Raw genomic sequence first — 54,068 nt, 5'->3', positions numbered from 1 at the left:
GTCACTCTCAATGCCATCGTGCGAGATCAGGTCACCTTCAAGGCATGACACTCGCTCAACTACAGTTGCCAGGAAGAAAGACGGCCGCCTTACTCCGGCGCGCCGGCCATGCCGTTGCCGAGGATCGCGGCGGCCTGGCCCACGGCCGGCATCAGGTTCTTCGCCGCCTCGCCGCCGGTCTTGGCCATCTCCAGCGCGGCCTGGGCTTGCTGCATCTGCTGCTTGGCCTGCCTGGCGGCATCGCGCTCCTCGGTGGTCTTGAGGATCCTGTGGGGGGCGCCCTCGATCTCGGTGACCGTCCGCGCGATGGCGTCGAGGTCGAAATTGTCGACCACGCTGGGGTCGACCTGCGCCAGCGGCAGCACGGTGGAGAGCGTGCGCTGGATGCCGATGCCCTCCTGGCTGCGGCGCAGGCGGTCGAGCGGCGAGGTGAAGCGCGCGCCGAACTCCCGGCCCTTGAGGCTGTCGGGTGGTTCTAGCGGCGAACCCGGCTGCATCGCCCCCTTGCGCTCCATGATGCCGGCCAGGCGGTCGACGTCGCGGCCCATGGCGATCTGGATGCGCCCGCCGGCGGGGCCGAGCAATTCGCCCTTCTCATTGGCCCGGATCATCGCCTCCGTCGCCGTCATGTTCGGGTTCTGGATCAGGATCTGGAACAGCGAGACATAGAGGCTGTCATTGATGGTCTGGCGCTCGGCCGCCAGGATCTCGTTGACGAAATCGGGCCGGGCGCCGGGTTGCAGCGGCACGATCAGCTGCCGGCCGTCCTGGCTGACGGCGCGATAGTTGATCTTGCCCGGATTGAGGTTGGGCCGGTTCATCACCCCGTCATGGGCGACGCCCCAGGGCGGGTCCATATAGCCCTGCAGCCCGCGCAGCGAGAGCTTGCGAATGGCGTTGAGGCCCTTGATGTCGGCCATGGCCAGCATCACCGGCGACTGGGCATAGGGGCCGTCGACATCCACCGGCGCCCAGTAATAGACGATGAAGGGAAACTCGTAGAAACCGCTCTCGCCGATCAGCTTCATGTGGTCGCGGTCGAGATAGAAGGAGGCGAAGGGCGCCTTGCGGTTGGTGCCGCCGCTGGAACCGGCCTCCCGCCGCGGCTGCACGGCGTGGATGACGGTGAAGGCGCGATCCTTCTCCGCCTGGCTCTCGGCCGCCCTGACGACCGGGTCGGCAAGCTTGTCCGGCCCGAATTGCTGCACCATCTGGCGGGCTGTCATGGTGAATTTGCGATAGAGCGTGTCGGGCTCGCCCTGGGCGTCGACGGCGAGATAGCACTGGCTCAGCGGCAGATGGCGGTAGAGCACCGGCGCGGCGGCGCTGCCCGCGCCGAGATTCTCCTCGGCGAAGGAAATGCCGGTGCCCAGCGCGATGGCCGAGCGCAGCGCCTTCTGGTGAGCGCCGATGAAACCGGAGCGCGGATTGTAGCGCACGGCGAACATGTAGTCGCGATAGCGCTCGAAATACTCCTTCTCCTCGTCGCTCTCCTCGGGTGCGAGCGGATCGGTGGCCGCCAGCCCGTGCCATTTCTCGGACTGGGGCGTCACCAGGCTTTCCATGCCGGAGGCCAGCCGGTCGACGGCGCGCATGGCGGTGTCGTCGAAACGCTGACGCCCGCGCTCCACAGACACAGGCGCCTGGGCAAGATTGTCATAGGCGCTGGGATTGAGGGAGGAGGAGCCGGGCAGGAAGCGATAGGTGTCGGGCAGGCAATAAGTGGCGATCTCCTGCCACACCGCCTCCCATTGCGTGCGCTGGTTGGCGAGCGCGTCCAGGCGCCGGACGAGGTCGTTCTCGATGCTCATGATGGGGTGCTCACTTGCTCTATTGCGTGCGGCCGAGCTGCTGGACATTGACGTTCTGGCCGTAATTGGGATCGCCGAGCCCGCCGGTGAGCTGGGTCTGGGCGGCGCCGTTCTGGTTGCGCACGCGGCGCAGGGCCGTCTGCACGGCGGCCTGGTTGGCGTCGTCCTGGCGGTTCGGCACTGGCGGCGGCGGGGGCAGAGGCGGGGGCTTGGGTGCGCTGAAGCACATGATCGGGCCTTTCGTTTGGTGGAAATTTTTCGGGTGCGCAGGCGTCTCGCCCATAGGCGCCAATTTAAGGGGCGGACGAGATGATCGAATTGGGGATCAGGTTCCACGTGTGAGCCCCCTCGCCCCGTTCTTACGGGGAGAGGATGGAGGTGAGGGGCTCCGCAATGCTTGGTTTTTAAGGTTCGCCCTGCCCCTCATCCACACCTTCTCCCCGTAAGAACGGGGCGAAGGGCTGGCTGGCGTAACGCTTCTCGCCTTGAGCTAGCGCCAATAGACGTCTTCGCTGCCCCTCAAAAAAGCCACAGGCGTGCAGCTTCCAGAATCGGGCGGGACGCCCGTGCACCCGGCTTCAGGAGTGACTTTTCGTCGCCGCGTAAGTCACGAAATCGAGGCCGCCGCGGCCGTAATCGAGGGCAATTCCTTCCCGCCGAAAGCCCAGGCCTTCCAGCCAGCGATGCGAGAGATCATGGTCGATGGCGGTGCGCACCTCGATGCGGCGGAAGCCCTCCGCCATCAGCAGCGGCCGCACGCTGCTCCTGGCGAAGCGGGTGACGGCGGGAATGGCCCGGCGCATCCGGCGCGTGCCATAGGCCCAGCCGGAGCCGAGGCCGGGAAACAGGCGCGTGACGCCGAAGGCGGCGACGGGATCGCCTTCGATCCAGGCCGTCCAGGCGAGATCGGTGGAAGACTGGAACAGCATGGTGCCGATGGCCGTATCGCTTTCCTCGATCACGGCGCGGATCTCCCGCCTGTCCTGATCGCGCATGGTGGCGGCGATGAAGGTCATGTCCCGTAGCGTGGCGGGGCGAATGGTGACGGGCATGCTATCGGAAGCCTTGCTTGGGACCTCCCGCGCTCATGGGGGAGGACGAATGCTGCGACCGGGCCTGGGCACGAGAGCCTAGGCACTCCAAACGCAAAGCGCCCGGCCTTGTGAGCCGGGCGCAATTTCTAATGATCACAGTATGCCAAGAATGCCGGCGCCCGTCAATCTCGTAGTCGGCAAAGTTTCTGCAATTTCGCCTCCATTTTCGCGCTTGAGGCTGACGAAGTATTCGGAACAGCGGGATTGAATGGCACGTCGGCGGGGCGAGGTCCGGGTGCTTTCGTGTTGACGCCGTGAGGTTCCGAGAGTGAGTTGATAGGGGCCACCCGCGATGATCCGCATATCCAAGAATTTTCACGTTGACGAATGTTCTTGATATGTTCGGATCGGTTTGATCTATTGATCGTTGCCGCGTTGCAAAGTCAGGGGGGAACATGCGTTCACCAATGCCAATGGCATGCATATCTCTATTTCTGGCAATGGTCGGGCTGGAGGCAGCGGAGCAACAAACGCCGGTCTAACAACCCTGATCTGGAGATAATTCGCTGGGGGGGGCGTCTGATGGGAATCGCGAAACGCTCACCCGGCGAGTATAGGGACGGCTAAGGCGTGACGGAGATTTCTCAATCCGGTCCGGGTGCGGTGAATGCCATTATCAAGACGTGTTTCGTTGGTCGAATACTGCAGGTTTGTGCGAATATGAGTGGTATATTTGCAAGTGTAAAAGTTGAACTTCGTGCTACACGCATAACATCTCCGCCAGTTTGTTCCTTTGGAGTGTCGAAAGTCATGAACATAGGATTATTTCTTGTTCTCGTTTCAGTTTTTATATCCATGACGACGGGGGTTATGGCGTCCACTGAATCACAGAAGGAAAAGAAAATTCTCACGGCGATCTGTGGTACCGGCAGGATTGAGAAAGAGCGTTGCCATTCGAGCTCGATAATCGAGCAATATCGCACGTGCGATATATCTGTCGTTGATGTTTATAGTAAAAAATTCGGAAATAAATTATATTATATTTCTAATGTCATTTCAAAGGAATGCACGGTTCCTGGCGGAAAGGAGGTTGGTGGCGTGGTTTTTTTATCGTGGAGTCCGAATGGCAGTTTGAAATTTGCTGGGTATGCCGATGGAGTGGACTATAATCCTAAGGAGTGTGCGATCATTCGGCCAGGCAAGAGTGATGCTCTAATATACTGCTTAATCTGGGATTCCAAATTTGGTATTACGAATCAGTTTCTATATGAGATATCGATAAAAGATCCATCGACCTCCGACACGATAGATTTCAAGAATGAAAAAGGAACAGTTGCAAGAGATTTGACCGGATTTTTCGATAGTGGAAATCAAGATGCAGTTAGTTGCGATGATAAAACGACAGGAGATCGGATATATTTTCGATTTGATAATCTGAGAATGGGAAATACACCCGATCTTTTGGAATTGGATGCCGAATATGTTACTTCCCTCGATGCTCGCGCTTTATGTACGGGAGACTTTCCTCACCCTTTGAGCTTTGGAGAGCCGGACACTGGGTATGCGCTGATTCCACCAGAGAAATTGCATAAAGATACATTGGTATATGACAGCAGGAGCGGTGTTGTAGCGCTCCAGCATGCGCCATAGCCGATCTATGATGTCTCACTTTGGCCATATGTAGTCTCTCGGAGCGTATATGTTGGGCAGATAAAACCGTTCCTCCGGAAACTTCGAGGTAAACCTTTTGGAAAATTCGGCTGCTGTCATATCCCGCCAGTTGGAATTTTTCTGCATGAAATCCTTGGGTAAATTCTTTTCAAGCGCCTGGAGGCCTATTATGTCGGCCGCTTTTTTGTCCGGATTGTTGAGCAAACGAGCGGCATTTGGGCCCCCTTGTTGGTGGGCGAGATAGATTTCGCCGATAGTAGGGGCTCTATTTATTTGTTTTTCAAGCAATTTGAAGAAATGGCTAAACGCGCTGCTCCTTCCGTTGCTTGCACTGGCAATTACGGGGCAATTACGGGGACAGTTTACCAATTTCGTCATTCACCGATAGGGCGCCATCCGCACTGGAGAGACAACGAAATTGGTAAACTGTCCCCGTAATTCCCGTTCCCGAATTCCCGTTCCCGAATTCCTGGGGCGTATTAAGCTTTATATGTTAATTAATTTTCTAGCTAAAAAATAAGATATTGTAAATACTATGAAATAGAGTTGATAAGAAGTATAAATAAGCCATAGAAAAATATCAATAACTTTAAATGTAAATATATCGCTTTTTGCCGCTATGTATATGAGATTGCCAACTAAAAATGAAAATGATATTAGTATTAAATTTTTTAATTTGCTTTCAATGGAAAATAATAGAGACACCATAGCAAATGGAATCGCCATATATATAAGCTGTATAGAAAAATTTAATGAAAAATTTTTATAATATAAACTTGAAAATGCAAGCATAATGCTGAATGGTACAAAAAAATACGCCATTTTAGTTTTGTATATACCCATGCGTTGCCACCTCTTTTTCTGTGTTTTTGGAGATATTATATTGAGAAAATACTATTAAGTTAGCGATATAATAACTTTAAATGTGTTTTATTTTTGAACAAAAATTACTTAGGCTCGTATTTTTTGTTCTTTTCGATTGAATCGCTTAGCTCTGACGGCCACATCGTTTGTGGAACTTCACCTATCGGGCCGATCCCGTTTATTACAGCCGACGTATTGGTGGTACAGTCAGCAATACCGCCCCCTCCTTGGTCGTCGGCGCGTCTTCTAATTTCCGCTTCCTGTTCGGGAGTCGTTTTGAACCTGTAAACACGAACATCGGGCCCGTCTTGCATCTGGTAGCGAATGTAGTCCGGGAGATCGACGTTTTCTCCTGTTTCCGCTCTACCGCTTCCCATGGGAACTTTAACCCCAAGCTGCTTGTCTTTGATTTGATAGCTACCGCTCGGATCATAAAGGAAGTTATTTTCAGGATTGGTTGAATCGATAATCACCAATCCGGTATGTCCATCGCTGCCGACTAGAGGCTTCTTATTTACGGGATTTCTGTTTGATATGACGTAAGTGTCGGCGATCTTTATGACATGTTCCCTAGAGGGTCGCATGTACATCCCCGGCGCCCAGCCATCCCCCTGCAGGCTGGCAAGATCCCGGTCGGTCTGGGCAATGGCGGCGGGGCGGTCGCCGCCATTGCTGCGCATGGCGCTGTCGATCATGCGGGCGCGGACGGTTTCGGCGCGGCTGGTGCGCTCGTCGCTGGCAAGGCTGGAGCCAAGGGCCTGGGCGGCGGTGGGGCCGAGATCGATGGCGGGGCCGGAGAGGGAGCGTATCGGAGCGGGGCCGGCGGCGGTGTTGGCGGCGGCGGCCGGGCTGGCGAAGGAGGCATCATCAGCGCTGCTCGTCGCCCTGCCGCTGGTGTCGGGGCTGCCAAGCGCGGCCGTGGCGAAGCGCTCGGCCAGGGACGCGTCGCCCTTGGCATAGGCGATGGCGGCATATTCCAGCATCGGCGGCAGGCCTGCCGACACCATCTGGCCGAAGATCGCCTGCTGCGCCTTGGGATCGGCGCCGGCGGCGAGCGCGGCACGCAAGGGCGCCAGCCGCTGCGCCATCGGCTTGCCGGTGTCGCCGAAGGCGGCGAGAGCCTGGTCGACCATCGCCTTGGGCATGAGGCGGCGCTCTTCCACCGGCATGCCCAGCCTGTCCATGGCGGCATTGGTGGCCGAGAGGGCCGTCTTCAGCCGCTCGGGCGAGGTGCCCGCCTCGGTCCAGAGCCGGTCGATACGGGGATTGAGCGCCCTGACATAGGCATTGGGGTCCTTCGACCGGAAGGCGCGATTGAGCGCGATGGCCTGCTCGGCCCTGGCATAGCGATCCCGCGCGCCATCCGGATCGGGGCCATTGCCTTGCGGGGCGAAGCGGGCGAGCCAGGCGGTCTGCTCGGCCGGCGTCATCGCCTTGATGGCGTCGATATCGGCGCCGAGGCTGACGATGCGCTGGAAATCGGCATGGCGCCGTGCGCCCGCCTGCGGGCCATAGGCTTTGGTGAAATCGGCGATGCCGGGCAGCGGGCCGTCATGGCGGCCGATGGTGGTCAAATCCCGCGTGGCATCCCGCACCCCGGATTCGAGGGCGCCGCGCGACAGGGATTCGCCCTCGCGTCCGCGGGCGGAAGCCTGGTTGAGCAGCCGGTCCTGGTCGCGCGACGAGATGTCGGCAAAGGCGGGATCGGCCGGGGCGTCGGCATAGCCGGGGCCGGCGGAATAGATGGGCTGGCCGGCATCGGCGCCGAACATCGAGGTCTGGCGCCGATAGACCTCGGCGAGCGAACGAGCGCCGCCGCTGTTGTGATCGTAGAAGACAGGCCTGTTGCTGGCGGCCGCCGCGGGGAAGAGGTCGGCGGCCGATCGCTCTGGGTCCTCCTGCAGCGCCCGCAGGAACTTCACCGCGCCGGCAGCGCCGAGGAAATGCGCCATATAGGTGTTGGCGCTGGTGATCGGCAGCCCGGCCTTGGCGAGAGCGGCCTGGTTGTCGGCTGTCAGGGCCCGCATCGCCCTGTCCTGCTGGCGGGGATCGCTGCGGCCATCGGCGGAAAGCTCGAGGCCGGGGTGTTTTTGCGCCAGCGCTGCCCAGGTTCCGGCGGTGAACTGATAGCGGCCCACCGCGATGGTCTGCCCGTCCGGGCCCCGGCTCGCCGCCTGGTCGTTGCCGCCGCTTTCGTGCCGGCGCACCAGGCCGAAATAATCGAGGGCGCCGGGCGAGGCGTCGGCCGGGGTCTCGCCGAAGGCGGGAAGCGGCAGAGTGCCCGCCGGCTCGCCATAGAGCTTCTGCAGCGTTGGCCTGGCCCAGGCCGGGGCCCTGGCGAGCGTGGCCTCGATGTCGGGCGTGCCGTCCGGCTTTTTCAGGCCGCGATAGGCATCGGCCGCATCGAGCCCCCACACGGCGGGCGCCTGGCGGGTGTCGACATGCAGCGACCTGCCGCCGGCATAGAGGCCGATGCCGCGGGCGCCGCCGGCGACGGCCGCCGCCAGGATGGCGGCCTTCTCGGCGTCCGATTTGCCGGCGATATCGATGTCGAGCGCGTTGCCGGCGAGATGCTGCGACCCCTTGGCCCCGCCGGCGGCGGCATTGGTTGCCTCATCGCGCCGGCCGGACTTGACCCTGAGTTCGGGCACGACGCCGGCCGCCACCATGCCGTCGAGCAGGGCCTTGGTGGCGGGGCTGAGACCCTCGATGTCCGCCTGCCCGCCGCCGACGAGCCGGGTCTGGAACCGCCCCCTCGGCACCGGGCCGCGCCCGAAGGCGGCGGCGCCGACCTCCGGATCTTCCCCGTAGCGGGCGTTCCAGTCCGTGGCGGCAAAGCCCTGCCGGCCCGTTTGCTTGAGCGCGTTCTTTTGCGCCAGGGGCAGGCCGGAGCGGTCGATCTGCTCGAAATAGCGCCGCTGCTCATCGGCGCGCGCGGCGGGATTGCGGGTGATGGCCTGCTCGGCCTCGGCGCGCAGGCTCTCGAGTTCCTGCGCCTCGTAGCCGGCACGGTATTGCTGCTCGTAGAGGGCAGCCTTCTCGACGTCGATGTCGCGCTGGCCGGAGAGCCGGGTGGCGAAGGCGGCGCGATTGCCCGGCGACGTCTTCGCCAGCAGCGCGCTGTCGCCCTTCTGGGTGGTTTGCATATACTGGGCGGCAAAGCCGCTGCCGCCGGGAGGCATGGTCCGGGTCGCCGCCTCGAATTCGGCCTGGCGTTCCCGGTTGCGCTGGTTGAAGCGCACTTCGTCGTCGAAGGCGTTCTCGCGCGCGGTCTTGGCCTGGTAGGCCGCAAGGCCCTCGGCCGCAGCGTTGAGGCCGCTGCCGAGGGCCTGCAGGCCCTGGCCGATCGCCTCGGCGCCGGTACGGATCTGGGGGGCGGAGCCGGGGTTGAGGCCGATCTCGGCGCGGTAGTCGGGAAAACGGGGCATGGCGGATCCATCGGGCAAAAGAAAAGCCCCGCCTGGAGGGGCGGGGCTGGGGATGGGAGATATTCCGGGATCGCAGGCTTCCAGCCTGCTCTTGCTTATCCGCGGGCTCGGCGCTGCCAAAGGCAGGCTGGAAGCCCATAGGCGCTAATTTAAGGGGCGGGCGAGATGATCGAGCTGAGGATTAGGCTCCACGTGTGAGCCTCCTCGCCCCGTTCTTACGGGGAGAGGATAGAGGTGAGGGGCTTCGCGGTGCTCTATTTCTTACGCGCTATGCTGCCCCTCATCCTTACCTTCTCCCCGTAAGAACGGGGCGAAGGGCTGACCGGCGTCGCGCCTCTCGCCTCAGGTCAGCGCCATGGACTGGAATCCTGCGATCCCGCAAGGAACCCGCGTTCAATAGCTCAGCGGGTCGTAGGGCTGCGGCTCCGGGCGCATCAGGTCCAGGGCCGCCGGGTTCAGCGTGGCGTGGCGCAGCATCATGATGAGATAGCGCGTGGCGCTCATCAGATCGTCGCGCTCCTTCACCACCTTGCCGTCCTTGCGGTGATAGAGGCGGAACTCCTCCCACCAGTCGTCGAGGTGGCGCGAGACTTTCAGGCGGCCGGTGCGCATGCGGTCAAGCAGCAGCATCAGCCCGGCCTCGACACCGTTGGAGCCGTCCTCGAAACGGGCGTGCTCGGGCAGCATGGCGAGGCCCTGGCGGCGATATTGCTCGGCGAGCTGCTCGCCCGAACCCTTGTCGTGCTGCAACCCGTCATGCGGCCAGGCCCAGGGCAGCCAGTCGCCCCAGGCCCTGAGCGCGCCGGCATGCAGAAGCGGCGTTTGCTCGCGCGCCCGGAAGGCTCTCGTCAGATAGACCACGTCGGCATCGCGGTCGTGATAGCCCATCACTGCCGCGAAGGGGTGGTCCCAGCCGAAATCCATGGCGCCGAGCGCCGGCCAGAACGGCTCGGGCCGGATCTGGTCGACGGCGATCATCGCCTCCTCCACCGGGAAGATGCGGCCCGAGCCGAGGATGGGAATGCCCTTGGCCCGGGCCTCGCGCTCATGGGCGGGATAGGCGGCGACGATGCGCGCCCGCATTTCGGGGGAATAATGCCCGGCATCGTCGATCGTCATGGTGGTGACGCTGCGGTCCCGGCTGGCCTCGGAAAGGAAGCGGCGCACCACCTCGGACATGCCGAGCAGCGGCGTGAAGGTCATCCAGGCGATGCCGCCGGTGGCGTTGGTGCGGGTGAGGCCCTCGGTATAGATGTCCTCAGGCGGTTCCTCGTCGAACCACAGCCAGTCGAGCGTCTCGCCCTGCCATTTCTCGCGGCCCTGCTCGTAGGATTTGAGGCCGATGGTGGAGGTGCCTCCGCTGACATGGCGGATGCGGATGGAATCGATCAGCCCGGGCGTCGAGCGCGCCGCGACGAGGCCGACGATGTCGGCGCCGGGAATGGTGCCGGTGCCCACGGCCTCGGCCCGCCCCACCAGCATGCGCTGCACGGTGTCGCGCGTGGCGAGGCCGGTGACGCCGGCCGCCCAGGCCACCGTCGGCCTGGTGAAGCGGCGGCCCTGCCACCAGGGCGGATATTTGCCGGTGGCATGCATCGCCGCCTCGGCGCCGCCCGAATAGGTCTTGCCGAGCTGGTTGCCCGCCATGAACAGGCGCTCGCGGTGATCCGCGCCGGCGCGGTGGAAATCGGCCTGGCGCGGATAGGGCCGGTAGCGCGGCAGCCAGTCCGTGTCGAGGCGCCGCTTCTTTTCAGCGAGCAGCCTCAGCAGCTCCGATTTCAAGGCCGGCGCCCTGGCATTGGCGGAGTATTTCGCCGATGCGCCTGTCGAGTTCTTCATCGCTCAATCCGCGCTCGTCGAGGGGGGAAGCGACGTCCTTGGGCAGCAGGGCGTCGCACAGCTTGATGTAGGCGGTGGGGTTGTCGAGGCGCACGCGCTCGATCGCACCGGCGCCATGGGCCAGGAAATCGGCATGGAGGGCGGCGAGAAAGGCTTCGCCGAGACCGCTGCGGGCCGGCTTGGACGCGGCGCCCGGCTTGCGCCGGGGGCTGCGCGGTTTTCCGGGCGGGCTGCCATCAGCGCCGGTCATCGCCGCGATCCCGGGCCGGTTCGGCCGTCTTCGCGATGAGCTGCCAATGCTCATAGCTCACGCGCCGGGGCTTCGGTCCGAACAGGGCCGCGGGTACGCCAGCGAGAAGATCGGCGAGGGCGGGGTCTTCGGCCCGCTCGCGTTCCAGCCAGGCCTTGGCGAGGGCGAGTTCATGGTTCTCGGGCATTGCTATGCTCCAATGAAAAACCCGCCGCGGCGGAGCCGGGCGGGCGGGGGGAAGTGGGAATGGGTCGTTCGCTCGGCAGTCCAGGTGCAGCAGACGCTTGCCTTGCCTATCGCTGATTTTCGGGTGCACGGACGTCTCGTCCGGTCTTGGCTGTCAGCGAATGCCGCAAACGCAACCCTTGGGGAAAAGGACGGGCCGCCGAGGAGCCGCCGGCTATCGAGAAAGAGCCTCAAAAGAAAATGCCCGGCCTTTTTGGGCCGGGCGCAATTTCCCTGGTTGATAATATGCCAGAAAGGACGGTTTCTGTCAATAATAGAGCCGGCAAAGGATATTCGATTGGTGGTGCGGCTCGAGCGCGCGGGCCAGGGCCCGGCTTTGGTCTCGCCGGAGGAAGGCGTCGCCGATCAGCCGGCCGTGCTCCGCCCTGGGGATCGCGGCGTCCGTTTACTCGGAGAGATCGTGCCCGATTGGATCAGTCGGAAAAATATTGGCTCAAAGCTGCTATGCCGCTTCTCGTCTCATGGGTAGAGCCGTAGTGAGACGACGTTCAGAGTATCGAAAAACTGCTTGAAAACATCATAGACCAGTTCGTAGTCGGTAAAGATGATGCGGGCATCCCAATCGGCGCCTTGCATTTCGTATTCGCTCCATGGGATATTTTCGTCGAACGATACACGGCGAAATGGTTCACCATTCTCTCGATCATTGAAGACGATGAAGAAATGATCGCTCTGCGCATAGGCACTTAAGGATTTTCTATCTTCCCGTTTTCCATTATCATATTTTAACGTTACCGAGCCGTCCTCATGATGTAAGGATTCCAATTTACTCAGTACCAAGTTCCAATCACAATTTGACTGACCGCCTCCACCCTCTGGACGAGGAATGTCACGAATGAACCAGCTAATATAGAAGCCATTCTTGATCATTTGTAGTTTTCTTCTGCTCGCATAATTTATCCCGTGTCTTGGTATCAATATTTGCAATTACGGGGATATTTTACTTATTCTCCGGAGCTTGGCTGGTACGTGATATGATCGGCGAATTGGAGACCATACGCGGTGGAATGTTCAAGCCCCGGCGCCAAGATCGAGGCCTGGCAAATAAGTAAACTGTCCCCGTAATACCCAATACCCAATACCCGTAATACGTAATACCGATTGGATCAGTCGGAAAGGTATTGGCTCATAGCCGCTATGCCGCTTCTCGTCTCACGGATAGAGCCGTGGTGAAACGATGTTCAGAGTGTCGAAAAACTGCTTGAACACATCATAGACCAGTTCGTAGTCGGTAAAGATGATACGAGCATCCCAATCGGCGCCTTGCATCTCGTATTCGCTCCACGGGATGTTTTCATCAAACGATACGCGGCGAAATGGCTGACCATTTTCCGTATCGTTGAAAACAATGAAGTAGTGATCGTTCTGTGCGTGTACGCTCAGAGATTTATCGTACTCCTTGCGGCCGTCATCATATTCGAGAGTCACTGAGCCATCTTCATGCTGTAGATCTCGAAGTTTAGCTAAAACAAGATCCCAGCTGCAATTAGACTTGCCTCCGCCGCCTTCCGGGCGAGGAATGTCGCGAATAAACCAGCTAACAAAAATGCCATTTCTACTCATTGAGATCCATCTCCAATGCGTTTGATTTTATTCAATCCTGGATGCCAATATTTGGTATATCCTGTAGCTGATTCATAGATGATTACACCTTTGAGTTTTGCTGCCCTTGCTGCCCGGGGGATATCATGTGCGCACCATCCACAGACATCCCGACCGTTGACGACCAAATAGAGAAATTTTCCTTCGGTTTGACCCACCTCGTGAAGTTTATGGATTACAACAATTTCTCCATGACTATTTTTTAAAGCTTCATTCGGCATCGGTTTTTTGTGAAATTTATCTCGCCTTTCCTTATCAAGTCGGACTGCATCGGCGGCAAGGCTGTCTTGGTGGGGATCATTATAGTCGAAACGAGCCTTTTGACTCATACTGAAGACTGGCGCACCGTCAGTGACGCCGGCGACTGTAACGTCGGGTTGTCTTTGTTGGACACCGGTTTCGATTTGCTGTTGGCGTTCTCTGACCGTCCAGTCGGCATAGCCCTGAATGATTGCTGCCCGGAGAAAACGGACCCAGGAGGTTTCATCATTGGCTAGCTTTGGGGCTTTTCCGTTGGGCGGATAGTCGGCTGCCGTTGGCGCCGCCCCGCCCTGACTGGCATCCTTGATCCGTTTTTGCAAATCGGCTTTGGCAGCCTCCAAGGCATCAGCCGCATTCATTTTCGCGTCCCGATGGTAGCTGTAATCCGCCATGTCGATATGTTCGCCCGGACCAAGAACAGGTGGGGGATATGACGGGCTTTTCGGCGACTTGTTAGAAACGGTTGGGACAGGAAGACCATCTGGGCCTTTGTTTTGAGGTGCGGAGCGATGGGCATTCTTGGCCGCTTTGAGGGCTGCTCGGGGACTGCCGGTTAGTATCAATTCACTGTCATACTTCTTCTCATCATAAGGATCGCTTGGATCTTGAGGAGGGCGAGGTGGCACAGTCGGAGGTGAGGCGCCGCCCTTGTAGGTGTCGAACCCACTTCCCTTGTTGCGATAATTACTGATCGCGGTGTCTAGAGCCTGTTGTCTGCTAAGCCCCGCCTTGCGGGCAGCATAATAATCGCCAGGGTCGAAGGGTTCATCCGGGCTCGAGGCTGGAAGCGGCTCGACGAGAGGGTCGGGACCATGTTCGTCGTCTTCGTCACTGGTGGGTGAGTTCAGGTTCGGAGGCTGCGCGGGGGTGGGGAATATCCCGAAGGTACCGAGAGGGGAGGCTCCCTGCTGCTCTGGCCGGGGCATTCCAATCCCGGCAATGGACGGGTCGCCTTCGGGGATGAACCAGCGCGTTTCCCAGGCAGGCTGATGCTCCCCTTGATCTTCAGAACCCGGCTTGGCCTGACCCGCCCGCCGAACTTCCTGCATGGTGCGCGCGATGGTGTAGGCATAGGTCGGATCGCGGCTGGATGTGTATAGGCTGTCATAGGCCGCCTGGTCATAGGGAGCGGCGGCGGTCTGGGGAGGGCGGGGTATCGGGCTTGGTTGGCCGCCATCGAGGGATGGCCACAGATCTGCCTCGCCGGCTGCCGGCGTCCAACGCGCCATGACGATCCGCGCCGGCTCACCCGGCTTGGCGCCCGGGGCAAGGATGAAGTCGAAGCCGCCGGTGGAGACCGGCTCGTAGTCGAGGGGATGACCTGCGGTCCGGCGCAGGGCATCGCCGATCAGCTGGCCGTGTTCCGGCTTGGGGATCGCGGCGTCCGTTTACTCGCAGAGATCGCGCCCGATTGAATCAGTCGGAAAGATATTGGCTCAAAGCTGCCATGCCGCTTCTCATCTCACGGATAGAGCCGTGGTGAAACGATGTTCAGAGTGTCGAAAAACTGCTTGAACACATCATAGACTAGTTCGTAGTCGGTAAAGATGATACGAGCATCCCAATCGGCGCCTTGCATCTCGTATTCGCTTCACGGGATATTTTCATCAAACGAGACGCGGTGAAATGGTTCACCATTCTCTCGATTATCGAAGACGATAAAGAAATTATCGTTCTGCGCATAGGAATTACGGCGAGAGCGCAATAATAAAATTTAGCACACTGTCGCCGTTATCTCATCAACGCCGTCCCGTGGCCGTAATGAAGCGTGAATATCGTAAATATGTCAGGTATTAGTAGGGAACTATACGTGATGACGTAATGTTCTTTGTTTCAAAGAACTGTTTAAATGTGTCGTATGCAAGTTCGTAATCAGTAAATATCGTGCGAGAATCCCACGTGTATCCTTGCATTTCATATTTTCCATATGGAATATTTGAATCGAAGGACGCGCGTCGAACGTCTTCTTCATTTTTCTTATCATGAAAAACAATAAAATAGTGATCGTTTTGCGCGTGAACACTTAGTGACTTATAATCGCTCTCTTCGCCATTGTCGTAGACAAGATTGACAGATCCATCCGCGTGACGCAGCGCCTGAAGCTTTGACAGGATTAGGTCCCAATCACAGTTCGCTTGCCCTCCTCCTCCCTCCGGACGGGGGACGTCGCGAATAAACCAGCTAACAAAAAAATCGTTCTTGTTCATTGTGCATTATCTCTCATGCGCATGATCGCGCGCATACCCTTGCGCCAATATTTGGTGTGACCCGTTGCCGTTTCGTAGATCACTAGCCCCTCCAGCTTGGCCGCGGTGGTAGCGCGAGCGATATCCTTCTCCCAGTAGCCGCAGACGTCGCGACCGTTAACCACCATGTATAGATGTTCGCCCTCGGTCCGACCCGCATCCGCGAATTTTTGAATTATGATGACTTCGGCATGAGCATTTGCCATCTTCTCATTAGCTGAAGGCTGGTTACCGGCTTCACGTACCCTCTTGGCATCGTTTCGAATTGCCTCGGCGGCAAGACTATCCTGATCGGGGTCATTGTAATCATGTCGCGATGTCTGATTCATACTGAACTCAGTGGTACTACCAATGATGCCTGCGGCGGTCACCTCGGGATGTGTTGGTTGCTTTCCAGTTTGTATCTGCAGTCGACGTGTCTCAACGGTCCAATCTGCATAGCCTTGGATGATTGTGCCTCGGAGAAGACGATACCAGGGCGTCGTGTCCGTGACCGGCCTGGGGACCTGTCCTTTGGCCGGCCGATCGGCGGCGGTTGGCGGTGCTCCGCCTTGGGTTTCTCTCGCGATCAACTCCTTCAAGTCAGTCTTGGCGGCCTCAAGCGCGGCGGACGTGTCGAGTCTAGCATTTCGATGGGCATTATAGTCCGCCATATCGATGTGGTCGTCGGGATTAAGAGGGGGAGGAGGGTAGCTCTGGCCTTTTTGTTCCTTAGTGGGTACGGCCGGAGCAGGCAGTCCGTCGGGATCCCTGTTACGGGCCGTTGAACGATAGGTATCCTTGCAATTACGGTGACAGTGCATTCTATTGCCAGTCCAGTCGATCAACACCAACTACCCTTCCTTGGGCTTAGGTCCGCGCTTTCCCGGCCTCACCTCGCGGCCGGTTAATATCGCGATGCGATCGATGAAGGCGTCGTCGCCAAGCGGGCGTCCGACGCTCTCCGCCCGGCGAATGCGATTGAACATCGCCTCGTCCGTATCATCATCGAGTAGATCGGAAAAATTGACGATACGCTGGCGGAGCGCCGTGAGGCCGGTGATGCCGTCTTCTTACCCGAAGAGATGGGCCCGTGTGCTGGCTCAGGGCCAATCCTGAGCCCGCTCCACCAGACCGGCCCGCACCGGATTGAGGCTAACATAGCGCACCGCGTGCAGCAGATGCGCCTCATCCATCGCAACCGCGCCATAGCGTCCCTGCCAAAAATGCCCCGTGCGTTTCTCGCGCGCATGGACATGGCCGGCATAGCGCCGATGGGTTGGCGCCAAGGCCCGCCGCAGGCCATCCGGATCGGACGGCACGAGAATGATGGGCACGTGATTCGGCATCAAACACCAGGCCCACACCTCGACGCCGGCCGCCTGGCAATGGTCCGCAAGGCAGTCGCGGTAGAGGGCGTAATCCTCTGCGCCAAAGAAAGTGCGCTGCCGCCCATTGCCTCGCTGGGTGACATGATAGGGCAGACCGGGAACCACGATGCGTGCAAGCCGAGCCATCAAGGCACGATGCGGCCGCACTTAGAGTTGTCAATAGAGTGCACTGTCACCGTAATTCAGTAAGGTGCAATACGCGGTGAGCTTATCTTTTCAGTTTCAAAGAATTGCTTAAATACATCGTATACTAAATCATAATCGGTAAAAATTATACGAGAATCCCAATCAGAGCCCTGCATCTCGTATTTACTATACGGAGAGGCTGGATCAAATGAGACGTGTCGAAAATGTTTTCCATCTCTTTTGTCATTAAAAACGATAAAATAATGATCGTTCTGAGCGTGTACGCTTAAGGATTTGTCATCGTCTTCATTGCCGTTGTCAAATTCAAGCGCTACGGATCCATCTTCATGTTGAAGCCTCTGTAATTTTTTTATTATGAAATCCCAATCGCAATTGGACTTGCCACCGCCACCTTCAGGGCGTGGAATGTCGCGAATGAACCAACTTATGTGAAAGTTATTTTTTTTCATGGGTTAACATCTCCGATGCGTTTGATACTACCCATCCCATAATGCCAATATTTAGTGTTGCCTGTCGCGGTTTCATAGATAACCAACCCTTCCAGTTCTGCCGCCGTAGCTGCACGAGCGATATCGACCATACACCAGCCACAAACATCGCGGCCATTGACGACCATATGAAGGAACCGCCCTTTGGTTTGACCAGCATCAGCGAACTTCTGAATGAGGGCGACTTCACCGTGGGCGTCCGCCATCTTCTCATTAGGTGACGTTTCGTTGCCGGCGTCTTGTATCCGCTGGGTATCAGTTCGGATTGCATTGGCCGCGAGGGTGTCTTGATTGGGGTCATTATAATCGAATCGAGATTTCTGATTCATACTGAATTTAACAGTATTTCCGACAATGCCGGCTGTAGTAACCTCTGGGTGCGTTGGTTGTTTTCCAGTTGCGATCTGCTGCCGGCGTGTTTCGACAGTCCAATCGGCATAGCCTTGGATGATTGCGCCTCGGAGAAGACGATACCAGGGTGTTTTGTCCGTGACTGGCTTGGGGACCTGCCCTTTTTCTGGCCGATCGGTGGCGGTCGGCACTGCTCCACCCTGGGTTTCTCTCGCGATCAACTCTTTCAAGTCAGTCCTGGCAGCCTCAAGCGCGGCGGAGGCGTTAAGTCCAGCATTTCGATGGGCGGTATAGTCCGCCATATCGATGTGGTCGTCGGGATTAAGAGGGGGCGGAGGGTAGCTTTGGCCTTTTCGCTCCTTGTTAGCCATGGTCGGAGTAGGCGATCCGTCAGGATTCTTATTACGCGCCGTTGAACGATAGGTATCCTTGGCTGCCTTCAACGCCGCCCGGGGACTTCCCGTGAGCACGTACATACTGTCGTATTTGGCCTCGTCATAAGGATCGCTTGGATCTTGAGGAGGACGAGGCGGCGGAGACGGCACAGTCGGAGGTGAGGAGCCACCCTTGTCGGCGTCTGACCGGCCTCCCCTGTTGCGATAATTGCCAATCGCGATGTTGAGAGCCTGTTGCCTGGTCAACCCTGCCTTGCGGGCGGCATAGTAATCGCTTGGGAAGAAGGGCTGATCCGGGGGCGAGGGCGGAAGCGGCTCGACGAGAGGCTCGGGACCATTTTCGCCATCTTCGCCGGTGGCGGGGGGCAGGTTCGGAGGCTGTGTGGGGGCGGGGACTATGCCGAAGGTACCGAGAGGGGAGGTTCGCTGTTGATCCGGCGACGGCATTCCAATCCCGGCAAGGGCTGGATCGCCTTCGGGGATGAACCAGCGCGTTTCCCAGGTCGGCTGATGCTCCCCTTGATCTTCAGAACCCGGCTTGGCCTGACCCGCCTGCCGAACTGCCTGCATGGTGCGGGCGATGGTGTAGGCATAGGTCGGATTGCGGCTGGATGTGTACAGGCTGTCATAGACCGCCTGGTCATAGGGAGCGGCGGCGGTCTGGGGAGGGCGGGGTATCGGGCTTGGTTGGCCGCCATCGAGGGATAGCCACAGATCTGCCTCGCCGGCTGCCGGCGTCCAACGCGCCATGACGATCCGCGCCGGCTCACCCGGCTTGGCGCCCGGGGCAAGGATGAAGTCGAAGCCGCCGGTGGAGACCAGCTCGTAGTCGAGGGGATGACCTGCGGTCCGGCGTAGGGCATCGCTCGCGGCGATTTTGAAGCGTTGCAGACTTTCGGCTTGAGCCAGGCTGCGCTCTTGCTCCGGCTTGTCGGTCCATTTCTCCAAACCGGTGAGCAGGGCGTGGGTCGCCTCGGGCGAGACTTTCACGCCGCCGAAGGCTGGCAGGACGAAGGATCGGGGTATGACGGTGCCGGGATAGGGGGCGGATACGTCCGTGGCTCCGTTGAAGACCTCCAAAAGGAGCCCCACAAGTGGACTATTCCCGCGAGCGGTGCCTTTGGCGAAATTGGCCCCACGCATGCCGGGTGGTGCAGCGACAGGCGCCGATTTCACCGGAGACTCTGGGACCCTCGGCACATTGTCGTTCCCCGGTTTGAGGGGCGCGGCACCCAGCTTTTGGACGAGCGCCCTGCCGGCATTGTCGACGGTGGTGCCGGGAGACGGGGGCAATGTGGGGCTGTTGTTGACATTGGCCGGCTTGCCCGGTCCCTGGGGGATCTCGAAGAGTGGCTTGGCGGGGGTGGCGGTGGCAGGCCTCTGTATGCCGGCGCCGCCATTGTCGTTGGCCGAGCCACTGCCCGGAGCAGCATCGGTGAGGGTCTTTGGCAGGATTTGCGCATAGAGCGTGGGGCCGGGCAGGCGAAGGTCCTGGCGGGCGAGGGCGTGGGCATTGGCGAGGTCGCTGCCATTGAGGCTGAGATTGCGCTGGACCAGTCGGTCGTAGAGCATGGCGGTGAGGGGATCGAAGCCGCCAGGGCCGGCCGCGTGCATCCGGGTGAGCGCGCTCGTCATCGCGGGTCCGAGGTCGATGGCGGTGTCGGTGTGAGCAGGCCGCCAGGCGGAATTGGTGCTTGTGGCATCCGCGCCGCCGCGCAAGGCGAGCGGGCTTGTTGGCGCGGCGGATGCGGCCGAGTCGGCCGGCTGGCCGGGCTTCTGGCTCGCCGGCGTATCGAAGGCCGCGGCGAGCAGCCGAGCGGCGTTGTCGTCCTCGCCCCTGCCATAGGCGGCGAGCGCCGGCGCGGCGAGGCGCGGCAGGCCAGTCAGCATGGCCTGCGCAAACAAATTGGCCTGCTGGGCGGGATCGTCGGGCGCGGTGATCAGGGCGCGGAAGGGCGCGATACGCTCGGACAGCGGCCTGGCGGTGTCGCCGAAGCGCGTCAGCGCCTTGTCGATCATCGCCTTGGGCAGCACGGCGCGGCCTTGCGCCGGCAGGCCCAGCCCGTCCATGGCGGCGTTGGTGGCTGCCAGGGCTGCTTTCAGCCTGTCGGGTGAACTCTCCGCCTCGCTCCACAGCTTGTCGAGGGCGGGATAGACGGCCCTGACATAGGCGTTGGGGTTCTTGTGGCGTGCCGCCAGGTTGAGGGCGATGGCCTGCACGGCTCGGGCGTGGCGCTCCCGCCCCTCCGCGAAATCGGGGCCGTTGCCGGTAAACTCAGACCCCTTGGGCGCGAAACGGGCAAGCCAGGCGGTCTGCTCGGCCGGCGTCATCGCCTTGATGGCGTCGACATCGGCGCCCAGCTTGACGATGCGCTGGAACTCGTCATGGCGGCGCGGGCCATCCTCGCGGCCATAGGCCGCGACGAAGCGGGTCTCGTCCGGCAAGGGGGCGTCGTAGCGGCCGGTGCTGGTCAGCGCCGTCTCGGCGTCCCGCAGCATGGGTTCGAGCGCGCCGCGGGCGAGGGCCTGGCTCTGGTCTCGCCGGAGGAAGGCGTCGCCGATCAGCCGGCTATGCTCCGCCTTGGGGATCGCGGCGAAGGCCGGGTCGCCGGACGTGCCGCCGGCGGCGTCATCCCCGCCGAGGGCGGCCGCGCCAGCCTCCGGATCATCCGCGAAGCGGCTGTGCCAGGCCGCGATGGCAAAGCCGCGCTCGGCGTCCTGGCGGCGCTGGGCCTTCTGGGCCGGCGTCTGCCCCGAGCTGTCGACCAGGCCGAAATAGGCCTGCCTGGCGGTTGCCAGCAGCGAGGGATCGCGAGCCACATCCTGCTCGTTGATAGCAAAGGCGTTGTCGAGTTCCCCGGCTTCGTAGCGGGCGCGGCCCTGCTGTTCCATGACGGCTGCCTTGCCGAGCAAGGCTTCGCGATCGGCGGCCAGCCTCGTGGCAAAGGCGGGGCGATTGGCCGGCGAGATCGCCGCCAGCAGCGCGCTGTCGCCCTTTTGCGTGCTCCGCATGACGCCGGCAGCAAAGCCGGTGGCGCCGGGGGGCATGGCGCCTGCGGCTTCATCGAGTTCGGCCTGGCGCTGCAGGCGACGCTGGCTGAAGCGCTCCTCGTCGTCGAAGGCGTTTTGGCGGGCGATCCTGGCCTGATAGGCGGCGGCCTCGGGAGGGACTTCGCTCAGCCCGGCGACGGGGAGTTGCAAGCCCTGGCCAATTTCGGCGTCGTAGTCTGGAAAACGGGGCATGGGGGTCCATCGGGCAAAAAAAATCCCCGCCGGGAGCGGGGGTGAGGATGGGAAATGTCCAAGGATGGGGGAGGCTTGGGGGGGGCCGGCTTGCAGCCGCGGCATTCGCCGGAAGCAGGAATGGGCCTCGCGATAGGCAAGTCTCTCGGCACGGTATGCGTGTGCGCGGATGGAGAGGTGATGTCGCACCGTCAAACCTGGTGCAAGGCCGCCGGGAAGTCAGTGAGTCACAGCGTTTGAGAGCGGAGGGAAAGGGGATTTAGGACTGAGGGCTGTCCTTTTGCGCCTGGATCCCCTTCCCGAGCCTTCGGCCCGCCGGGGATGACAGGTCAGGCCTCGATGCCGTTGGCATCAGCAGAACGCTGCGGTAGGAGCGGGCATGAAAAAAGCGCCTGGACCTTTCGGTCGGGCGCTTTTTGTCAGGGTCTTAATTTGCCATATCGGGTAATTGCCGTCAACCCCATAGTCGGCAAAGAATATTCAATCCGCAGCGCAAATCACCGAGCTCGGCATGCTGTTCCTGCAGGATGCAGGCCTTGAGTGCCTTGAGATAGCGCTTGCCATCGGGCGCGTCGTTGAGGGCGGTGAACATGTCCTCGTAGCGCCGGCGCGCCTTGGCGATCGCCTCGGCATCGCCGGCTTCCTCGCCATGGCCGCCACCGCCCAGCATCAGCATGTCGAGCGAGCGCGGGTTGGGCGAGGCAAAGCCCATGACCTTGGCATAGCGGATCACGGCAATGGCAAAGCGGCAGCCTGCCTCATATTGCCGGGCATTGATCTCCTGCTGCAGGCAGAGGCGCCCGAACACCGAGCCGGCAAGCTGGCTGCGCGCGTCCCCGGGCCGGACGCCCATGCGGATGCGGTTCCTTGTGGCCGTGGCGGTGATTTCGGCGACGCTCTCGCGCTGGAGCCGGCCCGAAGGTTCGCGTTGGCGGATCTTCAAGAAGGGAGAGGGGCGCATCTCAGGCGGCCTCCTGGCTAGGGGAGAAAGGAGAAGGGTGCAAATAGCGGTGCAAGCCAGGCGCTCTGGGGTGGAATTACCGAGCCGGCTTGTGATTGGGCGGGGCACTTTGAACCCGTTTCCAGTTTTTAGTGTTCGAGCTGACCGGCACACATCTCGGCGGGCGAACCGGTGGGAGAGAAGTCGAGGAAGCGCCAGCTATCGAGAGGCAGCGCCGTCTCCGGCCGCAGGACGTAGCTTTCCCAACGCTTGTCGAAGCCATGCTCGCGCCGGATGTCGTTGAGATGCTGCAGGACGGCCCGGCGATGCGCTTGCGCCCGGCGATCCTGCTCGCCTGTCTCCTCGCTGTCCTCTTGGGCAGGGCCGAGCTGGGCCAGGAGGGCCGTTACGGCCCGGTGGTTGCGGCCGAGGGCTTGGGCGATCTGGCGCAGATTGGCACCCTTGGCGCGCAGGGCACGTGCGGTTTCCAGCTGATCCGCTGCACGATAGTGTCGGGGCTTGCTGTTCGGCATCGCCATGTCGATCTCCGATGAGAGGGGCCGGGAGGAAAGGAGCCGGAAGGACGGGCGCTCATCGCAGCCAGGCGGTGACGAGGCTGACGATTGCAGCCAGGAGCCCGCCGGAGAGGGCGCACAAAGCGAGGGCAAGGAGGCGGCTGCCGGCATCGTGGCCAGCCTCCGGCCATGCGTCCCCTGCGATGTCGTGACGGGCGAAGCCCGGATCGTCAGGCTGCTGCATGAGGCTGCCTCCTTTTTCTGTCGTCAGGCCATGAGCCATCACGGCGCCGCGGCCTGCCTCCGGACTTCCGGAGGCGGCGTGGGGCGCGCAAAGCGCTTGCCTGATTTGTTTTTCCGTACGGCCTACCGGGAGACGCTGGCCCCGACGCGAATGGCGCCAGGGGGACGTGTACTGGCCATGAACTTAATGTACCCATTATGGGTTCATTAAGCAAGAGGAATGTTCCCAAAAATAATTCTGGCCAAGACAGGATTTCTGGGGCAATGTACCCGTATGGGGAACAATCTCAAAGCATTGCGCACTGCCAAGGGCCTGTCGCAGCAAGCGCTGGCCGAGGCAATGGGGACAAAAAGGTCTCAGCTCGTGAAGCTGGAGCGGGGCGAGCGGCGCCTGTCGGACATATGGATCGTGCGGGCCGCCGCGGCGCTGAAGGTCGATCCCGGCGATCTGATGTCGAACCGCCTGCAGCTCGCCTCCTTCGATCCCGACGAGCACCAGCCCGACGGCTTCTTCGAGCCGGAGGCGCCCGAGGCGCTCGATCCCGATGCGCCGCCGCGCATTCCCGGCAATGGCATCGTCGAGGTTGACGCCCGCGCTGGCATGGGCGGCGGCGGGCAGGTGGCGCACGCCTATTACCGCGACGGCGATAAGATCGAGACGCGGGATGCGGTGAAGCCCGATCCCTGGGTGTTCCCGCCCTGGTTCCTGCGCGGCATCGGTGCCAAGCCGGGGGAATTGCTGATCATCGAGGCCAAGGGTGATTCCATGCGCCCGACGATTGCGCCGGGAACACCGCTGATCATCGACACCCGCCACCGCATACCCTCGCCCGACGGCATCTATGCCATCCGTGACCGCTGGGGCGACATTCAGGCCAAGCGTATCGAGACCTCCAAGATCCTCGGCGACAACGCCATCCGGGTGATCAGCGACAATGGCGGCCATGTCCAGATCGCCCGCAGCGAGGACGAGCTGCAGATCGTCGGCAAGGTCGTCGCCGGCTGGCATTTTTTCTGATTTGGTTCCGGCTTCTGATTTGGTCCCAGTCTGGCTTGACAAAATGTACCCATATTGGGAATATTATTCCCATAAGCCACGGATCTTGCCCGTGATGGGAGCTGTCAGCCATGCCCGACTATACCCTGGCCTTCGAGGAGCTTCATCTCGTTCAGATCGGCGGCCTGCTGGCCGGACCCCTCGATGGCGCCGCTCACGTCTGCTTTGGTCTTTCCCGCACCGCAATGCGCTTCGACAGCGTGAAGCTCAATGTCTGGAACCGGCAGGAGCGCAAGGCGTCTTTCACGACGCTGAGGGAGGGCGATCCCTGGTTTGACGAAATCTGCAACGCCCTCGTCGTCGATGCCGTCTATGGCGCCCTGATCGCCGATGCCGTGGAAGGGCACTGGCGCCAGAAGCCCAGTGCCTATGACCGCGCCCGTGATCGCCGGGAGGCGGCGTGAAGACGGCGCAGGCGAAGCCAATACCGAGGGAAGAGGCGATTTCCAATCGAACGGTCTATCGACTTTTTCGGAAAATGCGCCAGGGTTGGACTTTCGTGTGAGGGGCGCAGCGCCAAAGCCCTACGTCTGATCCTGAAGGGGCCGCGCGCGGATGTATTGCTATCTGACCATTCGTCCGCCTTCTCCGGCTTGCGCACCGTCGGACACGCGGCGGCTGGTCGCATTCCTGCAAACCTTGCCGGATTTGCGACAAAAACATCCTGTGTCGTTCGGCCATGCGCCCGGAAAGCCCTGGGTTGACCTGACGATCGTCAAGACGACTGATTCCGGTGAGTGGGCCAGCAACGGCGAGTTCATTCCGTTCTTCGATCGCGTGGTGCTGGTCGGCACCGAGAGCCCGCCCTGCTTTGGCTGGTATTCGGACCTTGCCACACGGATCGCCGAATTTCTCGGCTGGGAAGCGATGGAAGATGGCGAGAACCAGCTGATTCATCCGAAGAGGGACTATCCGGAGTGAATCTGCGTCTGCTGGCCCTGCCAATACAATCGTGATGGCATCACCGCCGGCAGCCACGTCCCGAAACTAGGCTCCTACGGCGTCGAGCCGTGCCTTGAGGTCTGCAACCTGCTCTTCCAGCGTGCGCACGCGCTCCTCAAGCTCGGCAATGGCCGATGGGGATGCCGCCGCGGCGCGCGGTGCCGGGGCGGCGATCATGGAGACCTCGACATCGCCCGAAAGCAGATGCGCGAAGCGGTCCTCGCGCTGCCCCGGCGCGCGGCCGATCTCCTTGACCAGCGGCGGGCGGGCGCTGGCGAGCAGATCGAGCTCCTGCCTGATCTCGTCGGCCGAGCCGAAGCTCGCCATGCGGTCGGTCCGGGTCTGCAATTCGTTCAGGGTCTGGGCCCCGCGCAGCAACATCACCGCCAGCAGGGCCGATTGCTGCTTGGTCAGGTTGAAGCGCTGGCCGGCGAGATGCTCGTAGCGCTCCACGCGTGAGCCGAAGGCGCGACGCACCAGTCCCTGCTGTTCCAGCGTTGCGAGCGTGTGGCCGATCTCCCCCGCCTCCAGGGCCATGACCGGCTCGCGCGACGTCTTCTGGTTGGCCGCGGCCTGCAGCGCGTTCAGCGTCAGCGGATAGGCGTCGGGCGTCAGCAACTGCTTTTCGATCAGGCAGCCGAAGATGCGGGCTTCCATGGCGTTGAGAAAGGGCGGTTCCTGGGACATGGGAAAAGCGGCCTGTTTGCGCAAGGAGGATCAGATTCGAGTGCTACCCGCTCACCGGCCATAACTCAACTGGCCGGCAGGCATTCCTTCATCGGCTTGCGGGGGGCTACGCTCTGATCCATACCGGACGCATGAGATGGCTGCCTCTGCGACGGGTGCAAGGCCGACAAGGGGAGGGCAGCATGAACGGCAAGACGGCGCTTATCACCGGCATGACGGGACAGGACGGTTATTACCTCACCAGGCTGCTGCTGGAGAAAGGCTACCAGGTCCACGGCATCAAGCGGCCATCTTCCTCCTTCAATACGGCGCGGCTCGACGCGATCTACCAGGATCCTCATGTGGAAGGACGGCGCCTGCATATCCACTATGCCGACATGCAGGATGGGCAGAGCCTGGTGCGGGTCATCGATGCGGTGCAGCCCGACGAGATCTACAATCTGGCGGCGCAGAGCCATGTACGCGTCAGCTTCGATATGCCCGAATATACCGCCGACATCGACGCCATCGGCGCGCTGCGCCTGCTGCAGGCCATCCGCACCCTCAAGCTGGAAGGGCGCTGCCGTTTCTACCAGGCTTCCACTTCCGAGCTCTATGGCGGCCAGAGCGACCGGCCGCAGGACGAGAGCTCACCCTTCAATCCGCGCAGTCCCTATGCCATCGCCAAGCTCTATGCCCATTGGACCACGGTGAACCACAGAGAGGCCTATGGCCTGCACGCCTCCAACGGCATCCTGTTCAACCATGAAAGCCCGGTGCGCGGCGAGACCTTCGTCAGCCGCAAGATCACCCGGGCGGTGGCGGCCATCGAGGCCGGCCGGCAGGACAGACTCTATCTCGGCAACCTCGGAGCCCGGCGCGACTGGGGCCATGCCCGCGACTATGTGGAGGGAATGTGGCGCATGCTGCAGCAGGACCAGCCCGGCGACTATGTGTTGGCGACGGGCCGGGTCCATTCGGTGCGCGATTTCGTCGAACGGGCCTTCGCCCATGTCGGGCGTTCACTCGACTGGGTTGGCGAGGGTTTCGCGGAGAGGGGGCTCGACCGGGCCAGCGGACGCGAACTCGTCACCATTGACCCGCGTTATTACCGGCCAACCGAGGTCGATTGTCTCATCGGCAATGCCGCCAAGGCACATGCCGTGCTGGGGTGGCGCCATCACACTACCTTCGAGGCGCTGGTGACGGAGATGATGACTGCCGATATCGAGACCGAGCGCGGCAACAAGCTGGATGAAGGCGGAGGTCGAGAAAGTTAGGATCCGGCAGATTTGATCCTGTCTTCATGGGCAAGATACCAGGCATAGGTCCGGGCCAGGCCATCCTCGAGTCCGATTCGCGGGCGCCAGCCGAGTGCAGTGATGCGCGAGGAATCCATCAGCTTGCGCGGCGTGCCGTCCGGCTTGCTGCGATCATGCGTGGTGGCGCCGGCATAGCCGACGACGCGCTTCACGGCCTCCAGTAGTTCCAGGATGGTGATGTCCTCGCCAGCCCCGATATTGATCGGCCTTTCATCCGAGTAGTCCCCGGCGAGGCGCACCAAAGCGTCGGCACAGTCGTCGACATGCAGGAATTCGCGCCGAGGCGTGCCGCTGCCCCAGATCTCGATGGCGGGCGCTTGGCGCAATTTGGCTTCGTGCACTCGCCGGATGAGGGCGGCGAGGACATGGCTCGACGCCAGGTCGAAATTGTCGTGCGGGCCGTAGAGATTGCAGGGCATGGCGGCGATGAAGTCGCAGCCATGCTGGCGCCGATAGGCCTGGACCAGCTTGAGGCCGGCGATCTTGGCGATCGCATACCACTCATTGGTCGGCTCGAGCGGGCCTGACAGCAACTGATCCTCGCCGATCGGCTGGGCGGCATCGCGTGGATAGATACAGCTCGAGCCGAGCATGACAAGCTTGCTCACGCCGGCGCGGGCGGCCGCATGCACCACATTGGCCTCGATGGCGAGATTGTCGTAGAGGAAATCGGCCGGAAAGCTGGCATTGGCCAGGATGCCCCCCACCTTGGCGGCGGCGAGGAAGATCACTTCGGGGCGCATCCGCTCGATCCAGGCTTCGGTATCGGCCTGCCGCCGGAGGTCGAGCTCGGCCCTGCCCGCCGTCAGCAGCGTGCAGTCTTCGCCCTGGAGCCGCCGCATCAGGGCGGCGCCGACCATGCCGCGATGGCCGGCAATCCAGACCCTTTTGCCCTGCAGCGACATCATCGAGACCCCACTCCGGTTCGGTTGCCGTCGTTTCCTCTATAGCAGGCCTGCAAAAACGAAAACCCGGCGCGGGGCCGGGCTTTCGTCGAAATCTGACAGAGGATCAGAACTTGTAGCTGACGCCGGCCGTGGCCGTGGTCTGGTTCCAGCCGGCCTTGACGCGTCCATTGGCCGTTTCGTAGCCCTTCTTCTGGAAGTCGGAGTAACGCACCTCGGCGCGGCCGATCCAGTTCTGTGTGAACGCATATTCTGCACCCAGGCCCACGGTCCAGCCGATATGGGTGTTGGTGTCGCTCGAACCATAGGCAGTACGGAACTGCCCAACATCCGACAATTTGCCGTTGGCGAAGGCAACACCACCGGTGGCGTAGACCAGAAGATTGTCGAAGGCGTAGCCGGCGCGCAGGCGCAGCGAACCCTGCCACTCACTCTTCATACGCAGCACGCCTGTCGCCTGGCCACCATAATAGCTGTAGCGATGGCTGCCCTTGAGATCGGCATAATCGATGTCGGCTTCCCCGCCGATGACGAACTGGTCGATCTGGTAGTTGTAGCCGGCATGGGCGCCGCCGACGAAGCCGTTCATGTCGAACTTATCGGCGGCGACCCGAGCCTGAATGTTTGGGAACAGGCGGCTCTGGTTGTCATCCTCGCGGCCCCAGCCATAGCCGGCATGCACGCCGATATAGGGGCCTGACCAATCATAGGGCGTATAGGCCGGAGCGACCGGCTCGACCGCCTGCGGTGCGAGGTCCGCGGCACTTGCGGCGCCTGCAAACAGGACCACTGCCATCACGGTCGATAGGAATACTGCTTTGAACATGGACGCCCCTCACTCCACCCGATGCCGGGAACGACCGGCACCGAACCATCTGTCTGATTGAATCAATTGAGAGAGCCGCGATTCCAAGTCAAAGACATTGCCGGAGATTTGGGCTGGCCGCCATATTTTGGCCATATGATGTGGCGGATCGGCAACAGTATCTGGGTGCCGAGATGGAATAGCCCCGTTCTTGTCGTCGCCGGCCTCCGCTTAGACCAAAAAACGCAGCTTTTGCAAAGTGTTGGGTTGGAGGATCAGGCCGGGCCTTCGATCAGAGTTTGTTCGACGCAGCCTGATAACCGGCGCTGCCCTGCGGCGCCCCTGCCAGGAAGCCGGAAAGGCCTGTCTCGTTCCCTTTTATCGATCTTCTAGGCTTCTTTCTCTCCCAGTGTCGGGCGCACGCGCAGCCAGTGCAGCAGCAGGGCCGCCCCCAGGAAGGCGGTTCCGCCGAGATCAGCCCAGGCGTCGGCGGCCAGCAGCAGGGCGCCGCCAATGGTTGCCAGGATCCGTTCGAGCGCATTGGCATGGCGCAGCGCATAGCCGGTGGCGCCCATGGCGAGCCCGACCAGGGCGAGACAGGAGGTGGCCGTGGTCAGCAGCACCTGCAGCCATTCGCCGAGATCGGCGGGCCAGCCGCCGCCCGGGGCCAGCATCAGCAGGCGCAGGCCGTCCGGTGTCAAACAGAACATGAAGGGCACCAGGAAGGCCGGCAGCGTGTATTTCCAGGCCTGGATCATGGTGCGGAACGGCGTGCCGCCGGTGATTGCCGCCGCAGCAAAGGGGGCGAGCGCCGTGGGCGGGGAGACGTCTGCCAGCACGGCGTAATAGAACATGAACATGTGGGCGGCCGGTTCCGGCACGCCGACGCCAGTCAGCGCCGGCACCAGCATCACCGCGGCGATGATGTAGCTCGCCGTCACCGGTACGGCGGTGCCGAGGATCCACATGGCGATGGCGGCGAGGATGATCACCACCACCCGCTCGCCGCCACCGAGCGTGACGATGATCGAGGAGATGGTCAGGCCGAGGCCGGTGAGGTTGACGACGGAGACGATGATGCCGGCGCAGGCGCAGATCGAGGCGATGCCGAGCACCGAGCGCGAGCCATCGATCAAGGCCTCGATCATGCGTGTCGCTGCGGGATCGGGCGTACGCCCGGCGCGCAGGGCCAGCCAGGCTTCGAGGCCGGAGGCGAGCGTGGCCGCCGCCATGCCCCAGAACACGCAGACCGAGATGCGCCCGTCGAAGAGATTGACCAGGCCGATCTGCGCCGACAGGCCGGATTTGCCGAAGCCATAGGCAGCGAGGCCCGCGACCACGCCGATGGCGAAGGCGCGCGGGGTCACCAGGCGGGAATGGCCGCGGATCATCGACAGGCCGAAGGCGATGGCGATCGACCAGAACACCGCCAGGAAGGAGGTGAAGCCGAGGATGAGGAAGACGGCGATCGCGCCGAGCGAGAGGAAGTGGTAGCCCTCGCTCACCGTCAGCTGCCAGAGCGAGGCGTCGGAGGTCTTCACCGGCGTGACCTTGAGGCGGCGGGCATCGGCCTCCGTCATCAGCCAGCAGGAAAGGTAATAGAGCAGGGTCGGGATGGTAGCGTAGATCAGGATGTCGAGATAGTCGACATTGAGATATTCGGCGATGATGAACGCGGCTGCCCCCAATGTCGGCGGCGATAGCGTGGCGCCGATGCCGGCTGCCGAGAGCATGCCGCCGGCAACGTTGGGCGTGTAGCCCGAGCGCCGCAGCATCGGCCAGGCGAGCGAGGCGATGGTCACGGTGGTGGCGACGCCCGAGCCCGACACCGTGCCGAGCAGGAAGCCCGAGGTCACCACGGCGCGGCCGGGTGCGGAGGGCGAGGGCGTCTTGCCGAACAGGGCGAAGGCCCAGTCGATGAAGAACTTGCCGGCCCCGCCGCGCTCCAGCACCGCGCCATAGATGGTGAACAGGATGATGAAGGTGGCGGCGACGTCGAGCGGCGTCGAGAACAGGCCTTCCAGCGTCAGGGCGTTCTGGCCGATGATGCGCTGCAGGGAGAAGCCGCGATGGTCGAAAGGCTCGGGGATATAGGGCCCGAAATAGCAATAGAACAGGAAGATGATGGCGATCGCTGGCAGGATCCAGCCGACGGTGCGGCGGGTCGCCTCCAGCACCAGGAGGATCAGGGCGCCGCCGAGCACCAGTTCCTCCGGTGTCGGGCGGGTGGGCCGGGCCTTGTAATCCTCGATGGTCAGGCAGAGCACCAGGGCTGTGCCGATGCAGAGTGCGACCAGGATCCAATCGAGCACGCGGGTGGTGATCAGGAGCCGGCTGCGCGTCGCCAACGGCATCAAGGCGAAGGTGAGGCCAACCACCGCGAGCTGCAATGCCGCCGGCAGGCTGCGGGCGAAGATGCCGCTCTGCAGCGCCAAGGCGAGGCAGGCGAGGGCGCCGATCAGCCCGGCCAGCCATTCCTCGATCGAGGCGGCGCGCGGCGTGCGGTCGCGTATCAGCGGGAACAGAGCGAAGACCAGGGCCAGCACGATGGCCAGGAAGCTGACGCGATAGATCGTGGTGTTGACGGCGAACTGCGTCCAATAGAGCACATAGGCCGAGAGGCCGAACAGGCAAAGGCCGGTCACCCGTCCGAGCCAGCCGGACAGATGTGCCGCCGGCCCACCCTCATTGTCGGAAGCGAGCCGCTCGAATTCCTCTTCGGTCAGCTCGACCCTGGTTTCGGTTTCACGCATGGGGCCAATCTGATTTGCTAACCTGCATAGGAGATCTTCCTGGAACGGCAGGCTTCCAACCGGTTCTCGCAGCCGCTGGGTCCCCAGGACGGAAAGAGCCGGCAAGGATGCCGGCGATCCCAGGGGTCACTTCAGCACGCCCTTGGCCTTGTAATAGGCCTCCGCCGCCGGATGGAAGGGCACGGCCGTCTTGGTCGCGGCCGTGGCGAGCGAGAGCTTGCGGGCTTCGGGATGGACCTTGTGGATCTCATCGAGATTGTTGAACAAGCCATCCAGCATGGTTGTGATCAGGCTGTCCTCGGCCTTGGCCGAGACGATCAGCACATTGGCGATGCCGAGGCCGGCGACGTCGCCGGTCAGGCCGGCATAGGCGTCTTTCTTGAGGAGGAAGGGGCGGTAGAGGCCCGGATATTTCTGCTCGACCACGGCGAGTTCGGCATCGGCCGGGATGAAGGAGATCGGCGGCTGGCCGGTGGTGGCGAGGTCGCGCACTGCCGAGGTCGGTACACCGCCGATCCAGAAGAAGGCGGTGACCTTGCCATCCTTGAGCGCGCCGACCGATTCGGCCACGCCGAGATTGTCGCGCGTCACGTCGGTCTTGGGGTCGAGCCCGGCGGCGGCCAGGATACGGTCGGCAATCGATTCGGTGGAGGAGCCGGCCGAGCCGATGGAAACGCGCTTGCCCTTGAGATCGGCGATACGGCTGATGCCGGCATCCTTGCTCGCCACCACATGCAGGAAGGAGTCGTAGAGTACGGCGAGCACCGCGACATCCTGCTTGCCGTCTTGCTCATAGGCGCCCAGGCCGTTGACCGCGTCATAGGTGGAATCGAGCGTGGAAAAGCCGAGCTCCGCCTCGCCGGTATGCAGCAGCTTGGCATTGTCGACCGAACCACCGGTGACCTGGGCCGTTGCCTGCAGATTGGGGACCTTTTCAGAGAAGATCTTGGCCAGGCCTCCGCCATAGGGATAAAAAACCCCGCCTGTGCCGCCGGTGGCAACCACCATGCGGATACGCTTTTGCGCCAATGCGGGCGCAGAGAAGGCTGTCAAGGCAAGCCCGGCGCCGGCGGAAAGCAGGCCGCGACGGTTGAGGAGCATGGTGGACATGTGGATCTCCCTGGATGCTATTCGTTATGGTTGCAGGAGATCATAGGGAGCAATCGCCGATCTGCAAGCATGCTCCGCCGGCTTGCCGAAACGCTACGGCAATCGGAGAGCTTTTCATGAGAAGAGCGTAGAGCCTCGATAGATCTGCCTCACGAAGGCCGGCCGCCCTCCCGGGCGATCGATTCGTGATTGCGCAGTACGAGCTGGCTCAAGCCATGCTTGGCGGACAGGCGGGTCAGGTTGGCTTGGCGTGCGGCGAGATTGGCGGCGGCCGAGACGCTGTCGTTCCGGGCGGAAATGCGCACCCCATCGCCCAGCGGGCCGGAGAACGGCACGCCGGCGGCGAACAGGCGCAGATACCAGTCCCAATCCCAGTAGTAGGGCAGCTTGTCGTCGAAAGGGCCGAGATTCTGGTGCAGGCTGCGCGGATAGACGACGCCAGACACCAGCAGGCGATTGTCGCGGCGGATGGCTTCGGCGTCGGCATGAGCCTCGAAGGTGAGTTCGCTGCCGGCGTCGGCGCGATCGCCCTCGGCAACGATGCGGCCGGAGGCATAGAGAAGGCCGCGGCTGTCGGCCTTGGCGAGCACACGCTCGAGATGATCCGGCTCGGCCCACCAGTCGTCGTCATCCAGGAAGGCGATGCGCCGGCCGCGCGCCGCGGCGACACCGAGATTGCGGGCCGGAACCTGGCCGCTGCCACCGGTCAGCAAGGCGTGGAGGCGATCGACGCCGAGTTCTTCAGCAAGGCGCGCCCCGCTGCCATCGCCGTCATCCACCACGACGAGCTCGAAATCCCGGAAGGATTGAGCCTGCGTCGAGGCCAGCGCCCGCCGCAGGAGGTCGGGGCGGTCCTTGGTGGGGATGATGATGCTGAGTTCAGGCTGGGACATGTCGGATATGGTCAGGCGCTGCTGGAGATCGAAAAGCCTTCCCGCGATGGCATCTTGCGATTTGACGGAGTCATCCGGAATCGAAAAGACGCGTCGAACCAATGAGCTAGAGCAAACAAGCGTTCAGTCATGAACGCGCTTTGCTCTAGGCGGGAAGAGCCTGCTCTCTCCTCAGCGGCTGGGCTTGCCCTTGATCAAATGCGGCAGCATGCCTCTGCGCTTGGCCTCGTAATAGTAGCCGCTGGAATAGAGCCGCACCGCCCGGTCCGGGCTGCCGCCGGAGACGCGCCAGGCATTGGCGAGATAGGCGGCGCCATAGGTGAGGTTGGTATCGGCGTCGAACAGACCGGCGGCGCCGCCTTGGTAACCCATGCCACGGGCGGTATCGAGGCGCATCTGCATCAGGCCCAGATAGGGGCCGTTGCGTGCGCCGGGATTGAAGCCGCTTTCACGCTTGACCACGCGGCGCAACAGGCTCTCAGGCACGTTGTAGCGGGCGGCGTGCTTGGTGATGAGAGAATCGACATTGCCGATGGGCTTGAGATCCAAAGGCTCGGCTGCTGCTTTCTGCACGGCCACCGGTGCCGCCGTGGGGATGCTGGCGGTCTGGATTTCGGCCTCGTGCGCGGCGGGCGCCGCCGGGCTCGCCTCGGCGATGTCGCGTGGGCGGGCTGGCGGCAAGGGGATGGCGGCGAGCGCGGCTTCGCCGCCTTTCATCGCCTCGAGGGGTGCCGCGGCAACGGAAGTGGCCGCAGCACCGGAACGCTTGGCGCGCTTTTCGAGCTTGGCCTTGGCCTTGAGGACCGGGCCGGGTGCTTCGACCGCCATGGCCTGGGAGGGAGCCTGTTTTGCCTGTGTCTGCGCCTGTGCCAGACCGGGGAGGGTGAGGAAACCGGCTGTCACACAGCCGGCCAGCGCAAATCCAAGGTTTCTCAAGCGTCTCGTCTCCGCCATCCTCAAGGGCTCGTCCCTCCGTCGTCGACATCGAATTTCACGCCCTGCGCCAGCGGCAGGGTCCGGCCGTAATTGATGGCGCTGGTCTGGCGCCGCATATAGGCCTTCCAGGCGTCCGAGCCGCTCTCGCGACCGCCGCCGGTTTCCTTCTCGCCGCCGAAAGCGCCGCCGATCTCGGCGCCCGAAGGGCCCATATTGACATTGGCGATGCCGCAATCGGAACCCTGGGCGGAGACGAAGCGCTCGACCTCGCGCATGTCGGTGGCGAAGATCGAGGAGGACAGGCCCTGCGGCACGCCATTCTGCAATGCGAGAGCCTCGTCGAACTCGCTATATTTCAGCACATAGAGAATCGGGGCGAAGGTTTCGTTAACGACGGGGCCGACCTGCTTCGGCATCTCGACCAGGGCCGGACGGGCGTAATAGGCCTCCTGCGGGCCGGCTTCCGCGACGCGGGCGCCGCCATGCACGGTGCCGCCGGCCTTGCGGGCCTCCTCGAGCGCCTTCTGCATGCCGTCGAAGGCAGCCTTGTCGATCAGGGGGCCGACCAGCGATTCGGTGGTGAGCGGATTGCCGACGCTGATGCCAGCATAGACCTTCTTCAGCTTGCCGACGAGGTCGTCATAGACGCTGTCATGCACGATCAGGCGGCGCAGCGAGGTGCAGCGCTGGCCCGCCGTGCCCATGGCGGCGAAGGCGATGGCGCGCAGGGCGAGATCGAGATCGGCCGAGGGCGTGACGATCGAGGCGTTGTTGCCGCCGAGCTCGAGGATGGATCGGCCGAAACGGCGGGCGACACGCTCGCCGACGATACGGCCCATGGCGGTGGAGCCGGTGGCCGAGACCACGGGAACGCGCGGATCGTCGACCAGAACCTCGCCGACCTCGCGGGCGCCGAGGATGAGGGTGAGCAGGCCGTCCGGCACGCCGCCGAAGCGTGCGGCAGCACGGTTGAAGATGGCTTCCACGGCCAGTGCCGTGAGCGGGGTCTTCTCGGAAGGCTTCCACACCACGCTGTCGCCGCAGACGAAGGCGAGAGCCGCGTTCCAGCTCCACACTGCAACCGGGAAGTTGAAGGCCGAGATCACGCCGACGACGCCAGCCGGGTGCCACTGCTCCATCATGCGATGGTCGCCACGCTCGGTGGCAATGGTGAGGCCATAGAGCTGGCGCGACAGGCCGGTGGCGAAGTCGCAGATGTCGATCATCTCCTGCACTTCGCCCAGGCCCTCGGAGGCGATCTTGCCAACTTCGAGGCTGACCAAGCGGCCGAGCTCGGTCTTGGCGGCACGCAGTTCCTCGCCGAGCAGGCGTACCAGTTCGCCGCGCTGCGGGCCGGGCACCTTGCGCCAGGCTTCGAAAGCGGCCTGCGCCTTGCCGATGGCGGCCTTGGCTTCGGCCGGGCTGTCGTCCTTGACGGCGCCGATGGTCTCGCCGGTGAGGGGGCTGCGAACGGTGCGGGAGCCGCCGGTGAAGCGGCTGGCCGGAACCCCGAGAGCCTCGAGAAGCTGGCGGGTTTCGGCGGCAGGACTGGTCATGATGACTCGCTCAATTCAACGCGATGTGGCGACGCTCATACCTTTTTTGGCGGTCATGGGGAACCCCTGCGACGCCTGGCGGATTCTCAGCTGCTTTCCGCGGCGGCATAGACCCTGGAAAAATCCAGTTTTTCGAGGTCGTTTTCGTGCTGGAGAAATTGCAAATAGCCGGCATCCCAGATGCCGAGGCCGAGGGCCATGCATGAATCGATGGTGAGCAGATGACGCCAGCTGCGCGCCGGCGTGAGGTCGAGCCTGGTGCGTTCGCGGGTGTTGTAGAGCCACTTCGGATTGACCTCCCGTACCACATAGGCATCCTCGCGCGGGTCCGAGCCGATGCCGGCGGCGTGGCCGAACAGCTTGCCGAGCATGGGGCTCGCCGTGTTCGGCTCGAGCGACCACATGAAATCCTCGTTGTAGGTGTCGTGCTCGTCCTCGCTCATGTCGCGGGTCACCGCCGCGAAATCCTGCGTGGCCCAGCGCGGGAAGTCGGGGACGGCGACAAATTCGAGGCGGCGCGGCTCGACATCGGCGAACATGTCGTTGGCGAAGGGAATATCGGTCGGCAGCGCGGCCGGATGCAGGGGATCGGCGCCGGTGTGAAGCAGGATGCGGTGTTCGATATTGGTCGCTGGTTCGTCGAGGCCGATGAAGACATAGAGCATGCCGGCCCGCGGCAGTGCGCTGGCAGCGGGCGGAAGCTCGGCAAGGTCGATCTGGAGCGTGAACTCCATGGCTTCCCCCTTGGCCGTGCGAGGCCAGGCGAGCGAGGCCGGCAGGTCCGGCAGGCCCCCGATCCGGCTCTGGCCGATATCTCCGGCTCCGGTCCCCAGCAGGATCGCAATGGCGGGCAACTCATGGGGCAGGATGCGTTCGGCATGGGCGCCCAGGCCGACATTTTCGAGCAATTGGCGGGGAGAGGGGACGGGATCGGTCATGGGAGCTCGCGAAGTTCGCTGCGGTTGGCGACCCTCATACTGTCTGAGGTCGTCACGAGAAACCTCCACGTGTCTCCCCTCTCCCCGGTGGGGAGAGAGGGGGGACGCTGGTGAACGCTTGCTCATTTCCCTCACCCCTGCCGCTCTCCCGACCCGGGAGAGGGGCTTGCCAGCCCGTCGAGAAAGGCCTTGATCCTGTCGCGGTCATCAGGCGTCGGGTTGTAGACCAGCATGCTGAGATCGGGCCGGCCATCGACGGCGAAGGACGAATATTCCAGCGTGATCGGGCCGAGCACCGGATGGCGCAGGCGCTTGACGCCGTCGCCATGGGCTCGGACGTCGTTGTCGCGCCACATCGTCTCGAATTCGGGGCTGAGCCGGCAGAGTTCCTCGATGAGTGGTGCCACTTCCGCCGCTGCCCCGGCCCGTGCCGTATCGGCCCTGAACGTCGCCACCACGAAGCGGGCCACGCTCTCCCAGTCATATTGGGCGGCGCGTACGCTAGGGTCGAGGAACATGAAGCGCAGGACGTTGCGCTGGTGGGGTGGCAGAGCGCCATAGTCGGTTAGAATCGCGGCGGCGGCCTTGTTCCAGGCCACGATGTCCCAGGTCGCGGTCTTGACCAGGGCCAGGCTCGGATGAAGCGCGTCGAGCACGCGCTGCAGCCGTGGCGTGACGTCCTCGCCCTTGCGGTAGCGTACTTCGGGCGGGCGCCCGAGGCCGATGAGGAAGAGGTGCTCGCGCTCGACTTCGGTCAGCAGCAGGGCGCGGGCGATACGGTCGAGCACGTCGGCCGATGGCGCGCCGCCGCGCCCCTGTTCGAGCCAGGTGTACCAGGTCGGACTGATATTGGCGCGCTGCGCCACTTCTTCCCGGCGCAGGCCGGGTGTGCGCCGGCGCGCCGGCCCGAAGCCGAAGGCGGCCGGGTCGAGCTTGGCGCGGCGATCCCTCAGATAGCTGCCGAGCTTGATTTCCTGCGTGATCTGCCCGTTCATCCTGTTAGCCATTATAATACGATAAGGTCACTACTTTACCAGGATAAACCAAGGGCCAATGCTTGTCTCCTATCTTGCTAGGAGACTTGCTCATGCGCGTATTCGTGACCGGCGCGACCGGATTTGTCGGCTCGGCCGTCGTGAAGGAATTGATCGGGGCGGGCCATCAGGTTCTCGGCCTGGCCCGGTCGGAAGACAAGGCGACGGTTCTGGCTGCGGCGGGCGCCGAAGTTCATCGCGGCTCGCTGGAGGACCTCGACAGCCTGAGGGCCGGCGCTGTCAGCTCGGATGGTGTCATCCACCTCGCCTTCAACCATGATTTCTCGACCTTCGCCGCCAATTGCGAGGATGACCGCCACGTGATCGCGGCGCTCGGCTCGGCACTTGCCGGTTCTGACAGACCCCTGATCGTGACCTCGGGCACCGCCATGGCCAGCACCGTGCCCGGCGAGCTGGCCAAGGAGGACGGCGCCGTGATCAGTTCGAAAGTAATCCCGCGCGCTGCCTCGGAGGAGGCTGCCGCGGCCGTGGCCTCGGAGGGTGGCAACGTCTCGGTCGTACGCCTTCCCCAGGTGCACGATACGGTCAGGCAGGGTCTCGTCACCTATGCCATCGCGGTGGCCCGCGAAAAGGGGGTGTCGGCCTATATCGAGGAGGGCCGGAACCGCTGGTCGGCGGCCCATATCCTCGATGTCGCCCGCCTCTACCGGCTCGCGCTGGAGAAGGCCGAACCGGGTGCGAAATACCATGCGGTGGGGGAGGAAGGCGTGTCGCAGCGGGAAATCGCGGAAGTGATCGGCCGAGGCCTGAAGGTGCCGGTCAGATCCATCCCCCTCGGCGAGGCCGGGACCCATTTCGGCTGGCTCGGCCTGTTTGCCGGGCACGACATGCCGGCTTCCAGCGAGCAGACCCGCAGGAAGCTCGGATGGCAGCCCACCGGCCCCGGTCTGATCGCCGATCTTGAGGCGATGGATTACGCCGTGTGAGGGGCAATTCCCCTCTCCCGACTCGGGAGAGGGGAGCCTTATGCGAAATTCATCGGGTCGATGTCGATGTCCACCGCCAGCTGTCCGCTTACCTTCGGCCCGGCGGCGAGCCAGGCGCGGATATAATCCTGTAGGGCGAAGTCCCGAGGGGCTTGCAGGATCAGGCGCATGCGGTGGCGGCCGCGGATCACCGCGATCGGCGCCTCGGCCGGGCCGAGTACGCGCAGGGCAACGTCGAAGGGGGCCGATTTGACGAGCTGGCGGGCGAAGCCCTCCGCCTTGCCGCGATCCTCGTCGGAAATGGTGAGGGCGGCCATGCGGCCATAGGGCGGCAGGCCGGCCTTGGCGCGCACGGCGATCTCGCGCGCATAGAAACTCTCCTTGTCGCCGGAAACCAGCGCCTGCATCACCGGATGCGAGGGATCATAGCTCTGTAGCAAAGCGCGGCCGGGGCGCTCGCCGCGCCCGGCCCGACCGGTGACTTGGCCGAGGAGTTGGAAAGTGCGTTCGGCCGCACGCGGATCGCCGGTGCCCAGGCCGAGATCGGCATCGACAACGCCGACCAGCGTCAGAAAAGGGAAATTATGGCCCTTGGCGACGAGCTGCGTGCCGATGACGAGGTTGGCCTCGCCCTTGGCGACGGTGTCGAGCTCCTGGCGCAGGCGCTCGGCGCTACCATGGATGTCGGAGGAGAGGATCACGGTGTGGGCCTCCGGGAAGAGACCTGAGACCTCCTCGGCGATGCGCTCCACGCCGGGGCCGCAAGGGGTGAGCGTGTCTTCGCCTTCGCAGCTCGGGCAATGGCGCGGCACCGGCGCAGTATGCCCGCAATGGTGGCAGACCAGGCTCTTGCGGAAGCGATGCTCCACCAGCCAGGCCGTGCAGTTCGGGCATTGGAAGCGATGCCCGCATTTACGGCAAAGCGTGAGCGGGGCATAACCGCGCCGGTTGAGGAAGAGTAGGGCCTGCTCTCCCGCTGCCAGCGTTTCCTTCACCGCCGAGACCAGACTGGGCGCAATGAATTTGCCGCGCTCGGGCCCACCTTCGCGCATGTCGACGGTAGTGATCGACGGCAGCGCCCGCCCACCGAAACGCTGGGGCAGGGTGATATGGGCGTAGCGGCCGCGATCGGCATTCACCCTCGATTCGATCGAGGGGGTGGCCGAGGCCAGCACCACCGGCGCATCGATCAGCCGGGCACGCACCACCGCCATGTCGCGGGCATTGTAGCGCGGCCCGTCCTCCTGCTTGTAGGAACCGTCGTGCTCCTCGTCGACGATGATGACCCGCAGGTCGACGAAGGGCAGGAACAGGGCCGAGCGGGCGCCGGCCACCACCGCAACCTCGCCCTTGGCGATGCCGTGCCAGAGCTTCGCCCGCTTGTTGGCCGATATGCCCGAATGCCACTCGGCCGGGCGTACGCCGAAACGCTCGGCGAAACGGTCGAGGAACTGGTTGGTCAGCGCGATCTCGGGCAGCATGATCAAAGCCTGCCCGCCCTGCCTGACGGCCTCGGCCACCGCCTCGAAATAGACCTCGGTCTTGCCCGAGCCGGTGACCCCTTCCAGGAGCATCGCCGAGAAGCGCCGGGCCGCCACGGCCTGGCTCAGACTGGCGGCGGCCAGCGCCTGGGCTTCGTTCAGGCTGGCGCTGCCGAAGGCGAGATCCGGTGTGCCTGCCACCGGTTCCGGTGGAAGGGCCAGGGGCTCGACCGCGCCGGCATCGACCAGACCGTCCACCACGCTCGGCGACACCCCTGTCGCCTCGATCAGAGCGCGCTTTTCGTGCACGAAACCATCGGCGAGATGATCGAGCACCCGCCGGCGTGCTGCTGTCAGCCGCTCGGGCTCGTGCTTGCCCAGGCGGTAGCCGAGCCTCTGTTTCTCCGGCGGCAATTCCGGCGCCCGCAGGGCCATGCGCATGATCATACCGCGTGGTGTCAGCGTCCAGTTCGCCACCCACTCGATGAAGCGACGCATCTCGGCGCCCAGCGGAGGGATTTCGAGGCGTTCCTCGACATATTTCAGCCGGTTGGAAGAGGCGGGCAGCACGCCGTCGCCATCCCAGACCACGCCGACCACCTCGCGCGGGCCGAGCGTGACGCGCACGACATCGCCCGGCATCAGCGTGTTGCCGAAAGGCACGCGGTAGCTGTAGGTGCGCTCCAGCGCCACCGGCAGCAGCACCTCGACGACTTCGCCCGGATTAGCCATGGGGCCCCGCGCTCCGGGAGGCCTGGCTCGATGGGATATGCGCCACGATCATCCCCGACAGGTCGGGGAGGGGGCTGAGTCTGTCAAGGGTGGCACATGCCGGCCGTGCCTCCTGCAGCCGCTACTTCGTCTTGAGCAGCATGATCGATTGCACGCCTTCCTCCTCGCTGGCGTCAAAACGGACTGTGACGTCGTCCGGCAGGGGATAGAAATAGGCGCGGTTTTCATCGAGGGGGAAGAGCTCTTTCGTCGGCTTGCCCATCAGGCGTTTCAGGGTGATCAAGGGATCACCGATCCTGACGCTGCCCACGCTGCCGTTGAACGGTTTGGTGAGTTTGATGCTCGCGACCTGCTTGTCGGTCGACAGGTAAAGTGCAAAGCCGTCGGCGGGATAGAGTGCGAGGCGTTCGCCCATCGCGCTGGTATAGGGCTCTGGCTGGCGGGTGGAGCCAAAAATGCGTTGAGCCTCTGCAACGCTGGCTCCCAATCCGACAGGGACACCTTCAATGGCCGGTACGGTCGTGGAGGCGGCGGGTGGAGGCTCCGAGCCGAAACGGCCGTCGTAGCCGGCGAGTTGAATCGCCAGGATGTCCTTGTCGCGGGCATAATAGTCGGAGAGCTCTGTGATGTTGGCCTTGGCATTCTTTTCCGTGCAAGGCGCCGGCCGCTCGGCCGCTAGCTTGCGCTCGCTTTCGGCGATCGCATCGCGTCCTGCCTCGCTGAGGAAGGCAGGCAGAGCCACCGCCTCCAATTGCCATTTGCCGCGATGGCAGGCGTCCGCATAGGCGTTGTGTCTGATACGCGCTTCAGTCAGGCGCAGCAGGGAGTTGACGATCGTGTCGTTGAGGCGACCCTGATCCAGTGTCCGGGAGCGCTCGACGAAGAACTTTTTCAGGTCGGGATTCAATCCGCCGTAGGTGGAAGGAGGCGGCGCGGGACCTCCGAAGACGGCGATATTGATGTCCTTGAAACTGTAGAAGCCGATGGAGTAGCCGAGCTGGAACAGGGCCAGCGGAATGGCCGCGATCGCTACCAGGGTACGCGGCCAGCGGCGCGGTGGCTGGCCGGGAGAGCCATCGCGGCGCAGCATGGTGAAGGCGAGCCCCAGGGCGACGATCGCCATCACGATGCCCAGCAGATTCAACTCGGATTCGAACACCACCTCGCCGTTGACGGTCCGCTTGTCGGAAGCGCCCAGGAAGAGCCAGAATGGCAGCACGCCAAGAAGAATGGCAGCCAGCGGGCGGTTCATATTGTGCCAAAGACCTTGCGTGGGCTCGCTCACGAACAGGCTCCCTATCATTGCTGCGTCGGGCCGATGGGCCCGATTCGCGCGCAAATCTGGGGGCAGGCGCTTGGGAAGGTCGAGTCCCCCAGGGAACAGAGACTGGCGAGGGGAGCTCGGTCCGTTTGAGAAGCGCAGCTATCGAGATCGCCCGCCAGGTCGCTTTAGGCGGCGCTCAGCCCTCATATTCCGCCCAACATTGAGGGGTCTCATAGACCCTCACGGAAGCGACCAGCGGCAGCAGCGGCTTGATCCTGTCCCAGATCCAGATCGCGATATTTTCCGCGGTCGGATTTTCAAGCCCTTCGATCTCGTTGAGGCAATAGTGGTCCAGGCGCTGCAGCAACGGACCGAAGGCCGCCTCCACGTCGAAGAAATCAACGACGAAGCCGGTATGTGGATCGACCGGGCCTTCCAGCTGCAGTTCGACACGATAGGAGTGCCCGTGCATTCGATGGCAACGGTGGGTTTGCGGGACGTTGGGAAGGCGGTGCGCGGCCTCGAAGGTGAATGCCTGCGTGATCTTCATGGAATACCGAGCATTTTATGGGTTTGCAGTGTCAATCGCCACCGCGGATTCGCCAGGCAGTAGGCGACCGCAGCTGCCGTGTTCGCCTCGCGCTCCGGTCCGTCCATGGGTTGGAGCAGCAGATGCTGGAAGGACAGATCTTCGAACTGGCAGGGGTCGAGCCCGGCTTGAGGGTAGACGAATTTGAGTTCGTCACCCGCGCCGACCACGATCGGCGCGCCGGCCTTTGGGCTGACGCAGAGCCAATCGATGCCCGAGGGGGGAGCGACGGTGCCGTTCGTTTCGACCGCGATCTCGAAACCCGCCTCATGCAGGGCCGCGACGAGATCGGCGTCGACCTGAAGAAGAGGCTCACCGCCGGTCAGCACGACGAGGCGCTGACCTTCGTCGCCACCGGTCCAGGTCCGGTTTATGGCGCGGGCGAGTTCATGCGCGCCGGCGAAACGTCCACCGCCCGTTCCGTTCATTCCGACAAAGTCGGTATCGCAGAATTGGCAGATGGCCGTCGCGCGGTCAGCCTCCCGCCCGGACCACAGATTGCAGCCGGCGAAACGGCAGAACACGGCGGCCCGGCCGGCGTTACGACCTTCGCCCTGAAGCGTGTAGAAGATTTCCTTAACGGCATAAGTCATGGTCGGAGGCCCGTCGAAACGAAGGGGCGAATAGAGCATAAACGCCTCTCTCCGCAACCTTGGAGGATGGTCGCCGACAATTCTCATGTCATTCCGGCGGCATTATGCGCATGCAGCGACGGTGACGTAGCGATCCCCGGACCGGTACGTCTTCAGCGCCGACAGGCGGGTCTTGGAACCCGCCCATCTTGCCTCCTTGCTTGCACCTTCCCCCTTGCTCGTCTAATCAGCCGGCATTCCAATCAAAGGTGACAGGTCATGGCGACGCAAAAGCTCCTCCTTCTTCCTGGCGACGGCATCGGTGTCGAAGTGATGGCGGAGGTCAAACGCCTGATCGCCTTCCTCAACAAGACGGGCCTCGCCTCCTTCGAGACGGAAGAGGATCTGGTCGGCGGCGCCGCCTATGACGCCCATGGCAAGGCGATCTCCGAAGATGCCATGAAGCTTGCAGACCAGGCCGATGCGGTGATGTTCGGTGCTGTCGGCGGTCCGAAATGGGCCGACGTTCCCTATGAGGCGCGTCCGGAAGCCGGCCTCCTGCGCCTGCGCAAGGATCTCGGCCTCTTCGCCAATCTGCGTCCCGCCGTGTGCTATCCGGCGCTGGCCGAAGCCTCCTCGCTCAAGCGCGAGCTGGTCGAGGGCCTCGACATCATGATCGTGCGAGAGCTCACCGGCGGTGTCTATTTCGGCGAGCCCAAGGAGATCGTCACGCTGGAGAACGGCGAGAAGCGCGCCGTCGATACCCAGGTCTACACCACCCATGAGATCGAGCGCATCGCCCGCGTCGCCTTCGACCTCGCCAAGGTGCGCCGCGGCCTGGTGCATTCGTCCGAAAAGCACAACGTCATGAAATCGGGCGTGTTGTGGAAGCAGGTCGTCACGGAGGTCCACAAGGCCGAATATCCGCAAGTCAAGCTCGAGCACATCCTGGCCGACAATTGCGGCATGCAGCTGGTGCGCACGCCCAAGCAGTTCGACGTGATCGTCTGCGACAATCTGTTCGGCGACATGCTCTCCGACGTCGCGGCCATGTTGACCGGCTCGCTCGGTATGCTGCCCTCGGCCGCGCTCGGCGCCGAGGATGCCAAGACCGGCAAGCGCAAGGCGATGTATGAGCCGGTGCACGGCTCGGCGCCCGACATTGCCGGCAAGGGCCTGGCCAATCCGATCGCCACACTTGCCTCCTTCGGCATGGCGTTGCGCTATTCCTTTGGCCTTTCCGAGGCCGCCGATCGCCTCGACGCCGCCATCTCGGCGGTGCTGAGCGAGGGGCTGCGCACCAAGGATATCGCCAGCGCCGGCCAGAACGCCGTCTCGACCAGCGAGATGGGCGCGGCCGTGATCAAGGCGATGGGGTAAGGTTGAAGAGAGGACTTCTCAGCGACATGCAGGCATGTCGCTGAGACCGCTCTTGCTCCTCAATGAGTGGCCTCGCCCCAGGAGCAGACTGGAAGTTCGCGTTCCGAACCTAGCGCCGCCACAGGCCCTCGCGTTCGAGGTCGTCCATCGTGCGCGAGATGCCTTCGCGCAGGATGGCGGCCATGTCGTCGATCTGGGCGCGGGTGATGGTCAGCGGCGGCGACATCACGCACATGTTGACGATCGGCCGCACCAGCAGGCCGAGTTCCTGGCAATGGCCGTCGATGCGCTTGCCGATGGTCTCGTCGAGCGCCCCACCCTCCTCGCCGGCAGGCCCCGCGACGCATTCGATGCCAGCCATCATGCCGAGGCCGCGCACCTCGCCGACCAAAGGCAGGTCCGCGAGGTCCCGGAGCCGGGCCTGAAAATAGGGCGTGACCTCGCGCACATGGTCGAGGACGCCGTCTTCCAGGATATCGAGATTCTTCAGGGCGACCGCGCAGCCGATGGGATGGCTGGTGTTGGTCAGACCATGGGCGAACATCGCCTCGGGATGGTTGGAACGCCTGAGATCCTCAAGCAACCGATCCGAGATCACCACGCCGCCCAGCGGGAAATAGCCCGAGGTGACGCCCTTGGCGAAAGTGATCATGTCGGGATCGAGCCCGAATATCTCTCCCGAAGCAAAGACATGGCCGAGGCGCCCGAAGGCCGTCACCACCTCGTCGCAGATATAGAGGATGTCGTTGGCCCGGCAGATCTCGCGGATGCGCGGCAGGTAGCCCTCCGGTGGCACGATGACGCCGCCCGAGGCCTGGATCGGCTCGGCGACGAAGGCTCCGATCCGCTCGGCACCGACCCGAGCGACGGTGTCGCGGAACTCGTCGACCAGGACATCGGCGAATTCGACCACTGTCTTGCCGCCGGGACGGCGGAAGGGGTTGGGTGACGAGAGCTTGACGACGAGATCGCCGGCGCTGTCCATCCAGTCATTGTCGCGCGGACGGGCATTGAGCGAGGCGGAAAGATAGGTCGAGCCGTGATAGGCGCTGCCGCGGCTGAGGATCAGCTTCTTGTCCGGGCGCCCGCGCACATTGTTGTAGAACTGCATGAAGCGCAGCGCCGTCTCCACGGCCGAGGATCCGCCGGTGGTGAAGAAGACATGGTTGAGGTCGCCCGGCGCATGGGCGGCGATCCGCTCGGCCAGGGCGACGGAGGGCGAGCTCGTGGTGTACCAGGGCGAGCTGTAGGACAGCGCCATCGCCTGTTCGTGCATGACGTCGGCGAGTTCGCGGCGGCGATGGCCGATATTGGTGCACCACATGCCGGCCGGGCCGTCGATCAGGCGCTTGCCGGCGGCATCGGTGATGTAGATGCCGTCGCCCTCGCCGATCAGCGGGCGCGCCTCGTCGCCCATGGTTTCCGCGACAGGCCAGGGCTGGATCAGATGGCGTTTGGCGCGTTCGGTGAGATCTTCCTCCGCTGCCGCCATCGCCGTCGAGCCAATCGTCGTCATCGTCGTCACCTCGTCTTCACCAGCTGGGACATGTCCTTTGGTCGTGCCGGGGGAGGGATGGACCTTCCCTCGCCGGGCCCCCCAAAAAACGCAGGCCTGTCAGCACTCCCGCTACGAATGTTCGATTATATAATTGCTATACGTTCGTTCAGTTATAATCATGATACTGAACGAACGTATAGCAAAAAATCGCATTGACAATCCCACCGTTCTCACCAAGCATGCTGGAAAGACGCCGGCTCGGATCGGGCGGCGGGACAGGGGGGCTTCACCAGGATGAACACTTCCACGAGCACGGGCCGCACGCGGATCAACCGGGCCGAGCGCCGGAGCGAGTTGATCGATGCGACGATCGATTGCCTGGCCCGTTACGGTTATGAGGGCACCACGATCGGCGTCGTTGCCGAGGCGGTCGGCATGTCCCGCGGCATCGTGAACTTTCATTTCGAGACCAAGGAACAATTGCTGCTGGAGACGTTGCGTTTCCTGTCGGACGAATATCGCGATCATTGGCGCGCTGCCCTTGCCCAGGCCGGGCCATCGGCTGCGGAGCGGCTCTGGGCGATGGTCCTGGCCGATTTCGACCGCAGGATCTGCACGCCGCGCAAGCTGGCAGCCTGGTGCGCTTTCCGGGGCGAGGCGAAGGCCCGTCCGACCTATCGCAGCATGTGCAACGACACAGACCAGGAGAATCTCGGTGTCGTCGCCGATCTCTGTGCCGAACTCGTGCCGGCGGGCATCGATGCGCATAAGCTGGCGCGCGCGATCGTGTGCATGCTCGAAGGCCTGTGGCTGCATCTGATGATCGCCCCCAAGAACCTGTCGCGGGAGGAGGCGCGCGACGTCGCGGCCTCGCATCTGGCCATCGTGCTGCCTGAGCATTTTATGCCGTCGGGACCTATCCCGGCGGTGCGTTCGTCCCTGGGCCGTCCCTTGCCGGAGGCCCAGCCGTCCTGAGCGAGCAAGAAGGAGGAAGAGCCGACTGTCGGCGCGGATACGAAACGCTTTCGGGCAGGCTCGTCCGTAGAGCGACGACCTCGATGGAATGTTCTACCCGGACAGCCGGGGCGGATGCGCCGAAGAGCGCCGGTTTCCGCTCGTCCGGATCCTGAATGACGCCGAGCGGGCTTTCTCGGTGCGAACAGCCGCGTGCTTCCGTCTGAAGCGAGGCGTCGTGGCATCGTCAAGAGCAAAGCGCGTTCGAGTATGGACGCTTATTTGCTCTAACTCCTTGTTCTGACGCGTCTTTGCGATTCTTGGTGATTCCACCAAATCGCAAAACGCTTCAGGCCCCATCACAGCAATTGCAGCCCTTTGTACAGGGCTGCAATCCCCATCCGTCGGCGTCTGGCGTCGGCGGCAATGATGACGCACGTCCAGAGGAGACCCTCATGCCGTCTTGCCCGACGCCGATTTGGAGATCGCGTTCTCGCCGAAGTCGCCTCCAACCGCCCCAGCTCTTGGCTCTCGCCGCTGCGGCCATGGCCGCCCTGATGGCTACCGGGCCCGCAATGGCGGGCGACAGGGTCGTCAACGTCTATAGCTGGGCCGATTACATCGATCCCTCCACCCTGGAATCCTTCACCAAGGAGACCGGCATCAAGGTCGTCTACGACACCATGGATTCCAACGAGGTGCTGGAGACCAAGCTCTATGCCGGCCATTCGGGCTATGACGTGGTCGATCCCACCGGCCCCAACCTGAAGCGCGAGATCGCAGCCGGCGTGTTTCAACCGCTGGACAAGGCCAGGATCCCCAATCTCCAGCACGGCTGGGACAAGGTGTTCCAGCGCCTGGCCTTCTATGATCCGGGCAACCGATACGCCGTGAACTATATGTGGGGCACCACCGGCATCGGCTACAATGTCGAGATGGCCAGGAAGCGCCTGGGCGATGTGCCGATCGACAGCTGGAGCATCGTGTTCAAGCCGGAGAACCTGGCCAAATTCGCCGATTGCGGCGTGAGTATTCTCGATACCCCCGACGAGCTGATCCCGCCTGCCCTGAAATATCTCGGGTTCGATCCCGATTCCAAGGACCCCAAGGATATCGCCAAGGCGGGAGAGCTGCTCAAGGCCATCAGGCCCTATGTCCGGACCTTCAGTTCCTCGGGTTATCTGAGCGCGCTCTCCGCCGGCGATCTGTGCCTGGTGGTCGGTTGGGCCGGGGACGTCATCCAGGCGCGCAACCGCGCCATCGAAGCCCATGCCAAGTCGCCTGACAGCCCCCTGGTCGACATCCGTTATGTCGTGCCGAAGGAAGGCGCGCTGATCTGGGTCGACGGTTGGGCGATCCCCAAGGATGCCGAGCATGTCGAGGAGGCCCATGCCTTCATCGACTACATGATGCGCCCGGAGATAGCTGCCAGGAATACGGAGTTCATCTCCTACGCCACTGGCAATCTCACCGCGCAAAAGTTCATCAAGCCCGAGATCCTCAAGGATCCCGCCATCTTCCCTGATGAGGCCACCATGGCGCGCCTGTTCACCACCACGGCGCCGGACGCCAAGATTCAGAAACTCTGGACGCGGACCTGGACCAACATCAAGACCAACGAATAGGGTTTCGGGCCAGCAGGCGCTTGCCGCGCCTGGGCCGGGCGCCACTTATTTCGTCTTGCCGGCCGAGACGTCCATGATCAGCCGTGCCAGCAGATAAAGGCGCGGCACCACCGAATCGAGCTCGACATATTCGGCGTCGTTGGAATGGGCGCCGAAGCCACGCAGACCGAGGCCTTCCAGCACCGGTCCCTTGGCTTTCAGTCCCGCAAAGGCGGCGTCCGTGCCGCCGCCGCCGGCCTTGTCGATCACGCTCAGCTTCTGGCCGATCTCGCCATAGATGGCGCCGGCCCGTGCCGCCAAGGCGCGCCCGGCGTCGGTGGGCTGCAGGGGCGGGCGGCGGCGCTCGAACAGCGCCTCGATCTTGCTGTCGGGCAGGAGCTTGTTGGCGATGCGCTCCTTCACCGTCTTCTCGATGCGGTCGAAATCGGCCATGCGCAGCATGCGCACATCGGCCTGGGCCGTTGCTTCGGCCGGGATGACATTGCGGTTGGTGCCGGCCTTGGCCACCGTCCAGTTCAGCTTGAGGCCGAGCTTGGGATCGGAAAGATCGCGCATCTGCAGAATCTGGTGCGCCAGTTCATAGAGCGCGTTGACGCCGCGCTCGGGTGCAGCCCCGGCATGGGAGGCCTTGCCCTCGACCTTGAGGGCGACGGCGCCGATGCCGGCGGTGGCGAGGATGATCTGGTCGGTGCCGATGCCCCCGCCTTCCAGGGAAAACACGGCGTCCTGCTCGGCGCCGAGCTCGGTGAGAAGCGCGCGCGAAGCGGGCGAGGAGATCTCTTCGTCGCCGTTGATCATCACCGTCAGCGTGCCGTAGTCCTTGAAATTCAGCTCCTTCAGCAGCGCAACAGTGCTGAGGGCGAGGGCAACACCGTGCTTGTCGTCGGCGATGCCGAGGCCATAGGCCTTGTCGCCCTCGATGCGGAACGGCTGCTGCGCCAGCATGCCCTTGAGATAGACCGTGTCCATATGGGCGATCAGAGCGATCTTCCTGGTGCCGGTGCCGGTGAAGCGGGCAAGCACGACCTTGCCCGGTTTCTCGGGCGTGTCCTGCATGCGATAGACGCCCTTCGGCTCGATCTGCTGCACCTCGCCGCCCAGGGCCTTGAGCCGGTCCGCGATCAGGGTGGCGATCTCGGCCAGGCCATCGGGGTCCTTGCTGCCCGATTCGATCGAAACCAGCGCCTTCATGGTGTCGATCAAGGCTTGGCGCTGTGCTTCGGCCTGCTTGAGCACGGCTTCTTGCGGGGCGGCGAAGGCGGGGCTGGTCTGCGTGGTGACGGCCAGAACCGGCAGCGCGGTCATGATGATGGCAAGGGCAGCGGCACGAGATCGCGAGCAACGAAGCATCTGGTTCCTCTCGGACTGCGATCACCCTCCAATGACCCGGGCAGATGATGCATAAATGCCGCGCATTCTCAAAATAGTATGCGGGATGACGGTAAATACCCCGCACCAACGGCTCTGTTCGCTGTGCGACCTTTATTCCCGCTGCTTCTCGCCCTACATTGTTCTTGCCGTCACGCGACTTGCATCGGCAGGCGATACGGGACGCGAGATGATCATACCGCTCTATGACGACAACCCGCACCGGCGCATCACGCGAGCCTATGTGAATTGGGCGCTGATTGCCGCCAATGTCTCGGTTTTCGTGTTCTTCCAGTCCGGCTACGTGCCCGGCACCTTCGTGGCGGATACGGCGGGCTTTACCTATTCCTATGGCATGATTCCGGTGGTTCTGTTCCAGAAGATGCAGCTGCCGGCCGAATATATCAGGGTGCCGGAATGGCTGACGCCGATCACCTCATCCTTCGTGCACGGCTCATGGATGCACCTGACCGGCAACATGCTGTTCCTGTGGGTGTTCGGCGACAATGTCGAGGATGATCTCGGGCGCTGGCGCTACCTGTTCTTCTATCTGGCCTGTGCCGTACTGGCTTCCTTCGCCTATGCCCTGACCGCACAGGACTCCACCAGCCCGCTGATCGGGGCATCCGGGGCGATATCGGGCGTGGTGGCTGCCTATGTGCTGCTGCATCCCAAGGTGAAGATCTGGGTGCTCCTGTTCTTCCGCATTCCGCTGAAACTGCCGGCCTATTGGGCGATCGGGGCCTGGATTCTCTACCAGGCCTATTTTGCGCTTTATGCCTATTTCGTCACCTCGACAGACGATGTCGCCTGGTTTGCCCATCTTGGCGGACTGGTCGCCGGCGCCATCCTGGTGCTGCCGCTCAAACGCGCCGATGCGCCTTTGTTCGACAATGCGCCGCCCCAGGCGCAGAACGACTGGCGCGACACGTTCGATTGAGCGAGGTGGCAGGGCAGGCTTTTTAAACGCGGCTGGAGGCACCGTGCTCGCCGGCCGGCGCGAACCGGCCGGCGTAACGATTCATTCAGATCACCGGCGCGTCATGTCGAGGAGCAGCCCGGCGGCCAGCGCGGCGCCATCGGTGCGGATCGATTTCGCCAGGGCGGCGGCCCGGGCGCGGGTTTCCGGCGCCAGAGCGATAGCGAGCGCGGCGGAGAGCGAGTCGAGGCTCGGGGCCGGGCCGTCATGAGCCACACCGATGCCGAGTGCCGCCACTCGTCCGGCCCAGAACGGCTGGTCCACCAGCTGTGGTACGATCACCTGCGGCACGCCCGCCCGAGCCGCCGCCGTGGTGGTGCCGGCACCACCATGATGCACCACCGCCGCAACGCGCGGGAACAGGGCCTGCTGGTTGACGTCGCCGGCGAGGAAGCAATCCTCTGCGGCCTCCGCAAGAGCGAGTCCGGCCCAGCCGCGCGCGAGCAGGACGCGGTGGCCCTGGGCGCGGATCGCCGCGATCGCCACGGGGCCGGCCGCCTGGGCCGTCGGCATCGACATGCTGCCAAAGCCCGCATAGACCGGCGGCGGGCCGGCTGCCAGGAAGGCTTCGAGATCGGCCGGGAGCGGGCGCTCGTCCGGCAAGATCCAGGCACCGGTCTGTACCACTGTGCTTGCGGCCGGCGGCCACGGGCTCAGGATCGGGTCCGAAGCCAGCCAGGGACTGTCGGTGAAGACATGATCGCGCACATTGGTGAGCGCCGGCAGGCCGATCCGGACGCGCAGGCCATTCACGGCGGCACCGAACAGGGCGTTCATGACCTTGCTATTGTGATCCCACAAAGCCCGGTTGTCGGTGATCCCCGGCGGGCGAGGGTGACCGGGATAGGCATAGGGCGGATGATGCGGGGAAGGGATGAAGAGCGGGCAATAGCTGACATGGACATAGGCAAGACCCCGCTCTTCGGCCACCGCCTGTGCCGCGGCGGTGGAGGGAAACAAGCCGCAACCCACCACGGCATCGCAACCCTCGGCCGCCGCGGCCATTGCCCGATATTGCCCCTCCAGGACCTCGCCCGCCACCTGGGGCAGGTCGACAGGTCCCTTGCGCACTTCCGCCAACCAGGGCCGCAAGGCCCGGAAGGCGGGCACCAGCCTTACGCCCGCGCGGGCCAGCACCGCCTCGAACTCCTCATCCGGCGGCACGCAGGCCAGCACCTCGAGGCCGAGATCGCGGAGCCGCGCTCCCAGCGCCGCCACCGGTTCGATATCGCCGCGCGATCCAAAGCTCGTCAACAACACACGCATCCGGCACCCTTTCCCTTGATTGCGGTCGAGGGTTGGTTTGATAGCGCCGGAACCGGGTCTTGCCGCAAGGCCCTTGTGCGTTACATATAAGAAACGGAGGGAGGCAGAGTGCCTCCTCCGGATCTATATTCGATGTCGCGGCGCCCTGGGGCGCCGTTTTGTTTAAGTGCCGGGCTGCGCGGCCGCCGGTACAACGGGTTTTGCTTTGCGGACAGGAGGCTTGGTGGGCTTGGCCTTGGCCGGGCTGGCTGGGGCCGGCGTGGCGATGGCAGCGGGCGTCGCCGCCGGCGGGTTTTCCGCATAGGTCTTCAAGAGCTTGGAACCATAGAAATTTTCCAGCGCCTTGCGGCTCGACTGCACGACCAGAACGCCTTCGATCAGGCCCGGATCCTGGTTGGCGGCTACGATGGCGCCGACCACGCCATTGACCTGCCCTTGATTGCCGACCACGAACGGGGCCGTCTTGGCAGGCCCGCCTGCCAGATCCGTGACCGTCAGTGTGCCCTTGACGTAATTGGCGTCACCGACCAGCAGGGACAGGGCGGGATTCTTCAAATGATAATCGGTCAGGATGATCGACAGGTGCTTGGCTGCGCCGGTTTGCGGCAGGTGCTGCACGTCCTGGCGCACAGCTTCAGTCAGCCGCGGGGCGAAGCTTCCCGGAACTGGATTGCGCGCGGAGGCAATGGCCGTCACCGTCACGTCCTTGACATAGGCCTCGCCGGGCTTGGGAAACATGCCGGCGGTTGAGCAACTGGCGAGACTGGTTGCAACGAAAAGGACGCCGGCGACTTTCAAAACTGTATCAAACATGGGGGACCTGCTTTCCTTGGGAGCGTGGCTGGAGATCGTCTTCTTGTTCGTGCTCCAAGCCTTTGCTGCCAAAGTCACGGCGAAGGGAGGCCGCGCCAATCATTGCGTAGGGTTAGGGAGTACCGAGCAAACCTGAGTCCGAGCACAGCGAGCAGGTATGCTTCGCGCAAGTCGTGTTTGGTGGGATTTTTGCTTATCAACAGTTTGTTGTTGTTTCCAATTAAGTATGAGGAAGGCAAGAGCAAAGTGTTCGATAATAAAAACAATAAATGGTAACCTGTTACTATGTTGAGTAGCAGAATCGGTCGGGCCGGGTGGTAGTGCACTTGGAGCGATTGATCGCCGGAGGTGGCAAACAGTATCGACGTCCTCCCCGAGGCCGTGTGGGACATTCGTGCTGACTTGTCCGGCGTGTCGCGGTTCGTGATGCGCTCCACCGACCGCCGAGAATGCCCGTGACTGGAACTCGCCCGGTCGCTTCACACAAATGTCGCGTTGACACAAAAAGCCGCGCCCTTTAGCTGACTTGCGTCATCAAGTTCAGCGGCGGCGGTCTTGTCGCGACGTGACGTGTCGGTTCGCCGACAGCGCGGGAGGGACAAGGCCATTATGCGGTCGTTTCATATCGCTCATTGTTCCGGTTCCCCGTCTGGAGAAGCCCCATGAAAGTGCTCGTGCCCGTGAAGCGGGTGGTCGATTACAATGTGAAGATCCGCGTCAAGGCCGATGGTTCGGGTGT

The 54,068-nt window shown here is 62.9% G+C and carries 48 protein-coding genes and 1 pseudogene; 11 read left to right on the top strand and 38 right to left on the bottom strand.

What is annotated here, in order from left to right; translation table 11 throughout:
* Window positions 1–89: 89 nt before the first annotated feature.
* From ABXS05_RS33520 to ABXS05_RS33510, 3 genes are all read right to left on the bottom strand, one after another.
* Complete coding sequence (locus ABXS05_RS33520) at window positions 90–1,811, bottom strand: portal protein (protein ID WP_367626889.1); 1,722 nt, start codon at window positions 1,809–1,811, stop codon at window positions 90–92.
* A gap of 19 nt (window positions 1,812–1,830) precedes the next feature.
* A complete protein-coding gene (locus ABXS05_RS33515; protein ID WP_068298110.1) occupies window positions 1,831–2,040 on the bottom strand; it encodes a hypothetical protein in 210 nt (69 codons plus the stop codon).
* Between the two features lie 349 nt (window positions 2,041–2,389).
* The gene (locus ABXS05_RS33510; RefSeq protein ID WP_367626888.1) at window positions 2,390–2,863 is read right to left on the bottom strand and encodes a GNAT family N-acetyltransferase; all 474 of its coding nucleotides are present in this window, start codon (window positions 2,861–2,863) and stop codon (window positions 2,390–2,392) included.
* Window positions 2,864–3,475: 612 nt separating this feature from the next.
* Between ABXS05_RS33510 and ABXS05_RS33505 the strand changes: the two genes are divergently transcribed.
* Window positions 3,476–4,495: a hypothetical protein gene (locus ABXS05_RS33505; protein ID WP_367626887.1), complete on the top strand. Its 1,020-nt coding sequence runs from the start codon at window positions 3,476–3,478 to the stop codon at window positions 4,493–4,495.
* A 15-nt stretch (window positions 4,496–4,510) separates the two neighbouring features.
* On the opposite strand, the gene ABXS05_RS33500 is transcribed toward ABXS05_RS33505, so the two are convergent.
* The 17 genes from ABXS05_RS33500 to ABXS05_RS33425 all read right to left on the bottom strand — a co-directional run bounded on the left by ABXS05_RS33500 (window position 4,511) and on the right by ABXS05_RS33425 (window position 22,945).
* On the bottom strand, window positions 4,511–4,894 hold the full coding sequence (locus ABXS05_RS33500) for a hypothetical protein (protein ID WP_367626886.1): 384 nt from the start codon (window positions 4,892–4,894) through the stop codon (window positions 4,511–4,513).
* Window positions 4,895–5,463: 569 nt separating this feature from the next.
* Window positions 5,464–8,808 carry a D-Ala-D-Ala carboxypeptidase family metallohydrolase gene (locus tag ABXS05_RS33495; protein WP_367626885.1) on the bottom strand — a complete coding sequence of 1,115 codons (3,345 nt, stop codon included), beginning with the start codon at window positions 8,806–8,808 and terminating at the stop codon, window positions 5,464–5,466.
* 393 nt (window positions 8,809–9,201) lie between these two features.
* Entirely contained in the window at window positions 9,202–10,647 is a 1,446-nt protein-coding gene (locus ABXS05_RS33490; protein ID WP_367626884.1) for a terminase large subunit domain-containing protein, read from the bottom strand.
* On the bottom strand, window positions 10,559–10,897 hold the full coding sequence (locus ABXS05_RS33485) for a hypothetical protein (RefSeq protein ID WP_367626883.1): 339 nt from the start codon (window positions 10,895–10,897) through the stop codon (window positions 10,559–10,561). The genes ABXS05_RS33490 and ABXS05_RS33485 overlap by 89 nt, the downstream gene beginning before the upstream one ends.
* Window positions 10,884–11,084, bottom strand: coding sequence for a hypothetical protein (locus tag ABXS05_RS33480; protein WP_367626882.1), 201 nt, complete (start codon window positions 11,082–11,084; stop codon window positions 10,884–10,886). The genes ABXS05_RS33485 and ABXS05_RS33480 overlap by 14 nt, the downstream gene beginning before the upstream one ends.
* 518 nt (window positions 11,085–11,602) lie before the next feature.
* The gene (locus tag ABXS05_RS33475) at window positions 11,603–12,013 is read right to left on the bottom strand and encodes a DUF6911 family protein (protein WP_367626881.1); all 411 of its coding nucleotides are present in this window, start codon (window positions 12,011–12,013) and stop codon (window positions 11,603–11,605) included.
* A gap of 282 nt (window positions 12,014–12,295) precedes the next feature.
* Window positions 12,296–12,706 carry a DUF6911 family protein gene (locus ABXS05_RS33470; RefSeq protein WP_311944070.1) on the bottom strand — a complete coding sequence of 137 codons (411 nt, stop codon included), beginning with the start codon at window positions 12,704–12,706 and terminating at the stop codon, window positions 12,296–12,298.
* Window positions 12,703–14,235 carry a cytidine deaminase-like fold-containing protein gene (locus tag ABXS05_RS33465; protein WP_367626880.1) on the bottom strand — a complete coding sequence of 511 codons (1,533 nt, stop codon included), beginning with the start codon at window positions 14,233–14,235 and terminating at the stop codon, window positions 12,703–12,705. Before ABXS05_RS33465 ends, ABXS05_RS33470 begins: the two co-directional genes overlap by 4 nt.
* A gap of 233 nt (window positions 14,236–14,468) precedes the next feature.
* Window positions 14,469–14,585, bottom strand: coding sequence for a DUF6911 family protein (locus ABXS05_RS34900; RefSeq protein ID WP_376717777.1), 117 nt, complete (start codon window positions 14,583–14,585; stop codon window positions 14,469–14,471).
* 214 nt (window positions 14,586–14,799) lie between these two features.
* Window positions 14,800–15,213, bottom strand: a complete 414-nt coding sequence (locus ABXS05_RS33460; protein WP_367626879.1) for a DUF6911 family protein — start codon at window positions 15,211–15,213, stop codon at window positions 14,800–14,802.
* Window positions 15,210–16,082: a cytidine deaminase-like fold-containing protein gene (locus ABXS05_RS33455; RefSeq protein WP_437178720.1), complete on the bottom strand. Its 873-nt coding sequence runs from the start codon at window positions 16,080–16,082 to the stop codon at window positions 15,210–15,212. The genes ABXS05_RS33460 and ABXS05_RS33455 overlap by 4 nt, the downstream gene beginning before the upstream one ends.
* Before the next feature lie 252 nt (window positions 16,083–16,334).
* Window positions 16,335–16,748: a transposase gene (locus ABXS05_RS33450; RefSeq protein ID WP_311944077.1), complete on the bottom strand. Its 414-nt coding sequence runs from the start codon at window positions 16,746–16,748 to the stop codon at window positions 16,335–16,337.
* 56 nt (window positions 16,749–16,804) lie between these two features.
* On the bottom strand, window positions 16,805–17,218 hold the full coding sequence (locus ABXS05_RS33445; RefSeq protein ID WP_311944079.1) for a DUF6911 family protein: 414 nt from the start codon (window positions 17,216–17,218) through the stop codon (window positions 16,805–16,807).
* The gene (locus tag ABXS05_RS33440; RefSeq protein ID WP_367626878.1) at window positions 17,215–21,246 is read right to left on the bottom strand and encodes a cytidine deaminase-like fold-containing protein; all 4,032 of its coding nucleotides are present in this window, start codon (window positions 21,244–21,246) and stop codon (window positions 17,215–17,217) included. The genes ABXS05_RS33445 and ABXS05_RS33440 overlap by 4 nt, the downstream gene beginning before the upstream one ends.
* A 454-nt stretch (window positions 21,247–21,700) precedes the next feature.
* Window positions 21,701–22,207, bottom strand: a complete 507-nt coding sequence (locus tag ABXS05_RS33435; RefSeq protein WP_367626877.1) for a hypothetical protein — start codon at window positions 22,205–22,207, stop codon at window positions 21,701–21,703.
* Window positions 22,208–22,335: 128 nt separating this feature from the next.
* The gene (locus ABXS05_RS33430) at window positions 22,336–22,725 is read right to left on the bottom strand and encodes a hypothetical protein (protein WP_367626876.1); all 390 of its coding nucleotides are present in this window, start codon (window positions 22,723–22,725) and stop codon (window positions 22,336–22,338) included.
* Window positions 22,726–22,777: 52 nt separating this feature from the next.
* A complete protein-coding gene (locus ABXS05_RS33425) occupies window positions 22,778–22,945 on the bottom strand; it encodes a hypothetical protein (RefSeq protein ID WP_367626875.1) in 168 nt (55 codons plus the stop codon).
* A 273-nt stretch (window positions 22,946–23,218) separates the two neighbouring features.
* On the opposite strand from ABXS05_RS33425, the gene ABXS05_RS33420 reads away from it, so the two are divergent.
* The 3 genes from ABXS05_RS33420 (at window position 23,219) to ABXS05_RS33410 (ending at window position 24,922) form a co-directional block, all read left to right on the top strand.
* A complete protein-coding gene (locus ABXS05_RS33420; RefSeq protein WP_187829798.1) occupies window positions 23,219–23,962 on the top strand; it encodes an XRE family transcriptional regulator in 744 nt (247 codons plus the stop codon).
* A 110-nt stretch (window positions 23,963–24,072) separates the two neighbouring features.
* Window positions 24,073–24,405: a hypothetical protein gene (locus ABXS05_RS33415; RefSeq protein ID WP_311944086.1), complete on the top strand. Its 333-nt coding sequence runs from the start codon at window positions 24,073–24,075 to the stop codon at window positions 24,403–24,405.
* A 151-nt stretch (window positions 24,406–24,556) separates the two neighbouring features.
* On the top strand, window positions 24,557–24,922 hold the full coding sequence (locus ABXS05_RS33410; protein ID WP_367626874.1) for a hypothetical protein: 366 nt from the start codon (window positions 24,557–24,559) through the stop codon (window positions 24,920–24,922).
* 66 nt (window positions 24,923–24,988) lie between these two features.
* Here ABXS05_RS33410 and ABXS05_RS33405 read toward each other — a convergent pair whose 3' ends face one another.
* The gene (locus ABXS05_RS33405) at window positions 24,989–25,630 is read right to left on the bottom strand and encodes a YceH family protein (RefSeq protein ID WP_311944090.1); all 642 of its coding nucleotides are present in this window, start codon (window positions 25,628–25,630) and stop codon (window positions 24,989–24,991) included.
* A gap of 182 nt (window positions 25,631–25,812) precedes the next feature.
* Here ABXS05_RS33405 and gmd point away from each other — a divergent pair, with 182 nt between their 5' ends.
* Window positions 25,813–26,889, top strand: coding sequence for a GDP-mannose 4,6-dehydratase (gene gmd, locus ABXS05_RS33400; RefSeq protein WP_367626873.1), 1,077 nt, complete (start codon window positions 25,813–25,815; stop codon window positions 26,887–26,889).
* Here gmd and ABXS05_RS33395 read toward each other — a convergent pair.
* The 9 genes from ABXS05_RS33395 to ABXS05_RS33355 all read right to left on the bottom strand — a co-directional run bounded on the left by ABXS05_RS33395 (window position 26,886) and on the right by ABXS05_RS33355 (window position 37,822).
* Entirely contained in the window at window positions 26,886–27,839 is a 954-nt protein-coding gene (locus ABXS05_RS33395) for a GDP-L-fucose synthase family protein (RefSeq protein WP_367626872.1), read from the bottom strand. The genes gmd and ABXS05_RS33395 overlap by 4 nt on opposite strands.
* 103 nt (window positions 27,840–27,942) lie before the next feature.
* A complete protein-coding gene (locus ABXS05_RS33390) occupies window positions 27,943–28,662 on the bottom strand; it encodes an outer membrane protein (RefSeq protein WP_367626871.1) in 720 nt (239 codons plus the stop codon).
* A 368-nt stretch (window positions 28,663–29,030) separates the two neighbouring features.
* Window positions 29,031–31,394 (bottom strand): TRAP transporter permease, encoded by a 2,364-nt coding sequence (locus ABXS05_RS33385; RefSeq protein WP_367626870.1) that lies wholly within the window; start codon window positions 31,392–31,394, stop codon window positions 29,031–29,033.
* A 126-nt stretch (window positions 31,395–31,520) separates the two neighbouring features.
* Window positions 31,521–32,504, bottom strand: a complete 984-nt coding sequence (locus tag ABXS05_RS33380; RefSeq protein WP_367626869.1) for a TAXI family TRAP transporter solute-binding subunit — start codon at window positions 32,502–32,504, stop codon at window positions 31,521–31,523.
* A 149-nt stretch (window positions 32,505–32,653) separates the two neighbouring features.
* On the bottom strand, window positions 32,654–33,397 hold the full coding sequence (locus ABXS05_RS33375; RefSeq protein ID WP_367626868.1) for a glycosyltransferase family 2 protein: 744 nt from the start codon (window positions 33,395–33,397) through the stop codon (window positions 32,654–32,656).
* Window positions 33,398–33,568: 171 nt separating this feature from the next.
* Complete coding sequence (locus tag ABXS05_RS33370; RefSeq protein ID WP_367626867.1) at window positions 33,569–34,333, bottom strand: transglycosylase SLT domain-containing protein; 765 nt, start codon at window positions 34,331–34,333, stop codon at window positions 33,569–33,571.
* Window positions 34,334–34,353: 20 nt separating this feature from the next.
* A complete protein-coding gene (gene amaB, locus ABXS05_RS33365; RefSeq protein ID WP_367626866.1) occupies window positions 34,354–35,889 on the bottom strand; it encodes an L-piperidine-6-carboxylate dehydrogenase in 1,536 nt (511 codons plus the stop codon).
* Between the two features lie 86 nt (window positions 35,890–35,975).
* The gene (locus ABXS05_RS33360) at window positions 35,976–36,827 is read right to left on the bottom strand and encodes a DUF1963 domain-containing protein (RefSeq protein WP_367626865.1); all 852 of its coding nucleotides are present in this window, start codon (window positions 36,825–36,827) and stop codon (window positions 35,976–35,978) included.
* Between the two features lie 131 nt (window positions 36,828–36,958).
* Entirely contained in the window at window positions 36,959–37,822 is an 864-nt protein-coding gene (locus tag ABXS05_RS33355; RefSeq protein WP_367626864.1) for a helix-turn-helix transcriptional regulator, read from the bottom strand.
* Between the two features lie 92 nt (window positions 37,823–37,914).
* Between ABXS05_RS33355 and ABXS05_RS33350 the strand changes: the two genes are divergently transcribed.
* Window positions 37,915–38,808 (top strand): SDR family oxidoreductase, encoded by an 894-nt coding sequence (locus tag ABXS05_RS33350; protein WP_367626863.1) that lies wholly within the window; start codon window positions 37,915–37,917, stop codon window positions 38,806–38,808.
* 38 nt (window positions 38,809–38,846) lie between these two features.
* Here the strand turns inward: ABXS05_RS33350 and ABXS05_RS33345 are convergent, their stop codons facing one another.
* The 4 genes from ABXS05_RS33345 to queE all read right to left on the bottom strand — a co-directional run bounded on the left by ABXS05_RS33345 (window position 38,847) and on the right by queE (window position 43,467).
* Window positions 38,847–41,021: a primosomal protein N' gene (locus tag ABXS05_RS33345; protein ID WP_367626862.1), complete on the bottom strand. Its 2,175-nt coding sequence runs from the start codon at window positions 41,019–41,021 to the stop codon at window positions 38,847–38,849.
* 121 nt (window positions 41,022–41,142) lie between these two features.
* Window positions 41,143–42,306 carry a hypothetical protein gene (locus ABXS05_RS33340; RefSeq protein ID WP_367626861.1) on the bottom strand — a complete coding sequence of 388 codons (1,164 nt, stop codon included), beginning with the start codon at window positions 42,304–42,306 and terminating at the stop codon, window positions 41,143–41,145.
* Between the two features lie 175 nt (window positions 42,307–42,481).
* Window positions 42,482–42,835 carry a 6-carboxytetrahydropterin synthase QueD gene (gene queD, locus ABXS05_RS33335; protein ID WP_311945025.1) on the bottom strand — a complete coding sequence of 118 codons (354 nt, stop codon included), beginning with the start codon at window positions 42,833–42,835 and terminating at the stop codon, window positions 42,482–42,484.
* Window positions 42,832–43,467, bottom strand: coding sequence for a 7-carboxy-7-deazaguanine synthase (queE, locus tag ABXS05_RS33330; RefSeq protein WP_367626890.1), 636 nt, complete (start codon window positions 43,465–43,467; stop codon window positions 42,832–42,834). Before queE ends, queD begins: the two co-directional genes overlap by 4 nt.
* A 258-nt stretch (window positions 43,468–43,725) precedes the next feature.
* Between queE and leuB the strand changes: the two genes are divergently transcribed.
* Window positions 43,726–44,826 (top strand): 3-isopropylmalate dehydrogenase, encoded by a 1,101-nt coding sequence (gene leuB, locus ABXS05_RS33325; protein ID WP_311945029.1) that lies wholly within the window; start codon window positions 43,726–43,728, stop codon window positions 44,824–44,826.
* A 109-nt stretch (window positions 44,827–44,935) separates the two neighbouring features.
* Here the strand turns inward: leuB and ABXS05_RS33320 are convergent, their stop codons facing one another.
* Window positions 44,936–46,342 carry an aminotransferase gene (locus ABXS05_RS33320; protein WP_367626860.1) on the bottom strand — a complete coding sequence of 469 codons (1,407 nt, stop codon included), beginning with the start codon at window positions 46,340–46,342 and terminating at the stop codon, window positions 44,936–44,938.
* Window positions 46,343–46,618: 276 nt separating this feature from the next.
* Between ABXS05_RS33320 and ABXS05_RS33315 the strand changes: the two genes are divergently transcribed.
* Window positions 46,619–47,299: a TetR/AcrR family transcriptional regulator gene (locus ABXS05_RS33315; RefSeq protein ID WP_311945032.1), complete on the top strand. Its 681-nt coding sequence runs from the start codon at window positions 46,619–46,621 to the stop codon at window positions 47,297–47,299.
* A gap of 536 nt (window positions 47,300–47,835) precedes the next feature.
* Window positions 47,836–48,903, top strand: a complete 1,068-nt coding sequence (locus ABXS05_RS33310; protein WP_367626859.1) for a polyamine ABC transporter substrate-binding protein — start codon at window positions 47,836–47,838, stop codon at window positions 48,901–48,903.
* 45 nt (window positions 48,904–48,948) lie between these two features.
* On the opposite strand, the gene ABXS05_RS33305 is transcribed toward ABXS05_RS33310, so the two are convergent.
* A complete protein-coding gene (locus tag ABXS05_RS33305) occupies window positions 48,949–50,253 on the bottom strand; it encodes a M20/M25/M40 family metallo-hydrolase (protein WP_367626858.1) in 1,305 nt (434 codons plus the stop codon).
* Window positions 50,254–50,461: 208 nt separating this feature from the next.
* Between ABXS05_RS33305 and ABXS05_RS33300 the strand changes: the two genes are divergently transcribed.
* The gene (locus ABXS05_RS33300) at window positions 50,462–51,211 is read left to right on the top strand and encodes a rhomboid family intramembrane serine protease (RefSeq protein WP_068298207.1); all 750 of its coding nucleotides are present in this window, start codon (window positions 50,462–50,464) and stop codon (window positions 51,209–51,211) included.
* 90 nt (window positions 51,212–51,301) lie between these two features.
* Here the strand turns inward: ABXS05_RS33300 and ABXS05_RS33295 are convergent, their stop codons facing one another.
* Both ABXS05_RS33295 and ABXS05_RS33290 read right to left on the bottom strand, forming a co-directional pair.
* Window positions 51,302–52,516: a glycosyltransferase gene (locus tag ABXS05_RS33295; protein WP_367626857.1), complete on the bottom strand. Its 1,215-nt coding sequence runs from the start codon at window positions 52,514–52,516 to the stop codon at window positions 51,302–51,304.
* A 162-nt stretch (window positions 52,517–52,678) separates the two neighbouring features.
* Window positions 52,679–53,329, bottom strand: coding sequence for a hypothetical protein (locus tag ABXS05_RS33290; RefSeq protein WP_367626856.1), 651 nt, complete (start codon window positions 53,327–53,329; stop codon window positions 52,679–52,681).
* Between the two features lie 662 nt (window positions 53,330–53,991).
* Here ABXS05_RS33290 and ABXS05_RS33285 point away from each other — a divergent pair.
* Window positions 53,992–54,068, top strand: a pseudogene (locus ABXS05_RS33285) (electron transfer flavoprotein subunit beta/FixA family protein); the annotation flags it as partial.

It is taken from the genome of Labrys neptuniae (assembly GCF_040797145.1).
GTDB lineage: Bacteria > Pseudomonadota > Alphaproteobacteria > Rhizobiales > Labraceae > Labrys > Labrys neptuniae.
The sequence above is the reverse complement of the archived record's forward strand: the minus strand, read 5'-3'. Positions and strand labels throughout refer to the sequence as shown.

Bases quoted from the DNA above. Each gene is read 5' to 3' on its own strand.
- ABXS05_RS33520 (WP_367626889.1), bottom strand. From the start codon at position 1,811: ATGAGCATCGAGAACGACCTCGTCCGGCGCCTGGACGCGCTCGCCAAC.
- ABXS05_RS33515 (WP_068298110.1), bottom strand. From the start codon at position 2,040: ATGTGCTTCAGCGCACCCAAGCCCCCGCCTCTGCCCCCGCCGCCGCCA.
- ABXS05_RS33510 (WP_367626888.1), bottom strand. From the start codon at position 2,863: ATGCCCGTCACCATTCGCCCCGCCACGCTACGGGACATGACCTTCATC.
- ABXS05_RS33500 (WP_367626886.1), bottom strand. From the start codon at position 4,894: ATGACGAAATTGGTAAACTGTCCCCGTAATTGCCCCGTAATTGCCAGT.
- ABXS05_RS33495 (WP_367626885.1), bottom strand. From the start codon at position 8,808: ATGCCCCGTTTTCCCGACTACCGCGCCGAGATCGGCCTCAACCCCGGC.
- ABXS05_RS33490 (WP_367626884.1), bottom strand. From the start codon at position 10,647: ATGAAGAACTCGACAGGCGCATCGGCGAAATACTCCGCCAATGCCAGG.
- ABXS05_RS33485 (WP_367626883.1), bottom strand. From the start codon at position 10,897: ATGACCGGCGCTGATGGCAGCCCGCCCGGAAAACCGCGCAGCCCCCGG.
- ABXS05_RS33480 (WP_367626882.1), bottom strand. From the start codon at position 11,084: ATGCCCGAGAACCATGAACTCGCCCTCGCCAAGGCCTGGCTGGAACGC.
- ABXS05_RS33475 (WP_367626881.1), bottom strand. From the start codon at position 12,013: ATGATCAAGAATGGCTTCTATATTAGCTGGTTCATTCGTGACATTCCT.
- ABXS05_RS33470 (WP_311944070.1), bottom strand. From the start codon at position 12,706: ATGAGTAGAAATGGCATTTTTGTTAGCTGGTTTATTCGCGACATTCCT.
- ABXS05_RS33465 (WP_367626880.1), bottom strand. From the start codon at position 14,235: ATGGCGCGTTGGACGCCGGCAGCCGGCGAGGCAGATCTGTGGCCATCC.
- ABXS05_RS34900 (WP_376717777.1), bottom strand. From the start codon at position 14,585: ATGCAAGGCGCCGATTGGGATGCTCGTATCATCTTTACCGACTACGAA.
- ABXS05_RS33460 (WP_367626879.1), bottom strand. From the start codon at position 15,213: ATGAACAAGAACGATTTTTTTGTTAGCTGGTTTATTCGCGACGTCCCC.
- ABXS05_RS33450 (WP_311944077.1), bottom strand. From the start codon at position 16,748: ATGGCTCGGCTTGCACGCATCGTGGTTCCCGGTCTGCCCTATCATGTC.
- ABXS05_RS33445 (WP_311944079.1), bottom strand. From the start codon at position 17,218: ATGAAAAAAAATAACTTTCACATAAGTTGGTTCATTCGCGACATTCCA.
- ABXS05_RS33440 (WP_367626878.1), bottom strand. From the start codon at position 21,246: ATGCCCCGTTTTCCAGACTACGACGCCGAAATTGGCCAGGGCTTGCAA.
- ABXS05_RS33435 (WP_367626877.1), bottom strand. From the start codon at position 22,207: ATGCGCCCCTCTCCCTTCTTGAAGATCCGCCAACGCGAACCTTCGGGC.
- ABXS05_RS33430 (WP_367626876.1), bottom strand. From the start codon at position 22,725: ATGGCGATGCCGAACAGCAAGCCCCGACACTATCGTGCAGCGGATCAG.
- ABXS05_RS33425 (WP_367626875.1), bottom strand. From the start codon at position 22,945: ATGCAGCAGCCTGACGATCCGGGCTTCGCCCGTCACGACATCGCAGGG.
- ABXS05_RS33420 (WP_187829798.1), top strand. From the start codon at position 23,219: ATGGGGAACAATCTCAAAGCATTGCGCACTGCCAAGGGCCTGTCGCAG.
- ABXS05_RS33415 (WP_311944086.1), top strand. From the start codon at position 24,073: ATGCCCGACTATACCCTGGCCTTCGAGGAGCTTCATCTCGTTCAGATC.
- ABXS05_RS33410 (WP_367626874.1), top strand. From the start codon at position 24,557: ATGTATTGCTATCTGACCATTCGTCCGCCTTCTCCGGCTTGCGCACCG.
- ABXS05_RS33405 (WP_311944090.1), bottom strand. From the start codon at position 25,630: ATGTCCCAGGAACCGCCCTTTCTCAACGCCATGGAAGCCCGCATCTTC.
- gmd (WP_367626873.1), top strand. From the start codon at position 25,813: ATGAACGGCAAGACGGCGCTTATCACCGGCATGACGGGACAGGACGGT.
- ABXS05_RS33395 (WP_367626872.1), bottom strand. From the start codon at position 27,839: ATGATGTCGCTGCAGGGCAAAAGGGTCTGGATTGCCGGCCATCGCGGC.
- ABXS05_RS33390 (WP_367626871.1), bottom strand. From the start codon at position 28,662: ATGTTCAAAGCAGTATTCCTATCGACCGTGATGGCAGTGGTCCTGTTT.
- ABXS05_RS33385 (WP_367626870.1), bottom strand. From the start codon at position 31,394: ATGCGTGAAACCGAAACCAGGGTCGAGCTGACCGAAGAGGAATTCGAG.
- ABXS05_RS33380 (WP_367626869.1), bottom strand. From the start codon at position 32,504: ATGTCCACCATGCTCCTCAACCGTCGCGGCCTGCTTTCCGCCGGCGCC.
- ABXS05_RS33375 (WP_367626868.1), bottom strand. From the start codon at position 33,397: ATGTCCCAGCCTGAACTCAGCATCATCATCCCCACCAAGGACCGCCCC.
- amaB (WP_367626866.1), bottom strand. From the start codon at position 35,889: ATGACCAGTCCTGCCGCCGAAACCCGCCAGCTTCTCGAGGCTCTCGGG.
- ABXS05_RS33360 (WP_367626865.1), bottom strand. From the start codon at position 36,827: ATGACCGATCCCGTCCCCTCTCCCCGCCAATTGCTCGAAAATGTCGGC.
- ABXS05_RS33355 (WP_367626864.1), bottom strand. From the start codon at position 37,822: ATGAACGGGCAGATCACGCAGGAAATCAAGCTCGGCAGCTATCTGAGG.
- ABXS05_RS33350 (WP_367626863.1), top strand. From the start codon at position 37,915: ATGCGCGTATTCGTGACCGGCGCGACCGGATTTGTCGGCTCGGCCGTC.
- ABXS05_RS33345 (WP_367626862.1), bottom strand. From the start codon at position 41,021: ATGGCTAATCCGGGCGAAGTCGTCGAGGTGCTGCTGCCGGTGGCGCTG.
- queD (WP_311945025.1), bottom strand. From the start codon at position 42,835: ATGAAGATCACGCAGGCATTCACCTTCGAGGCCGCGCACCGCCTTCCC.
- queE (WP_367626890.1), bottom strand. From the start codon at position 43,467: ATGACTTATGCCGTTAAGGAAATCTTCTACACGCTTCAGGGCGAAGGT.
- leuB (WP_311945029.1), top strand. From the start codon at position 43,726: ATGGCGACGCAAAAGCTCCTCCTTCTTCCTGGCGACGGCATCGGTGTC.
- ABXS05_RS33320 (WP_367626860.1), bottom strand. From the start codon at position 46,342: ATGACGACGATTGGCTCGACGGCGATGGCGGCAGCGGAGGAAGATCTC.
- ABXS05_RS33315 (WP_311945032.1), top strand. From the start codon at position 46,619: ATGAACACTTCCACGAGCACGGGCCGCACGCGGATCAACCGGGCCGAG.
- ABXS05_RS33310 (WP_367626859.1), top strand. From the start codon at position 47,836: ATGGCTACCGGGCCCGCAATGGCGGGCGACAGGGTCGTCAACGTCTAT.
- ABXS05_RS33305 (WP_367626858.1), bottom strand. From the start codon at position 50,253: ATGCTTCGTTGCTCGCGATCTCGTGCCGCTGCCCTTGCCATCATCATG.
- ABXS05_RS33300 (WP_068298207.1), top strand. From the start codon at position 50,462: ATGATCATACCGCTCTATGACGACAACCCGCACCGGCGCATCACGCGA.
- ABXS05_RS33295 (WP_367626857.1), bottom strand. From the start codon at position 52,516: ATGCGTGTGTTGTTGACGAGCTTTGGATCGCGCGGCGATATCGAACCG.
- ABXS05_RS33290 (WP_367626856.1), bottom strand. From the start codon at position 53,329: ATGTTTGATACAGTTTTGAAAGTCGCCGGCGTCCTTTTCGTTGCAACC.